General features: G+C 58.4%; 26 protein-coding genes (1 of these 26 only partly in view). 22 read left to right on the top strand and 4 right to left on the bottom strand.

Annotated elements, in window-relative coordinates; translation table 11 throughout:
* The first annotated feature begins 269 nt into the window (after positions 1-269).
* The 11 genes from C8N45_RS05490 to C8N45_RS05440 all read left to right on the top strand — a co-directional run bounded on the left by C8N45_RS05490 (position 270) and on the right by C8N45_RS05440 (position 43029).
* On the top strand, positions 270-1130 hold the full coding sequence (locus C8N45_RS05490) for a methyltransferase (protein ID WP_181868903.1): 861 nt from the start codon (positions 270-272) through the stop codon (positions 1128-1130).
* Entirely contained in the window at positions 1127-1678 is a 552-nt protein-coding gene (locus C8N45_RS05485) for an AAA family ATPase (protein ID WP_108385247.1), read from the top strand. The genes C8N45_RS05490 and C8N45_RS05485 overlap by 4 nt, the downstream gene beginning before the upstream one ends.
* A 175-nt stretch (positions 1679-1853) precedes the next feature.
* On the top strand, positions 1854-33191 hold the full coding sequence (locus C8N45_RS05480) for a beta strand repeat-containing protein (RefSeq protein WP_108385246.1): 31338 nt from the start codon (positions 1854-1856) through the stop codon (positions 33189-33191).
* Between the two features lie 13 nt (positions 33192-33204).
* Positions 33205-33528 (top strand): DUF3467 domain-containing protein, encoded by a 324-nt coding sequence (locus C8N45_RS05475; RefSeq protein WP_108385245.1) that lies wholly within the window; start codon positions 33205-33207, stop codon positions 33526-33528.
* Positions 33525-35447, top strand: coding sequence for a GAF domain-containing protein (locus C8N45_RS05470; protein ID WP_108385244.1), 1923 nt, complete (start codon positions 33525-33527; stop codon positions 35445-35447). Before C8N45_RS05475 ends, C8N45_RS05470 begins: the two co-directional genes overlap by 4 nt.
* Entirely contained in the window at positions 35426-37582 is a 2157-nt protein-coding gene (locus tag C8N45_RS05465; RefSeq protein WP_245882563.1) for a PqqD family peptide modification chaperone, read from the top strand. Before C8N45_RS05470 ends, C8N45_RS05465 begins: the two co-directional genes overlap by 22 nt.
* Positions 37575-39587 carry a preprotein translocase subunit SecA gene (locus C8N45_RS05460; RefSeq protein ID WP_108385243.1) on the top strand — a complete coding sequence of 671 codons (2013 nt, stop codon included), beginning with the start codon at positions 37575-37577 and terminating at the stop codon, positions 39585-39587. The genes C8N45_RS05465 and C8N45_RS05460 overlap by 8 nt, the downstream gene beginning before the upstream one ends.
* A gap of 30 nt (positions 39588-39617) precedes the next feature.
* Entirely contained in the window at positions 39618-40433 is an 816-nt protein-coding gene (locus tag C8N45_RS05455) for an efflux RND transporter periplasmic adaptor subunit (protein WP_108385242.1), read from the top strand.
* On the top strand, positions 40426-41160 hold the full coding sequence (locus tag C8N45_RS05450) for a hypothetical protein (protein ID WP_108385241.1): 735 nt from the start codon (positions 40426-40428) through the stop codon (positions 41158-41160). Before C8N45_RS05455 ends, C8N45_RS05450 begins: the two co-directional genes overlap by 8 nt.
* Positions 41157-42038 (top strand): hypothetical protein, encoded by an 882-nt coding sequence (locus C8N45_RS05445; RefSeq protein ID WP_114427812.1) that lies wholly within the window; start codon positions 41157-41159, stop codon positions 42036-42038. The genes C8N45_RS05450 and C8N45_RS05445 overlap by 4 nt, the downstream gene beginning before the upstream one ends.
* Positions 42025-43029 carry a radical SAM protein gene (locus tag C8N45_RS05440; protein ID WP_108385239.1) on the top strand — a complete coding sequence of 335 codons (1005 nt, stop codon included), beginning with the start codon at positions 42025-42027 and terminating at the stop codon, positions 43027-43029. Before C8N45_RS05445 ends, C8N45_RS05440 begins: the two co-directional genes overlap by 14 nt.
* 362 nt (positions 43030-43391) lie before the next feature.
* On the opposite strand, the gene C8N45_RS05435 is transcribed toward C8N45_RS05440, so the two are convergent.
* Positions 43392-43904 (bottom strand): prepilin peptidase, encoded by a 513-nt coding sequence (locus tag C8N45_RS05435; RefSeq protein ID WP_108385733.1) that lies wholly within the window; start codon positions 43902-43904, stop codon positions 43392-43394.
* Between the two features lie 127 nt (positions 43905-44031).
* Between C8N45_RS05435 and C8N45_RS05430 the strand changes: the two genes are divergently transcribed.
* From C8N45_RS05430 to C8N45_RS05380, 11 genes are all read left to right on the top strand, one after another.
* Positions 44032-45237, top strand: a complete 1206-nt coding sequence (locus C8N45_RS05430; RefSeq protein WP_168769408.1) for a type II secretion system F family protein — start codon at positions 44032-44034, stop codon at positions 45235-45237.
* The gene (locus C8N45_RS05425) at positions 45234-46826 is read left to right on the top strand and encodes a GspE/PulE family protein (protein ID WP_108385237.1); all 1593 of its coding nucleotides are present in this window, start codon (positions 45234-45236) and stop codon (positions 46824-46826) included. The genes C8N45_RS05430 and C8N45_RS05425 overlap by 4 nt, the downstream gene beginning before the upstream one ends.
* Positions 46827-46840: 14 nt before the next feature.
* Positions 46841-47683, top strand: coding sequence for a hypothetical protein (locus tag C8N45_RS05420; RefSeq protein ID WP_133175943.1), 843 nt, complete (start codon positions 46841-46843; stop codon positions 47681-47683).
* Positions 47674-48222, top strand: a complete 549-nt coding sequence (locus C8N45_RS05415; RefSeq protein WP_108385235.1) for a hypothetical protein — start codon at positions 47674-47676, stop codon at positions 48220-48222. Before C8N45_RS05420 ends, C8N45_RS05415 begins: the two co-directional genes overlap by 10 nt.
* Positions 48219-48767, top strand: coding sequence for a hypothetical protein (locus tag C8N45_RS05410; protein WP_133175942.1), 549 nt, complete (start codon positions 48219-48221; stop codon positions 48765-48767). The genes C8N45_RS05415 and C8N45_RS05410 overlap by 4 nt, the downstream gene beginning before the upstream one ends.
* Positions 48764-49324: a hypothetical protein gene (locus C8N45_RS05405; protein ID WP_108385233.1), complete on the top strand. Its 561-nt coding sequence runs from the start codon at positions 48764-48766 to the stop codon at positions 49322-49324. The genes C8N45_RS05410 and C8N45_RS05405 overlap by 4 nt, the downstream gene beginning before the upstream one ends.
* Before the next feature lie 107 nt (positions 49325-49431).
* Complete coding sequence (locus C8N45_RS05400) at positions 49432-51591, top strand: secretin GspD/PilQ domain-containing protein (RefSeq protein WP_168769407.1); 2160 nt, start codon at positions 49432-49434, stop codon at positions 51589-51591.
* A complete protein-coding gene (locus tag C8N45_RS05395; protein WP_108385231.1) occupies positions 51578-52057 on the top strand; it encodes a type II secretion system protein in 480 nt (159 codons plus the stop codon). The genes C8N45_RS05400 and C8N45_RS05395 overlap by 14 nt, the downstream gene beginning before the upstream one ends.
* Positions 52032-52421, top strand: coding sequence for a type II secretion system protein (locus tag C8N45_RS05390; protein ID WP_181868901.1), 390 nt, complete (start codon positions 52032-52034; stop codon positions 52419-52421). The genes C8N45_RS05395 and C8N45_RS05390 overlap by 26 nt, the downstream gene beginning before the upstream one ends.
* A gap of 5 nt (positions 52422-52426) precedes the next feature.
* Entirely contained in the window at positions 52427-52846 is a 420-nt protein-coding gene (gspG, locus tag C8N45_RS05385; RefSeq protein ID WP_245882562.1) for a type II secretion system major pseudopilin GspG, read from the top strand.
* Positions 52824-53282 carry a type II secretion system protein gene (locus C8N45_RS05380; protein ID WP_133175941.1) on the top strand — a complete coding sequence of 153 codons (459 nt, stop codon included), beginning with the start codon at positions 52824-52826 and terminating at the stop codon, positions 53280-53282. The genes gspG and C8N45_RS05380 overlap by 23 nt, the downstream gene beginning before the upstream one ends.
* Before the next feature lie 57 nt (positions 53283-53339).
* Here the strand turns inward: C8N45_RS05380 and C8N45_RS23405 are convergent, their stop codons facing one another.
* The 3 genes from C8N45_RS23405 to C8N45_RS05365 all read right to left on the bottom strand — a co-directional run.
* The gene (locus C8N45_RS23405) at positions 53340-55070 is read right to left on the bottom strand and encodes a DUF4106 domain-containing protein (protein ID WP_181868900.1); all 1731 of its coding nucleotides are present in this window, start codon (positions 55068-55070) and stop codon (positions 53340-53342) included.
* Positions 55071-55303: 233 nt separating this feature from the next.
* Entirely contained in the window at positions 55304-56857 is a 1554-nt protein-coding gene (locus C8N45_RS05370) for a M28 family metallopeptidase (protein WP_211095452.1), read from the bottom strand.
* A 450-nt stretch (positions 56858-57307) separates the two neighbouring features.
* Positions 57308-57671 carry the final stretch of a LysR family transcriptional regulator gene (locus C8N45_RS05365; protein ID WP_108385226.1) on the bottom strand. Its footprint extends 560 nt past the window's final position, so the window shows 364 of its 924 coding nt (coding positions 561-924); the start codon falls outside the window, past its right edge; its stop codon occupies positions 57308-57310.

Here is a 57671-nt window from a genome sequence, read left to right as displayed (position 1 = left end):
TACGTTTCGGAGAGCCTGGCATGACTAATTGGCATCATTGCGGCGTTAAACTCTGATTAACCATACAAGTTTGACAAGAATTTGCCATAATTGGGCTCTGTGCGTCGGATCAAACACCGGTTAACCATGAAGATACCTCCAACAAAGGCGCGTTAACCACCATGCGAAAAAACTTCCCGTTTCCCTGGATATTGACTCTTCAAGGGGCTGTTGCCGTTGACGTCGCAGCTCAACGGGGACTGTTTGATGCGCCGATTCAAGCGGGCCAGTTGGGACCCATTCATCATATTCTAATGGGTGTCGGGGTCTTGGCGCTGGACGAAGGCGGCCTTGTGCTGACGCCCGAATTTGCGTCCGCGTGGGAACGGTCCTCTGATGATATCCGCGCCATGGCATCGTTTTTCCGGCGGGCGGCTGCGGACATCGCCATGGGGTTCGAAGACCTCGCTTCTGACCTGCCTGCATTTATGGAAAAGTCCGCCACTTTCCGCTTGTTTCGCTACGATATGGCCGAAGGAACGACCCCCGCGCATCTTGAGGCGACCGCTCCCTGGGTGAACTATGTCGAGGCTCTTTCGCGCATCGAAGCCCCCTTGCTGGCACCCGAAATCGACCTTGGTGATTCGCGGCATCTGCTGGAAATCGGCGGCAATACGGGGGTCATGGCGGTGGCTTTGATGGCCCATTATGATGGTCTGGCTGCGACGGTTTTCGATCTGCCTGCTGTCTGTGCACTTGGCAAGAAACGGCGCGATGTGCCGGGCTTGTCATTCGTTGCGGGGGATGCGCGCAAGGCAAACGCACTCGCTCCTTTTGAAGGCAATGTGGATGCGGTCATGTTTAAATCGGTCCTGCATGACTGGCCCGAAGAGGAGGCCGTGGCCATGTTGAAACAGGCCGCTGATTTACTGCCCGCAGGCGGACGGTTGACCGTCTGTGAACGGCAGCCGTTTGGCGCTGCGGACGCGGCCATCGGCGATACGCAGACGCTTGGCAATCTGGTCTTTGCGCCATTCTACAGACCGTCAGAGTTATATAGCACACTGCTGTCTGGTTTGGGATTTGAAGTACAAAAGAAAGCGGTCGCGCTTGATACGGAGTTTCATATCGTGACTGGTGTAAAGCAATGAAATTGAATGTGATTTCAGTCTCTGGCCCGCCGGGTTCTGGGAAGTCTACGCTGGCCATGGGCCTTGCGGATGCGTTGGGCTGCGGGGTGGTTGGATATGATGATTTCGAGGTTATGACAAGCTGGGCGCCCGACGCGATCACGGCGTGGTTGGACGATGGCGCACCGATGTCAGCGGTTTCAGCACCGGGCTTGCGGGATGCCATCTTGCGCCACGAAAACTGTGTTATTTTTGAAACACCTTTCGGGAAATCATGCCCCGTCGCGGGGGACCTTGTGACCGTTTCGATCTGGCTGGAATGCCCCGATGATATCGCCCTGGCCCGGAAGCTGAGTGCCCTTGCGGCTGCAGGGTCGGGTGATCGCGGGTTTGCTGATTGGTTGGGCGGATGGCTGTCTGTTTACAGGTCAATGACGCGGCGGGCGCTAAAGATGCAGCGTAGTCGGATAATGCCATCTGCGGACATTTGCCTAAACGGATGTGACGCGAAAAAAAATATTGAAAAAGACGCAATCGCTCACATCAGGAACAGGTTAGCCATAAATTAGCCATGTATTTGCCTTGAAATTTAAACACAGTCAGAAGAAGGTGACGAAGGCGACGGCGGTCAATTTTCGGCTGCTCAACGTTTTATGCTGACGGGTCCCACTGCCGTTGGTTGTTGGAAAGATTAATTTTCGTCCTTGGGATACGGGAATTCCGGGGCAAAGGAAGGATTGACGCATGTCAATGCCATTTGATCGCCAGGCTGCTGGAGTTCTCCCTAAAATCCCATTGAACAGACGGAATCGCGCACGGTTGCGGCGTCACGACAGGGCCCGGTTTGACCGCATCAAGGAAGCCGCATGGCGTTTGATGCTTGATCCGATGGAGCAGCGCGTCCTGCTAAGTGCGGACCCTTTGAATATTTCCGCTGTTTCGCTGGCTGGCGCGGCTGATTCAGACGCTTTGACGGTCCGGTTTTTTGAATCAGATCAAGGCGATGGCCTGGGCCTGCGTCAAAGGGTTGGCGTGTCTTGGGAGGGTGGACCCGAAGATATTACCGTCCTTAATCTGGGTCCTGCCGACAGTGGAAATGGCAACGATTATAGCCTGAACAACAGCTTTGTAATCAATACCGGTGCTGGTGACGACCAGGTGTCGGTTGTGTTCGAAGCTATGACAGACCCATCCGCCGACTTCGATATCGTCCTGAATACCGAAGGCGGCAACGACACGATCACGATCACTGACTTCTCGGGGGGGTTCACTGGCAGTCTGAACCTGAACGCAGAAAGCATTGTCGTAGATGCAGCAATCGGATCAGATACGGCACGTGTGGGCGCTGTCGATCTGAATGCGACTGATAGCGCGATCGGCACATTTGTCGGGGCGACCTCTGCAACGGCGAGTGTGACGCTGAATGCCGACATCTATTCTGATGACGTCATTTCCGTTTCTGCGGACGCTGGCATTGACGCGACGCAATCGACGCTTGGCTTGCAGGCCAGCAATTTTGATCTGACAGCGGCAGCCAATGTGACTGTCGGCGAGGATGTCACAATCGACGGTGACGCAGTTTCCCTGACGGCCGATACCGATGTGGATCTGACAATTACCGGTGACTATTTGCTCGCCGCTGTTTCCGTGAATGACATTAACACCACAACTACCGTCGAGGTTCGTGCGGGTGCATCCATCATCGCGGCGAGCGGCGATGCAACGCCGGGCATTGATGGCGATCCGTCCTTGAATATCGCGGCCAGCACCAACACCGATGTGAATATCGAGCTGACGACGCTCAATGAATTCCTTGATAGTTTGCGCGACACAAGTGGCAATGTCGAACTGGTCAGTGAAACGTCAAGCGGCAATGGCTATGATTTGCTTGTCTCTACACTTGATATTGATCGCGATACCAGCGTCGAACTCAACGGGACGAGTGCGGCAGACAATGTCACGCTTGGTGCGGGCGGTGACGCCAATATAGCGGCGACCAGTGGCGGTGATATCCGCAACATTGTCACGTCTGACTTTGTTGGTGTTGCCACAACCAATTTTGGCACTGACATCACCGAAATTCTGGGCACCTTTGTCAACAGCAACACGCAAGGCTTGTCCTTGCAGGCAACATCGCTGACGCAGACCGAAACAGAAGGCAAGGCCGCCATCAACGATGTGGACATCGGGCGGACGCATATCGGGATGGCCAATGCTGTCTTGGACGCCGGTGCAGAGGATTTGACCCTCGCGGCCACCGATAGCGCCCGTTTTTATGCGACTTCAACCTCGACCTCGATCAATGCAGAAAGCTATTCCCGCGTGCAGTTGGGCTATGCCGCCGCGCTGAACATGCTGGACCGCGACACCACAATTACTCTGACGGATAGTGATCTGGACACAACCGGCATCCTTTCTGCGAAAGTTGAAAGTTCTGTCTGGTCTGTTGTTCTGTCTGAAAAACTGCAGCGGCAGGGCGTCACAAACGCATCAAACGGTGTCGACCAGTGGAGCTTTAGCGGCACCCTTGCCGTGAACGAAATGAACGGCGACGTGGCCCTGACGGCCACGAACACCACCTTTGACGGCGCGACCGTCATGATCGATGCGGACAACACTGCGATCTTCTCGTCCCGCTCGGAATCCGGCACATCGCTGACGGGGTCCAGTGGCGGGGCTGTTGGTATTTCAGTGGCCATGAACGTGCTGGGCGTGGATGTGGGCAACTACCTTGGGTTGGCCATCAATACGCTGATCGGTATTGATCTGGGGTCGTCACTAGCCCCTTACGGCGCGACGGTCACATTGACGAACTCTGCCGTCACGGCCACAGGTGCGGCCTCTGTTACGGCTGACAACATGTTGCAGGCCAGCGCGTTCATGTCGAACGCGGCCAAAACTTCTGCGGATTCCGCATTCCAGAATTCGGCCGGTGCGGCGGTTGCCTTTGTCCTTGCGCAGAATAAAATCGCGACCCGTGCCAAGGTTGAAGTGAACGGCGGTGCCGGTATCAGCGGGGCCACACTGGATGTGCTGGCCACAGATGACACCACCGTTGCCGCTGAAACGCTTGTCGTGTCGGACAGTGTGACATCGTCAAACTTCGGGCTCAGCCTGACCGACGAGTTGATTGCGACCTTTGCCGATGCGACTTACCGCACCGATGGCACAAACGCCTATACAGATGGCGTGCGCGGTCTGACATTGGTGCGCGAAGCTGATCCGACGGTGACAGTTGGATTTGGCGACACCGTCATGGCGATGCCGAACTACCTGGAATCCGACGGCGGCACAGCGACCCCCGACACCATTTATAAATTCATGGTCGATGGCACCGAAGAGGTGAACCTCGCCACCGAAGATTTTTCTGACAAGTCGCGCTGGCGGGCAGAGCTTGCCACAGACATTATCCCTACCGGACTGAATGCGACCGATGCCAACAGTCAGGCCTTTGGTGGTATGTTGGTGCGCAACGATGTGAAAACTGAATCTGCGATTACGGTCACAGGCGCGGCACTCACAACCGCCGCCGGCGATGCGATGATTTCCGCTACGGAATCAAGCAACGTGACGGCCAAGGCTGACATCGGGATTTCGTCGTCTGGCGGCAGCAGCGTTACCGGCAAAGGCGACAGCCGTGCCGTTGGTGGCGCAATTGTCATCAACACCGTCATCGGTGAAGCGACAGCCGTTCTGACGGATATTGATGGCACGGATATCGCGGGTAAATTGTCTGTTCTGGCGACCAGCACCATCACCCTTGATGCCCAGTTGAAAGCGCTTGTGAACACCGGCAGCGAAGCTGGCCTGCTTTTGATCGCGTTCAACACGCTGGGCTATGACGCGGGCAACATCGCATTCCAGACGCTTGATGCGCTGATCGGGCTTGAAATCGGGACCAAGGATGTAGCGACAACAACCGCTGGCATCAATTCCGACAACGTAAGTGCAGGCGCGATTGACGTGATCGCGACAAATGAGGCGACACTGACATCAAGCCGCGATTCCAACGCGTCCTCTGCCGCAGCGGCGGCGCAGGGTGCTGGGGGTGAAGTTCTGGCGGGAACGCTTGTGTCAAACGCTTTGGCTGGTGGTGCAGAGGCTTATATCATCAATGCCACAGTCACAGGTGTCGTCACGGACACAGGGGCAGTTCTGGTCAAGGCGGATGACGCTGCCACCCTGAATGCCACCAGCGCGTCAGTCACAGCGCAGTCAACCAGTAATGACCTGTTTGTTGGCGTGATCAATGAAACCGCGCAAAAGCTGCTGGATTCCTATAAATTCACAAGCTTGTCCGGGACCCGCGACCTGACCTTTGGCGATGATGTTTACGTCGATGGCACGGTCTTCCGCTTTATGGGTGATAGCGCAACAGATGTAGATCTGGGCACCGAGAATTACACCAACGTCAATTTGTGGAAAGAAATGACCGCAACGACGATTGTGCCTTCCAAGCTGGCAACATTGTTGATGAAGGTTGCTGGTATGAAGGGTGGCGGATCAAAGTCCACCTTTGCCATGATCACGCGCAACGAAGTTGAAGGTGGTGCCGAAGCCTATATCAAGGATGCGACTGTCCTATCTGCTGGCGATATTGCGGTCACTGCGGCTGAGCGGTCCAGGCTGAATGCGGTGGAAGCCAGCGAAGTTGAGGCAAAAGAAGCAGGCGCTGGCGTTGTCGCCACAAACTCTGTTCTGTCACAGGCCAAGGCATTTGTCGAAGACTCGGACCTGACCGCAGGCGGCGCAGATGGTGCCATCACGGTAGAGGCGCTGAACCTTATTGTGGCTGATGCCACCGTGACCCTGACGGCCGTGGCCAAAGCCGAAACCGTTGGCCTTCTGTTTGCCTTCAACACGGTCGGCTATGACAACCACAACATCTTTTTCCAAGCTGCAGAGGCGCTGTTGGGGTCTGATTATCTGACCCCACTGGTGACGGACATCCAGACCTACGGTGCTGAAGCCTATGCCAACCGCGCCAACCTGACCGCCGAGGGCGACATAACCGTCAGTGCCGAAAGCCGCGAAGCACTGGGCACGATTGATCAAGCCGCTGTTGATGCGCAGGCGCTGAATGATCTGGGCGTCGCCGATGGCGATAGCGACGATGCTGACGACGATGCGGCCGTTGCGGTTGCACTCAAGGCGCAGTTTATTGCGCTGGGCATTCTTCCTGCGGATTCAGAGGCAACGCTGACCGTCGAAACACTGGCAGAAGAAGCGCAGTGGTATGTGTCTGATGATGCGGGCAACCTGTGGCAGCTTCTGGCCGAAGTGCAGGACGATGGCACGACCGATCTGAATGTCTATCTGGTCAACCTGCTGAATGCACGGATCGGCAATGACCAAAAAGTCAAAGCCAAGAACGATCTGGCCCTCGTTGACCGTTTCCTTGCGCAAAAGAAGTTGGACAAGGACAGGGCAGAGGCCGAGAAAAAGGGCGAAGAATTCAAGGGCAAGCTGAAGTATGGCGCCAACGGGGCTGCCGCTGGCGGTGTTCTGGCTTCTAACAAGGTGCTCAGCGAAACCAAGGCGTGGATTGGTGGCGATGTGGCCACGTTTGAGAGCACGGGTACCGTTTCTGCATTGCGCGACGGCGATATCGTCCGCGCTGCCGATGGCACGCTTTATCGTTTTGATGGCGACGACCGGGTGCGCGTCACCGACTATGACAACCTCAGCATCGCTGAGCCTTTCACACTTGTCGCGGATGACACGATCAAGCTGGTCACAGCCATTACCGCCGATGATGGCACCGAATTCGCAGCTGGCGATATCCTGTCGTACACCGGTGCAGACCTGAGCGATGCTGCCGGCATCGACCTGATCGCCGCTATCATTGCGAATGGTGGCGATTTTGATGTGGTCAATCCCGTATTGTCCATCGATCTGAGTTCCGAAAATTACAACGGTCCTGACTGGACCGAGGTGACCGATGCGCGCGCCTTTACTGTGCAATCGAACAACGGCGCCCTGACAGTCTTTGCAGCTGATACAGCCAATGTGCGCGCGGATTCGTCGCTGACCGTTTCGGCCATTGTCGAAAACAACATCGACGGCTTCCAGAAAATTGCCAACCAGCTGACGCAGGAAGACTATAGCTTTACGACGTCCTCGGGGACAAAGGACCTGATCGAAGGTGACGTCGTGCGTATTGGTGCGCTCGGCCCCAACTCTGAAGAAGGCAAATTCTACCGCTTTGAGGGCGCGACCGCGACGTCAGTTGATCTGAGCGCTTTGACGGTTGGCGGTGGCGGCTTGCTTGACCTGACAAATGACACTCTCTGGACCGAGATTTCCGACGACAGCGATCTGTCTGATGTGCTGTTCCCGAGCCTCGGCAATCTGGCGGATTCCAACAGTGTCGCCAACGGCGGCATCATTGTTCTGAATGATGTGCAGGGTGGCGTTTCCGCCCTGATCGACACGATGAATGCCATTGCCGATGGTGATATCACTGTTGACGCGCTTGCGAATGCGACGTTGCTGGCGCAGCTGGCCTCTTCGGTCGAAAGCTCTGGCGGTTCTGCCTGGGGGTCTGGCGACTCCATCGCGCGCCAAGGTGTGATTTCGACCAACGCCGCCCGCAACTCTGCCACGGCAGAGATCAAGGATTCCGACGTTTCATCGACCAATGGCAGCGTGGATGTGACTGCTGCCCAGCGCACGGTCATGGATGCGACGCTGAACGCCACCGGCAAAACAGGTGATGAAGTCGTGTCGGTCACACTGGCATTCAACACGCTGGGCTATAATGCCTCAAACGTGCTGTTCAACACGGTCGAAGCCGTGTCGGCAGACCCAGCTTTCCATCGGCTTGTGGACCCATCTGCCCCCGCTTCGGCCATTGCGAAAATTACCAACAGTGACGTTGACGCCAGTGTTGACATCACCGTGGACGCAAGGTCGGAAGAGTTGCTGAACTCCACAGTATCGAACACAGCCGAGTCTGCTGCGGGCGCTTTGACAGGTGCAAACGGCAAGTCATTTGGCCTGATCATCGCGTCCAACAAGGTGCTGGGCGAAGCCAAAGCGCTGATCGATAACGCTGATGCCGCCGCAGACGCCAAGATTGACGCAGGCGACAATATCGCCGTGACAGCGACCGACACACAGCGGCACTTTGCGAACGTGAAACTGGTCTCTGCCAGCTCGACCCTGAATGATGCCGGTGCTGCGGTGTTGCAGGAAACGCTGAATGATGTGACCCCGGTTGATTGGGTCAGGTCCGCTGCTACGTCGCAGGAAGTTGCATTGCGCTTTGGCCATCTGGTGCGCATGCCTGACGATGGCGGCCCCTTTGCGGGCAAGGTCATGGAATACATGGGCCCAAGTGACCCGGCCCAAGGCGAAACGGTCTATGCCTCAACCGACCGTGTGACCGATCTGGTGCAGGGTGATCTGGTCCGTGTGGTCGATGAGGCCACAGGAGTTGCGACCTTCTACCGCTACGACAATGCGACCCCGCTGCCGCGTGATCCGAACCGGATCAACAGCATTGATCTGTCCGCGGTTGATTACGGCACGACCGACTGGGTCGAAGAAAACACCAACGCCGATGGGCTGCGCTATGACGGTGTTGTCGATCTGGCGACGACTGATTTCAGCGATGCCGACTACTGGAAGGAGTCCGTTTCCAGCCAGATCATTCCGCAGGGCCTGAACATCCCCAGCGGCGGCGATCAGGACAGCGACAGCGTCGCGACAGGCGCGATGTTCGTCTACAACCAGTTGATCGGCGAAGCACAGGCAGATGTGTCAAACGCCACATTGGAGGCCGACGACGATATCACAATCCGCGCGACCCTCAGCAGTGAAATGAAGGCGACGACCGATGCGGCGACATCTTCTTCCGGGGGTACAGTTGCAGGCACGGGCACAAGCCGTGCCGTCAGCGGCGTTGTTGCGACGAACCTGCTGACCGGGTCGGCCACAGCATCGGCCCAGGATGCCAGCCTGACTGCGCAAGCGGATGCCACCGACACAACCGGCACCGTCACGGTCGAAGCGATCAACGGGGTCAAGATGACCGCGCTGACGTCGGCAAACATCGCGACAGGTGATGAAGGCTATAACATTGTCCTTGCCTTCAACTCGATGGGCTATAATGCCACCAACGTCTTGTTCAACGCATTCGGCGCTCTGATTGGCGATCCTGACCTGACAAACGGGGCAGAAGACACCCGGAATCCCGTTGAAGCCTATGCCTTCATGTCCAACGTGCAGGTGATTGCCGCTGACGCAATCATCGTGAATGCGGTGAACGAGGCGGAACTGATCGCCGAGGTCAACAACGAGACCACAAGTGCGGCCAGCGCCTTTGTCGAGGCGTCCGGCACTACGGGCAGTGGCGTGCTGTCGCTGAACAAAGTGCTTTCCAGCGCCCGCGCAGAGGTGACCGGCGGCTATTCGGCTGCGGATGGCGGCACGGTCGATATCGTCCGGGGTGATTTTGTCATCGCAGCGGATGGCACCGTTTATGAACGCACCGGCGGAGGAATCCCCGGCTTTGACCTGACCACGCCAATCACAGACGGTGGCGGCTGGACAGAGCGCGCCGAAGGTGTCGCCGCGATCAACAGCCTGCAGGCCGGCGGCGCGGTTATCGTCACATCAAGCGATGATGCGCTGATTGACGCCAAGAACAAGATGGCGACAGCGACCACCGTTTCGAACGATGGCGGCCTGTCGATCTTTACCGGCGCGCTCGAGACGCTGATGGCGGATTACGCCTTTACAACCGCCTCAGGCCTGCAATTCCTTCTCCAAGGGCAGCGGGTTCTGGGCCGTGCCCCAACCGATCCGACTGAAGAGCGCAAGAAATATACCTACATCGGCGAAAACAGCGAAGAACCTGTTGATCTGGCGACGGTGGATTTCTCTGACACGGACCTGTGGAAAGAGGTGATTGTCACGGACATCGAAAGTCTCGTGCCAAGTTCAATCAGCCTGAACGTCACCCAGTCAGATGCGACGGCAGTTGGTGTACTGTTGTCTGTGAACGACCTGCAATCGTCTGTCAGGACAAAGCTGGCCGGTGCAGATGTTGATGTGACGGACGGTTTTGTCTTTGTGTCGGCTGTCGAGAACGCCAAGATCGACGCCAAGAACGAAGGGTTCGTCAAAGCCAAGGGCGGGTCGCTGTTTGCGGCAGACAGCAATGTGATTGCGGTCAATGCGAATATCGCAACCAACAATGTGACGTCTACATCCTCTGCCGAGGTGGTCGATGCAGATGTCACCGTCGGCAACGCCAATGAAACCAACGAAGCCAGCCGCACGCTGGATATCGGTGGCCGTGCCGAACAGCGCGACGACGAAGGTGCTGTGATCCGCGAGGACACGCAGCAGTTTGTAACGCCCGAAGACGGCGACATGACCGTCTATTCCAACAACACAGCGCAAATCGATGCCACACTTGATACAACCACCATCGCCGAGGGTGGCGGCGGAAACACTGTTGCCGTCGGTGCCTCTGTTGCGTTCAACTCTGTGGGGATTGATGCGCAGAACGTACTGTTCAATTTGGCTGATACGTTTGTTGGGACAACGGTTGCGACGCCAGACCCAAGCAGCGCGACAGCGCGCGTGGCCCGTTCAACTGTCGATGTCGCCGACGACCTGATCGTTGATGCGGACAATAACACCATCATTGACGCCGAAATCATGAACGCAGCCGTGGCAACGGGTGTTTCCCTTGCGGATCAGTCGAACGCCATATCTGTTGGCGTGATTATCGCGATGAACCGCACAGCGTCGGATACGACCGCTGAAATTGTTGATTCCAATAGCGTTCAGGCCCGTCGCGGGTCTGTGACAGTCACGTCTGATGATATGGCCGCGATCAATGCCGCCGTGACGGCAACCAGCGTTTCTGCTGCCGTGGGTACAGGTGGATCGAAGTCCGTGTCTGTTGCGGCAAGCTTTGCCCGCAACGAAGTGAATTCGAATGCCGATGCGTCGATTTCCGGCGCCAGCATTCTGGCCGGTGAAGATATTGCCGTCACTGCGATGCGCGATGCCAGCATCACCGCCCAAGGTCTGTCTGCGGCAATGGCTGTTGGCCTGTCGGCCGGTGGCAGCTCTGGCCAGATCAGTTTCTCTGGCGGTGCTGCGGTTGGGTTCAACTCGGTCAACGGGCAGGCGCATGCGGATGTGACCAACAGTACCCTGAATGCCGGTGATGAAATCACGGTCGATGCCGACAGCAACAGCCGGATTGACGCGACCGTTCTGGCGGCCAGCGTCAGCGGGGCCTTTAACCTTGGCAACGGTGCCACAGGTGTTGGCATCGGTGCGGTCTATGTGGACAACGTCATTGGCTATAGCCAGACAACCCCGACCCTGACCGGAACGGTGCTTGACACAACGGATTCCGTGACCACGATCACGAATGGCACCTACGTACAGGGCACCGAAGGCAGCCCGATTTCGGGTCAGACCTACCGCTACATTGGCGCAAGCCCGCGTCAGGTGACGGATTCAGAAGGCAACGTCATCGCCAACGGTGTTGACCTGCGGATCGAGGATTTCGCTGATGTATCCCTGTGGGAGCGTGTTGACCTGACCAAGGGTACGCAGGCGACAGCCTATGCGTCCATGGACAATGTCTCCGTCGCAAGCGGAGCGGCTGACACACCGCCCGTCCTTGTGAGTGTCACAGCAGATTCCGCCCAGGCGATCACCGCGACTGCCGCCGCTGCTGCGGTTGCGCTTGCCGGGTCCACCGGCGGTGCCCGCGCGATTGCAGGCGGTGGCGCTGCCGCGCGCAACATGATTGCAGGCGGTGCCGTAGCCGAAATCACCGGCGCAGGCAGCGACGTGAATGCAGACGCGGTCGAGGTCAAGGCAAACGACAGCAGCACGATCAACGCACTGACAGCAGCAGCAGCGGTCAGCGCCTCTGTCTCTGGCGGGACATCCATTGCCGCGTCGATCGGGCTGGGTCTGGCCTTCAACGAAGTCGATAATAACGTAAGCGCCCGTATTGTCGGCGCAGATGTGACGACAACCGCCACCGATGGTGTCACGGTCGAGGCCGTCGTCGCCCCCGGTGCCAGTTTCGTCGCCGATAATGCAGATGCGGCAGTGACCGAAGAGTCGCTGAACGATCTGACAGTCACTGACCTGAACAGTGCCGGAAATGCAGCCGAAGCGACTGATGCGTCGGAGGATTCAACCACACGCGCGGTGCTGGTTGGTCTGATGGATGCGAAACTGACCGATACGTTGGTCGCAGATACAGTTGATGACCTGAGCGAACTGGCATTTTCGAAGGCAAATGATGGCACCAAGTGGGTCATGGTCGACGGCCTTGGCCGGACCTTCAACCTTGCCTTCAACGACAGCGGCGTCCTGACATTCGAAGTTGCGACGATATCCGCAGTGACCGGAGCTGCCGCCTTTGCGGTTGGCGCAGGCAGCAATGGTTACGCCGTTGCAGGTGCAGGCGCTTATGGTCAGAACGTGGTTCTATCCAGCACGTCTGCTTATCTGGACGGGGCTGAGATTAATGCGGGCACCGGCAATGTCAGCATCACTGCCGACAACCAAAGTTCAATCAACGCGCTGACCGTTGCGGCGGCCATTTCTGCCGGGTTTGGCAGCACGGGTGTTGGCGTATCCATTGGTGCTGCGATTGCGCAAAACCTGATTGGGGCGACGACCTCCGGTTCTGATCCGGTGCTGACGACGGCTTATATCAGGGACAGCTCCGTCGTGACGTCGGGCGACGTTGATGTGACCGCAACCTCGAACCAAAAGATCAACGCGGTGAATGTGGCCGGGGCCGTGTCAATTGCGGCAGGCAGCAACGGGATCGCTGTATCCGGCACTGGCGTCTATGTGCGCAACGTGATCGACACAAATACGACCGCCATGATCGAGGGCGATGCCACGACATTGCTGCCATCGGGCTACAGCATTGACGCCGCATCAGTTGACGTTTCGGCCACGAACAACGCACAGATCAACGCGGTCGCAGGTGCAGCTTCCATCGCGGCGGCAGCAGGGTCGACTGGCGTGGGCGTATCCATCGGGGTCAGCGTTGCCCAAAACGAAATTGACGGCACAACACAGGCTGTCATTCGCAACGCCATCACTGGCGGCGTGAATGCCACAACCGGCAATGTAAATGTGACGGCAACAGACGTGGCTCAGATCAACGCGCTGTCCGCTGCGGCAGGACTTGCGGCTGGATTTGGTGGCACAGGGGTTGGCGTATCGCTGGCGGGCGCTTTGGCGTTCAACCGGATTGGTGCAGGAGTGGCCGCAACGATCAACAACGCGCGTGTTCACACGCAAACGGGTGGCGTTTCTGTCATTGCCTCCAGCGAAGGCCAGATCAACGCCGCTATCGTCAGCGCATCAGTGGCGATTGCTGCGGGTGGTACCGGTGTCGGTGTGGGGATTGGCGCGTCTTATGCCAACAACATGATTGGCCATGATTACACAAATCCGGCAACGACATTCACCAGCGACCAGACCCTGACGCCGGGCCAACAGCTTGTCACCGGCAACACCGTGCGTGTCACCCAAGGCATGAACGCAGGCCGCACGTTTGAATATATTGGCACAACGCCGTTGCAGCCGAACCAAGACACCAATGCCGATCAGGCGCTGAATGGCGCTGATAACATTCCTCTGATTGGCGTTGACTACAACAATGTCGAACAGTGGAAAGAAATCGGCATAAGCCGCACACCTGCCCCTGTGACCGCATCAATCATCAACAGCAGCATTGATGCTGCCGCTGATCTGAACGTCGAAGCTACGACAACCCAGACCATCAATGCCGCATCCGTTGCGATTGCCGCAGCACTGGCTGCGGGTGGCACAGGTGTTGGCGTTTCGCTGTCCGGTGCCGTTGTCCAAAACAGGATTTCAACCGCGCCACATGCATTCATTCAGGGCGTTGGCGCCGAAGGGATCAGCGCGCGCACCATCACGGTCACGGCCGAAGATGCCAGCGCAATCAATACCGCTGCAATCGCGGCAAGCCTGTCTGTTGCAGGTGGTGGCGTCGGTGTCGCCGTGTCGCTTGGCGTCTCGCTGGCCTTTAACACCGTTCAAAACGACGTGCAGGCCTATATTACCAACGCAGGCAACGTCTCTGCGACTGGCACGAACGCTGATGGCGAAGGTGTGGTTGTGCGGGCAAGCACCGCTGGTGACGAAGCGCCAACTGACCTGCCAGCCAGCCTGACACCTGCCTACATCAATGGCGTTGCAGATAACGACAACACTGATGACGCACTAAACAGCGCACTGGCCGCCATTGACACTGTTGATGGCGAATTGCGCGTCACCATCATTGAGGCGGGCAGCCGCTGGGCCGTGGTCGACGAATCCGGCCGGGCGTGGAACCTGACTTACGAAGGTGGACAGCTGAAAGCGCAGCGCACAACCATCAATGCGATTGCAGGCGCGGTGTCTGTCGGTGTTGGCATTGGTGGCACAAGCGTTGCAGTCGCGGGGGCAGGTGCATTTGCCGTCAACGTGGTCTTGTCGAACGTCACAGCGCATATCACGGATTCAATCGTCTCGGCGACAGGCGGCGATATCAAGGTTGACGCGGACAGCGCCAGCCTGATCAACGCAGCGGTCCTGACCGCATCACTGGCCGCAAGTGCCGGTGGCGTCGGTGTGGGGGTGGCCCTTGGTGTATCGGTTGCCCGCAACTTCATCGGCAAGGATGCCCAAGGCAACACGGTCGCAAACACCGGGCTGACCCAAGCCCGGATCACCAACAGCACAATCACCGCGCAAGGCGACGTCAATGTGCTTGCTGACTCGCTCAAGACCATCAACAGCCTCGTTTTTGCAGGCTCTGCCGCGCTCAGCGCCGGGTATGTCGGGGTGTCTGTCGCCGGGTCTGGTGTCTATGCCGAAAATGCCATTGCGGGAACAACCCATGCCACCATCGACATGGGCAACGGCAATGTGACCGGTGATGCGATCACCGTAAACGCGGCGGATTCCTCAAAGATCGAAGCAATCGCGGGTGCCGTCGCTGTATCAGTGGCGATCGGCTTTGTGGGCGTGGCTGTGTCCCTGGCCGGTGCATATGCCGACAATGATATTGCGAACGTCACTTTGGCAGACATTACCGAAACATCTCCTGCCACAGGCAGCGTGATCGCAAACGCGGGTGATATCACGGTCAACGCCAGTGACGTGGCCCTGATCCGCACGATTGCGGCAGCCGCGGCCCTATCCGTTGCGGGTGGTGCAGTCGGTGTTGCAGTGTCGGGGTCCGGCGCGGCGGCGACGAATCGGATTGGCAACACAACAAGATCCGAAGTTGTCGGTGCCACGCTCGTGGCGAACTCGGCAAACCCGGTGGAAGTGGTTCTGGTGCAGGCCTACGAGCGCGATGCCGCTGGTGAACTTGTCCTCGATGCAAACGGGCTGCCGATTCCACTTTTTGAAACGGACGCAGCGGGCGAAGTCATTTTCTACAATGCCGATGGCACGATTGCGACTGTCAATGCAGATGGCAGCACGACGCCAGCGGGTGCGCAGCCGCGTGCAATCCTGACACCGCAGCAGGAACAGGCGCGCGCGGGCGCGGACAGCGTTATCTTTAACGCTGACGGCACCATCAAGTCTGAATATTCCGGCCTTCAGGTGCAGGCGCGCGATGCCAATGGCGTATTGAGATACAACATCACGTATAATGAAACGACGGGCACCAACGAATTTGTGCCGGTCCTTGTCGCATTGACAGGCCCGCTGGCCACCAATGATGCGGTCTATCTGGCAGATGGCAACCCGCTGTTCGTCAACAGGCTGGTGCCGGGTACGCCTGTTGCACAAGACATCAATGTCACGGCTGTCAGCAATGGCCGGATCGACGCCGAAATCATTTCGGCGGCTGTGTCGCTTGGTGGCGGCGGGGTCGGTGTTGGCGTCTCTGTAGGCGGCTCGCTCGCGCGTAACTTCATCGGCAACGGCGCAAATTCCGGCGTGTTCGCCGCAGTGCGCGGTGGTGCGAACCTGACAGCGAAAACTGACATCAATGTGACCGCCAGCATGACGTCCGAGATTGACGCCTATGTCGGTTCCTTCTCTGTTGCACTTGTCGTTGGCGGAGTCGCCGTTGGTGCTGCCGGGGCAGGTTCATTTGCTTATAACACGCTGAACTATGGCGTCGGCGTTTCGGTTGACAGTTCAACACTGAACGCCGGTGGTCTGGCGAATATCACTGCAACGGACGATGCAACAATCGACGCCTCGGTTGAATCTGCCGCCGTGGCCGCTGCTGCCGGTGTTGCGGCATATGCTGGTGCTGTGGCGGTTTCTTTGGCCGAAAATACGGTCAGCAACACGATCACTGCAACCTTGCACAACAGTGACGTGAATGCGGGCAACCTGACGCTCAGCGCGACGGATGACACAGAAGTCGACGTTGAAGCCCGCGCTGCCGCCCTGTCGGTTGCAGCCGGTGTCGGCGCGGCGGTGTCCGGTGGTGGGGCGTTGGCCCAGATCACGGCGGACAGCACGGTTTCTGCCGTTGTGTCCGGAACGGGCAATGACGATGTGATCGTCGTCCCCGGAACAATGACAGTCGAAGCCATCAACAGCTCTGATCTGGATGCCGAAGTCGAAGTCTTGTCGGTTGCGGCTGGATTGTTCGGCTTCTCGGCTGCCGGATCGAAGGCGATCATCAACACACGTCAAAGCGGGTCTGCAAACAGTGTCACCGCGCGCGTGGGTGGCGTGAACCTGACCGCTGGCACGCTGGACATCGATGCGCGCTCGCAGATCAAAACCAAGGCGAACGTCGAAGGCTTCTCTGCTGCGGCAACGGCTTCTTTGGGTGTAAGCGAAGCGATTATCCGCACGGGTGCAAAAATTGTGACCGAAGTCGGATCCTCAACCGGGTCACTGACGGTTGGCACGCTGACGGCAACTGCGGGTTCGGAGTCCACGACCCCAACGGGATATCTGGCAGATGCGACGGCTCAGGCGTCAAGCGGTGCGATCCTGATTGGCGCAAGTTCGACGACGGTTGTTGTTGAAAATACTGACAATATCGCGGCACGGATTGCCACGGATGCGACCATCAACGCAGATAATCTGGTGATGGACGCCTATTCCAACGTCAAGCAGAGGGGCCTGTCATCAGCGGCCGCTGCGGGTCTTGTCGGTGTGGGTGCGGCGACGTCATCGGTCACGTCGGACACCAATGTCGCGGCGACCGTTGGCAACCGCGCGGATATCACCGGCGGCAATGTTGTGATCCTTGCAAGTGGCGTGACCGACCACGCGGCCCTGACAAAGACAGGTGCCTATGGTCTGGCATCAGGAGCTGCGGCGCGGCCTGTTACGCGGGCGACAGCGAATATTGATGCGGTTGTTCTTGATGCGTCATCCACGGCCAACCGTGCTGACATCGACATCACCGGTCTGTTCCAGATCGGAGCCTCACAGACCAGCAAGATCGACACCGAAGTCGAAACCGACGCATTTGGTGCGATTGCGGGTGCGGGCGCTGATGCGGATAATTACATTACCTCAACCGTTGACAGCGGCATTGGCAACAACGCCAAAGTGTCCTCTGGCACGATGGTTCTGACCGCCAATAACCGGTTGGATCGGGTCGATAACGGTGGCAACGATGTTGACGCGCAGACAGGCGGTATCGCGTCTGGTGCGAGTGCGAGCAGTAATACAACAGTCAACTTCGACACGACAGTCACCTTTGGCAATAACGTCGATGTCGATACATCGGATCGGTCGGGCAACCTGTTTGCCAAGGCCTTCAACGAAATCAACATCGTGGACAAGGTCCGTCTGGAAACCGCAGGTGCCGTGTCCGGTGCCGGTGCGTTCCTGTCGCTTGACGCCCGCAATGTGTCTGCCGACATCATCGTTGGCACCAACGCCGATATCGAGGCGCTCGGCGAGCTTGAGTTTGAAGCCTCTGGCAAGTTCGATATCTACTTGCAGTCCTATTCGGAAACATATGGTGCGGCCACGGTCGCGCTGGGCAATGCGTTTATCGATGTAACGCCAGCCAACACGATCACGATCAACGAAAATGCCACAGTGCTGTCGCACGGCGACATGTTCATGTCGACCGGAACCGACAAGGATCTGACGATTGAAACCGTCAAGCTGGAGGCACGGGTCGATAACATCGCGGGTTCCGCAATCCCGATTGACGATCTTGAGACTCGCGCGCTGTATCTGGCCGAGAATATTATCGAAATCAAAGGCGGTGCGCTGGTCGAAAGCTTCCAGAACATTGACCTGAACGCTGACGAACTGGGATTCGGCTCTGTCATCGGGATGGCCAAGGGGACCAACTGGGCCTCTGCCATTGGTGACGCGATCGACAGCGCCTTTGGTGGCAGCAACAATGATACCGGTCCGGGCTTTGGTCTGGCCGATGCGCGGTCGCAGATCATCAACGATGGGACAGTGCGCACAGGTGCACGGCGCAACCTGAATCTGGACATCACGGGCATCATCAACGTGGGGACAGAAGAAAACCCTGTTGCCGGTCTTGTGATGGACGGCACCCGTGACGAATTTGGAGAGTTGATCATCAAGGCCACGCTGGGGCAGGCGGGAATCCGTTCGTCGGGTCAAATTGCACTCGAAGAAGCCCGTCGCAACCTGACCACATATGGCTATGACCAGTCAGGTAATCAGCTGGATAATGAATTCACGCGGTTCTACCTGGACGAAATCAGCCGGATCGAACAGGAAATGCTGGCAACTGGTGAAGCTGTCCAGCTGTCCAATGGCCGTATCGTGCCGCGTGACCGCGTCGATTTTGTTATCTCTGTTGATGATATCGTTGCAGCGGCCGGCCGTGTCCGCATTCTGACTGACCAGTTGCACGGGTCGGGCACATTTGATGCGCCCAAAGATGTTGAAGTCACAATCACCAACGACACGATCGCGTCGATCCTGTTCAATGAAATCATCATTCCTGAACAAAACGGCGGTGTGTTCTTTAACGGATATGAAGTGACCGATGTCACCAATTCATTGACGCAAAGCGATGCGGAAAATGTCGCGGCAGTGAATGCGGCCATTCAGGCAGAAAACGCAGTCAGCGTCAGTAAGGACAATGGCCCGCTTGCTGGTACGGGCATTGCGCCTGTCGCACTTCAGGTGCCAACGCTGAATTTCTTGCCAAGCGGCATTTCCGACCCCAGCAGCCCCGGCCAAAGTGCGCCATTGATCGACATATCCGTAACGCTGAACACGCGACTGGTGGATCCCGAAGATACGGCATTCCTGGATCAAACCGATGGCGTGAATCGCCCTGTTGATCAAAATATCATCTTTGCCGGCGACATCTATGCGCCATTGGCAAATCTGCAGATTATTGGCCCTGATGGCCCCAACGATGTGAACATCGAGGTGCGCGGCACTGTCAACACGGCAGGGTTCCAGGCCGATGTGGGCGGAACCATCAGCATCATCACCAAAGGCACGGTACATGTGTCTGGCGATCCTTATGGCAAGTTCATCAATAGCGGTGTGATCGGTAATGGGACAGCCTCTGCCCTTATTACGCTTAATATTGGCGGAACCGATTTTGCGATACTCAGTTCTGGCGTCCAGACGCTGGCAAATAATCTGGATCAGAGCCCGTCGACATCTCCTGATGACCGTACTGGCGATACACGGACAGTCAGCCTGCAAGCCAACACAATCAATGTGCGCGGCGGCTATATCAACATAAACGGTGTCGTTCAGGCTGGTAAGGACACCTTCAACCTGACACTTGGCGATTATGAACAGCGCCAGATTGAAAGAGCGGGCGCAGGCGACACGCGTATTTATCTGAGCAACTCTGACTTCATTGCCACATATAACCGTGGCACAAATAGCCTGACCATTATCGGTATGGCACCGAAGGGTGGTGAGATATCACTCGAAGGTCGGATCGTCAGCACCAGCCAGGGTCAGCTGATCTCTCATGCTGGTTATCCGCGTATCTCGATTACGAACAACATGGGCCTTGCTGGTCTGAACCTTGTCGTCGAAGACATGAATGTCGATACCAAGGGTCGCGGGACAATCATCATCAAGGACAAGAACCGTGGTGTCCGCAGCGATGGCTCTGATCTTGCCCTGTACGAGACGAAATATGTCACCGACGCCAACGGTGTGGTGTCCTCCAGCACGATCCTGATTACTGATCCCAGCCAGACGCTTGGCGGTGTGACAGTCGCAAACACGCGCGGTGTTGATGGCACAGGGCGCATCATCGCGTCAGATACATTCCAGACGGTAGAAGGTTTCCGCTACGGCTGGATCGTGGGCGAAGGGTCACGCACTGAAATCATTCAGGAAGAGACACAGAACAGTTGGTTGGGTATCGATTTCCTTATCCCTGATCTGACGTCTGTCCCTGTTGTTGATACCACGGTGCTGAGCCGGTCACTGGTGCCGAATTCGAACTACTTCTATCAGGTCAATGACAAGGATACCTATAACGACCTGAGCAAGCCGTGGGATTATACTTACGATTACGACCGCACGACGCTTGAACGCACCTCTGAACAGACCGGTTATCGCAGCACGACCACGTGGTATGGCAAGACATCAACGTGGCGTCAGTTTACAACGATCGAAACCAACTTTGACAAGCACACGCATACCATTGCAGCCGACCGCGATATCGGCATCAGATTCATTGGCTACAATGCCGGTGCAATCAACATCAACGCTGGCAGTGCGAACCTGATCGTTGCCGGTCAGATCACGAACTCCACCGGGACCACCAACCTGATCACGCAAGGCAACCTGACGACCGCAAGTTATGGCGATGGCGGATCAGTCGCGCAAGTCACTGGCCGCATTGTGAACATCACTGCCAACGGAAATGTCGGTGAACGTAACCGGAGCATTCTGTCAGCGGATGCGCCTGACGTTTCGACCGCGCTCAGCTCTGTTCAGATCAGCCTGATCGACGATGTGACCGCACAGCTGAACGTGACTGCCGGTGGCGATATCTTCCTGCAACAAAAGACCGGCGATGTCCGCGTTGGCACAATCCAATCGCTTGGCGGTGGCCGAGTTGAATTGATCGCTGGCAGCATCGGCGATGATGCCACCGCTGCGACAGGCGGCTCAATCATTGCGAATGGTGCGGGTCTGATTGCGGGTGGTCAGCTGTTCTTGGATGCTGATGGCACCATCGGTACAGAAACAACAGATATCCAGCTGAACACGGGCGATCGTGTTGCGGATACGATCACGGCACGTGCCCCTGTGGGTATCTATCTGACAGAAATCTCGAATTCTCTGCGGGTGTTCGAAATTGCCTCTAGCGGTGATGTGGAGGTGTCCGTCACAGATGGTGACCTGATCGATGCAAACCAGCGTCAGATCGTTGATGAACGCGCTGTCAGCGAGCTGCTGGACGGTGTCTGGGGCGACATGCAGTTGCTTGGCGATGTTGATGCAGACGGCAACCCGACTGGCGGCCCTGCGCTGGACAAGATCAACGAAGCGATTGACCGTCTGCGCGAAGGCCGTGCCCGGGATTATGACCAATATTGGGATTGGCGCGAAAGCATGTCTGCGTCACAGTTGCAGGACGTGCGCGATGGCAACGCCCAACTCGGATTTAGCGACCCGGCCTTGCAGGCCGAAGAAGATGCAGCCCTGATCGCCTTCTATACAGAACAGGCTTATCTTGACGATCCGTCACTTGACCCCAACGATGCCGCTGATCAGGCCACAGCGGCTGCAACGGCTGCTGCTGCCCTTTCGGCAACCAAAGCGTCCCGCACCGCGCAATTCCTGACCCTTGACGCGCAGTACGGTTCAGCCGCATCGCGCACTGACCCGCGCCCGGAACTGACAACACAGGAAGAGCGTGACCGGATCGCTGCGGGCATCAAGGTCTGGACCCAGTCCGAGTTACTTAACGGTATTGGCGCAGGCTTGCTCAAGCCAGTGACAGACACCACCCTGACCACCGAAGATGCCAACATCATCGGTCGCAATGTGACGCTGGAAATCGGCGGCACTGTTGGTCAAACCCAAGGCGAAGTGACGATCATCACCAACACCGGCGCACAGCTCAGCGAAGCTGACCAACTGGTGATTGGTGCGGCAGAACGGGCCGATCTGTTCTTCCTTGTCAGCCAGATCCAGACCGGTGCTGTTGATTTTGACCTTGACGCGAACAGCATGACCTTGCGCAGCGGGACATGGAATGCCGACTTGCTGGTCGGGCAAACGGTGCAGGTGCAGGGCAATGCGGTCAACGCGACCGAAGAAAACCGCTTCTATGTGATCGAAAGTTTCTCGGCCGATCGCGAGACGATCTTCTTTGAAAATCAGGAAGATGCAGAGACTTTCGGCGCGCAGGCGGCTGAAGTCACAGCAGTTGAATTGAACGTCACTGTGAATGTGTCCGCGATCGTGAACGATCCACGCGGCACGACGCAGGATGCGATTGTCAGCGTTGAAGCAGGCAACCGTCTGACCCGCACAGAAGGATCATTCGAACCCACAGCCGACACACCCGGATTCCGTGAAGATGATCTGGTTCTGCTGTCAACAACACGGGCCTACACCCCGGAAGACGAAGCAGCACAGGTCGAAACAGCGAATGCGAACACGGCCAGCAACCGCTATGTCGTGCTGTCCGTGGATGCGACCAGCATGGTGCTTGGCAACGAAGATGGAACACCGCTGACGCTGGCAATCGAAAGCGGCGTCACAATGACTATCGACCAATATGTGCCCTTGGTCGCCGTGCAGGTACAGCAGCGCGAAGACTTCGACGTGACCGTGTCCGAGATGATCAACGTCACATCGCAGGGCGAGACTTTCCTTGGCTCTGACGCTGAAAACTCGGTGTTGCGCGTGGGCGCGATCAACGTTGCCAATGTTGGTGAGGATGCGGGCGAACTCCGCCTGAAATCCAGCGGCAGCATCATCAACGGGTCGGACGCAGATGGGACTTTGGACGAGTTCGGTGTTCCGATCGTGAACCTGACAGCCGGCTCTATTGTGCTTGAGGCCAGCCGCGGCGGCATTGGTACGGACACTGATCGTATCTATATCAATCAGCGCGAAGGCGGCATTCTGACGGCGCGTGCCTTGAATTCGATCTACGTCACCGAGGCTGCGGGTGATATGCTTGTCGGCACTGTGTTCTCGTCGGGTGGCGACGCCAATCTGGCGACGCTGAGCGGGGACATTCTGGATGGCAACGGCAACAGCCTTGTCAACATCCAGGCCAACAACATCGTTCTGAATGCATCGGGCAGCATTGGTGCTGCCAACGGCGCAGCCGGCGAAAACGATCTTGAGCTTGAAGCGCCCAATGCGGGCACATTGACCCTGACTGCTGGCAACAACATCTATGTCACCGAAGCGGGCAACATGGTCATCAACAGCGTTGTTGGTGGGCAGACGGCTGGTAATTCTATCCGCCTGACATCCGGTTCGAATATGACCGATGCCGTTGACAACACGGCCCCTGTCATCACCGGTTATAATGTCGAACTGATCGCACGCGAGGGTGTTATCGGTAACGCCAGTCAAGAGTTGGATATCAATACGACTGGTGGTCTGTTCAATGCCTCTGCGAGCCTTGGCAATATCTATGTGATGGAAACCACCGGCGATCTGATCCTTGAACAGGTCGGGACAGGCGACGCCTTTACAGCCTTCCTGACAGCGCGTGCGGGGTCTATCCTGAACGGTGCGTTGGTCAACCAGTCCAATATCACTGGCGGTCGCGCCTTCCTGGTGGCAAGCAGCAATATCGGGGCATCCGACAAGCGCTTGTACACGACAATCGGCTCGATCCAGTCCGTGTCCGGCACAGACGAGTCAGCGGCAAGCGGTTCGACCTATGTGTTTAACAACGGTTCGCTAGAGGCGCTGACCGAGAACGCAAATGCCGCGATGATGGCGCGCAATGACGTCTTTGTCACAGCGACGAGCCCGATCATCGTGTCCTCCAACGTTGTCACAACATTCGGCAACATCAACATTGTGGCCAACGAAAGCTCTGACGCGGAATATGCGGCTGACCTGAACGCTGCAATTGTGGCAGGGCGCCCTGCAAACTATCTTGATCTGACCGCGCAAGAGCAGGCAGATATCGACGCGGCCAGTGCTGCGGCCTTCCCGTCCGAGGACGATTATGACAGCGTGACCGTCAAGTCTGGCGTGACCGTCTTTGCCACCTCGGGTGACGTGAACATCTGGGCCGGCGATCACGTGGTGATCGAAGATACCGCGCAGGTGATCGCAGCCGCCGACGTCAACATCTACACCGACGTTGCGACAAATGCGGCCAACACTGACGGGTCTAACAACCTGACGGGTACAGACCCCATTGTTGTCGTGCAGGCGGGTCGTGATGACCTTGATGGCGGCGACGTGACGATCAGCGGCGCGATCATCGCAGGCACCAATATCCAGATCAACACAGGTGCAGCAGGTCCGGTCGGGCTGGCTGCCACTGAACAGCGCGATGTGGTTACTGTCACCGGTGAACTGTCTGCGGGTGCGCGGATTGATATCCTGACAGGAGGCGACAACGACACAGTCATCCTGACAGATATGGAGATGACTGCGCCACAGATGCGTGTTGACGGCGAAGCTGGCGAGGACTTCATCGAAATTCGCGACAACGGTGCTGTGACAGGCGTGCTGACCCTTGCAGGTGGTGCAGACAGTGACCGCATAGAAGTAACGCGCCTTGCATCCCACGCAGCCGGGGATCGTCTGATCCTTGATGGCGGCATGGGCGCGGATGATATGCAAATCCAGACTTGGGGCTCCATCGCGGGCGCGGCCGAAGGTGCGGATTACCGGATCACCATCGCTGACACAGGTGGTATCAATGCTGCCAACGGCGTCGATACGGTGGATGTGCTTGGTACGACTGACAACGATGTGTTCCTGAGCCGCGCGAACTTTGTGGCCCTGATGCATGGCACCGAGGACCAGACCATCGGTCTGGCACCTGATCGCCCCACATCCGTCGAGCGGATCGATTATGACCGCAGTCTGAATGGCCGGTTGAGCCTGATCGGTCTTGAAGGTGACGATGTCTTTGTCTCTGACGACAACGGCACGATCATGACGATGGACGGCGGGATTGGGAACGACAAGTTCCAGTTCGGCCAGGTCTTCGGGTCCGAACCTATTGCTGGTGGCACTTACGACGACGGCAGCGGCAATTTGATTTCCAACGGCATTGCCGCGGGCGACGATATCACAACCGTCCTGACGACGCGCGGTTATCTGTCCAGCGGTGCCAGCTATGCCGTCACGGCCTTTGGTGGCGAAGACAATGACCAGTTCACGGTCTATTCCAACCGCGCCGAAGTCCGGCTTGAGGGGGAAGACGGCAACGATGAATTCATCGTCCGCGCCTTCCTGTTGGGTACTGGTATCGACGCACAAGGCGACGTCCAGGTGCGTGCTGGCGAAGGTGACGACAGCATCGAATATAACATCAATGCCCCTGTTGATATCGACGGCGGCGCGGGCTTTGACCGTGTGGTTGCCATCGGGACCGAGGCAAACGACATCTTTGTCGTGACCGAGGACGGCGTCTTTGGCGCGGGTCTGAATATTCGGATCAGCAACACCGAAGAAGCCATCGAAGTGGACGGTCTGGAAGGTGATGATACATTCTACATCCAGTCAACGTCCGAAGGGACCGTCACCAATGTAATTGGTGGTCTGGGTTCTGACACATTCAACGTTACGGGTGATGTGAACGGGCTGGTTTATGCGGCTGATATTTCGGGCCGCTCTGCCGGGATCAACCACCGCGCCGAGATCGCCGATCCGGCTGATGTCGATTACACAACGTCCCTTCTGCAAGGCATCAGCGCGACTGTCGCCGACGCGGTGCAGGGTGTTGTCGTTGTGCAGCCAACCGGTGCAGGCACCGAAGTGGCTGAAGGCGGCGCGCCTGACAGCTATACCGTTGAACTGGCCGAGGCACCTGAAGTGGGCGAGGTTGTCTATGTGACCATCGCGGCTGGTATCGCATCGCGTCAGGACCGTCGCCTTGAAGTGCCAACCATGGCCGAGGATACGACGATCATGCTCAGCGGGAATACGATCACGCGCATGGATGGATCGTGGGTCGCTGACGGTTTTGGCGACTGGCAGGGCATCACCATCACCGACGCTGGTGATAATTCCGGCAGCTACGATGTTGTCGGTATCTCAGACGATGGCTTGACGCTGACGATTGACGGCAGTTTTGCCGACAACGTGAACACGGTGACTGGCCCGACGACCGGCATCACGGTCACTGGCCGCGAGGCGGGTACGGTTGAGTTGAGCACAAATGGTGGTGCATACACCGACGGGATCGTGCTTGAGTTCACGTCAGCCAACTGGAACGTCGCCCAAACGGTCGATCTGCGTGCTGTTGATGACGCAGCGCAGGAAGGCACCCGCATTGTGCAGATCAGCCACGCGGTCGACAGCACTGATGCGACCTTCAATGGTGCAAAAGTCAGCAATCTTATAGTGACTGTAGGCGATAATGATCTGCCAGAGGTCAAGCTGACCCAGACAGGTGCAGATACGTTCATCCACGAAGGTGGCGAATTCACCTATGATGATCCTGCGGATACTGACGACACGGATGGCATTGACCAGATCACGGCCAATTCCGAAATCACCGACACTTACGAGGTCGTTCTGTCTCGTCAGCCAGCAGAAGGCGAGATTGTCCGCGTGACGCTGACCGACGACAGCAATTCATCCGACATCATCTATTCCCAGACGGTCATCGACTTTGACAGCACCAACTGGGATCAGCCGATCACAGTGACGCTGACGGCGGTTGCGGGTGACGACGTTGAACGTGACGAACGTGTGATTGTCAGCCATACGGTTGAATCGCTGGATGCAGCAGAAACACCATTGGCAGGTGGCGTCTATGCGACGGCTGCGGTTGCCGAACTAACGGTCGAAGTGTCGGACGGCGACAGCGCAGGCATCATCGTGCGCGAAAGCGACGGTAACACAGTCATCATCGACCAGCCGGGCGAAACGGATACCTACACGATCCGTCTGACCAGAGCCCCCGTGGGCGAAGTCACGATCAACATCGTGGATGACGGCCAGAATCGGCCTGTTCCGGGTGGCCGTGTGACCGAAACTGTTTTGCAGGACCGTGACATTCCGCTGACCTTTGTGCGCAACCCTGATGGGCCAGATACAATCGTGCGCAACGATGGTCGCGACTTCCGTGAAGATGGCTTCTTGTCGGGCACAGTCATGGACATCACAGGCACGGCAAACAACAACGCGCCTTATGCGATTGCTGAGATTTCAGAAGATGGGTCGACGATCATCCTGTCAGGTGCCCAGCCTGTTGTGGATGAAGTGGCCGCGCTAGCGAACATCCGCGTGGTGATCGCACAGGTGACGTTCGATGCGACCAACTGGCACGAAGAGGTGACCGTCGCACTCGAAGCCGACACAGGCTTTGAGCCAACAGCACTTGACCGGATCACCAAGACCTTCCCGGTGGAAGATCACGACACGGCCCGCATTCGTGGCCCGCTGATCATTGACGGTGGTCCTACGAAAGGCCGTGCGATCAACGCGGCAATCATGCTGGCGACCGAAAGCGATCCAGGTCCGTTTGATGTGACTGTTGCCACGGATGAGCGATTCCAGAACGACCGCGTCAACATCTTCAACGACAGCGTGTCGCTGGATGATGAAGGGCGGATGTATAACATCGCCGACGGTCGCACCCAGATTGATGGCATTGGCATGGGCAGTGGCATCGTGTCGATCCCGCAGGGCGAAGGTCTTGATCCGCTTGAGTTCAACCGTGGCATCTCGATCTCGACCACTGAAATCATCGAGGTGATGCTGGGTCAGGGCGACGATACGTTCACGATTGATGGCACGAACATCAGTTCTGATTACAACAACACCGGCGACGGTGTTGTGAACCTGCCGATCACACTGATCCACGGTGGTGGCGGTGCGGATACGATCACGGTCAATGACATTTCGGTTGCGGAGAACGGCAACCGGTCGTTGCTGGCGATCTATGGCGACACGGATGCGACAGGCGCGCGCTACAACTTCGAAGGTGGGGCGCCGAACGGCAATGCCTTCAACTTCAACGCGGTTGGCGCGCCAGAAGACCACGGGGACACCATTGATGCCCGTAATGTCACCCTGTCTGATACCGAACTTGGGTTGGTCATCTACGGCGGCGCAGGCAACGACACTATCTTTGGCAGCACTGGCCGCGACCAGATTGCGGGCGGATCCGGCGATGATGTGATCAATGCAGGCGACGGTCAGGATATCGTTTACGGCGACAACGGCTTTGACATTGATCTGGTCACACGTGACCTGATCGAAGTCAGCTTTGTTGATCCGGCACCACAGTACCTGAGCGGCGATACACGCGTGGCTGGCCGCGACCGTTTGATCGGTGGCGCAGGGCGTGACGTGCTGATCGGTGATCACGGGCTTGTCTGGCAGGTGCCGGGTACGAACAAGATCACATCAACCGCAGATTTCGCGCGGATCGAAAGCACGGACTTCGGTGCCGGTAACGACGATACGATCTTTGGCAACGAAGGTGATGATATCGTTCTGGGTGGTGCGGGTTCCGACACCATCACGCTCGGCGGCGGTAACAACATCGCCTTTGGTGACAACGGCCTGATCGACTGGACAATGCGCGATGGCGATAACAGCTCGATCGACCTGATCCAGACGGTCGCGGCCTCGGTTGGTGACAATGACACGATCACAGCAGGGTCCGGCAATGACGTTGTGCTGGGTGGTCAGGGCACTGACACGATCAACGCAGGCAGCGGCACGAATGTGATGCTTGGTGATACGGGGCGCATCACGGGTTATTCCAGCGGCGCTGGCCTTGATAGCCTTGAGTTGACGCTGGCGACAATCACCAGCACGGACCCGACGGCAGGTGCACGTGATCTGATCACAACCGGCACTGACACCGACTATGTGGTTGCTGGCACCGGCGCGGATGACGTCACGACCGCAGGCGCAAGCGATGCGGCTGATGTGATCTTCGGCGATAATGCCGAAATGCGCTTCCGCGTTGCGGTTGCGGGCGATGTTGAGCCTGTCTTGCGCGCCGCGCGGTCGATCTTCCTGACTGATGGTGGCGCAGATACCATCCAGACCAACGCAGGCGGCGACATTGTTGTTGGCGGTGTTGGTGGCGACCTGATCACTGGTGCCGGTGGCAACGATATCATCTTTGGTGACAACGGCTATCTGGCTGGCTTCACAACAGCCCCGGTCGGAGAGGCGCTGATCAGTCTTGCGGCGGCACAAACGCTGGCCTCGACCGTTGGCGGGCGCGACACGATCCGCGTTGGTACAGGAGCGGCCATCGTGTTTGGTGGTGCGGACGAAGACATCATCGACACCCAGGTAGCTGGCACGCTGGATGCCGCTGACATCCTGTTCGGCGATCATGGCCGCGCACGGTTTGCGACCCCTGATGGGGATACGCCACAGCCAATCGCGATCCGGCTCGATAGCGTCAACACCGGCGACGGTGCGAATGACACGATCACGTCCGGTGCAGGTGCTGACATTGTTGTCGGTGGTTTCGGCTCTGACACGATCAACGCAAACGATGGGGCCAACATTGTCTTTGGTGACAATGCCCGCCTGATCGGCACGCAAGACTTTGCTTTGGCCGACGATGGTCTGCCGATGAGCCTTGTCAGCCTGACAACGATCGACGCCACCATCGGCGATGTCGACTTTATCGACACCGGTCTGGGTGCAGATATTGTGCTTGGCGGCGCTGGGGCGGATGAGATCAAGGCCAATAATGGTGATGGTCCAGCGGTCTTTGATGCATCCAACATCCTTGTCGGTGATCATGCTGAAATGATGTTCCACAACCCCGAGGCGGGCACGAACTTCCCATCGCTGGTCCGGTCGATCGATCTGATCGAAGGCGGGGACGACATGATCCAGTCTGGCGCAGGGTTCGATTTGCTTATCGGCGGCACAGGGTCTGACACGATCTTTGGGCTTGGCGGGAATGACCTGATCGCGGGTGACCACTTGCAGGTGGAAGGTACGCTTGATCTGTCTACCATGCCGCTGATCGACCCGGCCGAGGCTGCGTTCTTTGCCACATCCATCGGCACGCAAGTCGCTGATGGCGGTGCGGCCGATATGATCCTTGGCGGTGCTGGGGATGATATGATCATGGGTCAGACCGGCGCCGATACGATCTTTGGCGGCTCTGGCGATGACGACATCATCGGTGGTCACAACGTGGCTGGCGGCGCTGACGCAGGCGATGCCATTGACGGTGGCGCAGGCGACGATGTTGTCCTTGGTGACAACGGGTCGATCTATCGCAAGACCACGCTGCTGGACAACCGGATGCGGGCGCTGGCTGGCACCCAGATCTATGGCACGAACGTCAACACCAACGATGGTCAGTTGCTTGTCACAGGCACGCAGCAGGAAAATGTCGATGGCACCGTGCAGCGTGACATTCTGGTCTTTGACCATGCCGAAGGCGCATCAACCAGCGTCTATGGCGATGACTACATCGCTGGCGGGTCCGAAGATGACATGATCTTTGGCCAGCTTGGTGATGATGTGATCCAAGGTGACGGCACGATTGACTTTGACCTCAACGGCATTGCCGATGTGTTCGAAGGGAACGCCGTCGGCGCGGGCCGCGGCATGGATGGTTTGCTGACCATTGATGCATCGGTTGAGGATCATAACGGTGTTGGCCGCGACGGTGACGACTATATCGAAGGCAACGCCGGTGAAGATGTCGTCTTTGGCAACCTTGGCCGTGATGACATCATCGGCGGATCGTCTGAAAACTACGGCATCATCACACGCGCAGACCGGATGGACGGCTCTGACCTGTTGTTCGGTGGCGCGGGTACGGATACCAGCCGCAACAACCTTGGTGATGATGGCGACAGTGCCCATGCCCGTGACAGCGATACAATTGCCGGTGACAACGCAAATATCTATCGCCTTGTCGGCGTCGGCGGCGTGTCGTCGGGTGCGTACCTGACCTTCAACTACGACACCTATGGTGGTGACGTGCGGCTTGTGGCGCGCGGTGTTGATCTTCTGGATTACACCGAAGGCGGTCGCGACTTTGATGCGGCATCCGAAGCCACGGATCAGGGTGCGGCGGACGAGATTCACGGCGAAGGCGGTGATGATACCATCTACGGCCAGTTGGGTGACGACGCCCTGTTCGGTGATGCGCAAAGCGATGACATCATCGGTGGCACAGGCAACGACTGGATTTCCGGTGGTACAGGTGTAGATGGCGTCATCGGCGACGATGGCCGGATCATGACAAGTCGGAATTCAACCCAATCCGGTGAATCGCTCTATGGCATCAATGCGCTGAATTCCGTCGACAATCTGCTGATTGCGGCTGATCAGAACGCGCTGCGCACAGTCGTCGATCGTGATGGTTTGTTGGTGAAGTCGGTCAATCTGACTCCATTCTCGAACAATCCGGGTGATCAGAACGACCAGTATTGGGAAGCGACTGAAAGCTCTGACATTATCTTTGGTGGCTGGGGCGGCGACTTCCTGCATGGTGGCGTCGGGTCTGACGCGATTTCCGGTGCAGAGGCCTTGCCAATCGCGGCACGCCCACAGGATCACAACGGCAATATCATCAGCTTTGATACGCCGTTCAACCCGGGCAACGTCGCTGCGGTCAACACAACCGAATTCGGTGGTGTGACGTCGCCCGCGATCCATCTGGTGTTCCTGCCGCTGGTCGATCAGTCGATTGGCCGGGCTGTGATCAGCTTCAACGACGATAACGAAGTGACGCTTGAGGCGGGCAACAACCCCTTCTTCCTCAACTTCGACCACACCGAAGGGCAGTTGGACAACCGGTCTGAAAACGGTCTGCTGTCTGATGGCGACGACCGTATATTCGGGTCGATCGGCAATGATATCCTGTTCGGCGGTACCGGTCGCGATCACATCTATGGCGGTTATGGTAACGACCTGATCAATGCCGATGATGATCTGACAAGCGGTGGCGTCAACGCGGGCGATCCTGCGGGCCTGAACGATGTGCCAGACGATGACATCAGCTATGAAGACTTCGCCTTTGGTGGTGCCGGTCGTGACTTCCTGATTGCCAACACATCCGGTGATCGTCTGGTGGACTGGAACGGGGAATTCAACGAGTACTTCGTGCCCTACCGGAACGCTGGTGCGCCAACAGTCATCAACAGTTACAGCACCGCGATCGAGGCTTATATCGTGCGTGTCGGTCAGGCTGATGGCATGGATAGCACTCGCAAGGCTGATGTTGATCCGATTTTGCGCGCAGATGGCACGCCGCTGTCAAACGCGGGTGAGCCTTATGGCGAACTGGGTCTGGTGAACAATGACATCACCAACCCGGTCAATCAGGCTGAATTCATCAAGCAATCGGGCGCAGGTGTTCTGACAGGCCGTGGTACGGTCAACGATGGTGCTATCCTCACGCCACCTGTTGTGCCATCGGGTCAGCGTCTGGCGGACAGCACGCTTGATAACTTTGGTCCTTCCTCGACTGTGTCCGGCCAGACAGGGCTTTATGCTGGCGATGCAACAACGCGGAACACGCCGATCATTGCAGATACGGGAGCGATGCGCCCGACCGGCGAGATGATCAGCAGCTTCGTGACCGAGGTCGGCGTTGTTGTTGACCTCAGCGGTCTGGCGACACTGGCAGGGGTCAACCCGGCCGATTCCGTCTCGTCCTATGTTTATGACGAAGCGACCGACCAGTTCATTGCCGTCGATAGCGCGGCAACACCACGTGTGACGGAAACCAACACGGTGATCGAACTCTTTGACACGGACGGTGCTTTGTTTGCATATGTGGATGAGATGGGCGGCGTCTGGATTGTGGATGACATCGACGACAATCCACAAGGTCAGCGTGACCGGACTGCGCCGCCTGCCGAAGAAGATGCGATCGAGGACGATTGGCTGCTTGAGGCAACTGTGGCAACCAATGGTGCAGCTGCCGTGGCTATGCCATACCGCAGCCTGCGGGGTCGCGAAGACACATAGGTAGGTTTGGCACATGGCCGACGACAAAAACGAACTGGGCGGGCTGAACCCCGCCCTTGAGGGCGAGCAGAAAGCATCCATCACCTGGGATGATGCGAATATGCAGACCGCATTTGCCAATGTGGTGAATATTCAGGGCACACGCGAACAGGTCGAACTGTTTTTTGGTACCAACCGGTCGTGGAACCCGGCAGCGGATGCAGGGCTCAAGGTTGATCTGACCAACCGGATGATCCTGACACCTTTTGCGGCCAAGCGGCTCAATACGATCCTGACGAATGTCCTGCGCGAATATGAAGCCCGCCATGGCGTGCTCAAAACGGACGACCAGAAATGACAGCTGAAGGACGAGAGCATAGCGACCCTCATCCAGCAGACCAAACGACCCAGACAGACGCCAAAGTTGCCGCTGTTCCCGCCGGGCAGGCCGCCCTTTGGCGGACCCTGACCGATTCAGGCGATCTGGCGGAAGAAGGCCAAAGCTGGGCCGAGCTGATGCATGCCCAGTTTGACGAGGCAGGCGACATTCACGCCGCCGCTGTCTTTGCCTTTGTCTATGACGCCCCATCGCGTCAACTGAAGCCCATTGGCGGCAGCCCAATCAACCGTGTTGCAGCGGCCGCCGCGGTTGATGCCTGCATGTCCGCCGTTGACCAGCTGCGCCCTGTTGCACGCGGTGAAATGCCGGGCCAGTCCCGCGCGAGTGGCATGATAGTTGCCGCTGCCCCCTTGATCGTGAAAGACATCCCGGTTGGCGTTGTCGTGGTTGAAATGCAGCCCGACAGCCAAGCCGCCATGCGCCGTGCGATGCGCAAGCTGCAGTGGGGGTCCGCGTGGTTGCGTGACCGCCTGCGTGCCGAGGAAAGCACCCGCGAGGAAACCCGCTATGCCGCCGCGGTCGAGGCGCTTAATACCGTGATTGCCGTGGCCGAACGCGGGGATTTTTCCACCGCGACCAGTGCCGCGGTGACGGACCTTGCCACGCGATTTGATTGTGACCGTGTTGCACTGGGCCTGCGTCGCTGGCGGCGCACCAAGGTCAAGGCGATTTCCCATTCGGCCCAATTCTCCAAACGCATGGAACTGGTCGCGCGCCTGTCAGCGACCATGGACGAAGCGACCGACCAGCGCGCTGCTGTCCTGTGGCCTGACGACGGGGTGGAAGACACGTTCGCGACGCAGGCGGCCTCTGTCCTTGCGCGTGAACACGGCGCCGGGCATGTCTTCACCGTGCCGCTTTACGCTATCGACAGGTTCATCGGCGCGCTGACCTTTGAACGCCCTGCCGACAAGCCGTTTGACCTCAAACAACTGGAAATTCTCGAAGCGGTCGGCACCGTTCTGGCCCCTATTCTGGATGAAAAGCGGCGCAATGACCGTTGGCTGATCACCAAGGCGCTGGAAAGCCTCGCGGTCCAGCTCAAGCGTCTGCTGGGCCCCGCGCATCTGATCCGCAAGCTGTTCATGGCCGGTGTCATCGGGCTTGTCGTGTTTTTCTGGTTCGCCCAATCCACCTTTGAAGTCAGCGCAGAGGCGCGGGTCATCGGCACGGTTGAACGGTCCATCGTGCCCGGTTTCGACGGCTTTATCGCGGATGCGCCCGTGCGCGCGGGCGATGTCGTGGCCAAAGGCGACCTGCTGGTCAGGCTGGATGATCGTGATCTGGAGCTTGAGCGTCTGCGCCTTGTCACCCAGCGCCAGCGCCAGCAGATCGAATATGACCGCGCTGTCGCCACCCGCGACCGGGCCGAGATCAACATCCGCCAGACCATGATTGATCAGGCGAACGCCGAAATCGCGTTGATCGACGAACAGATTGAACGGACGCGGCTGGAAGCGCCCTTTGACGGGCTGATCGTGTCGGGCGATCTGAGCCAGACCATCGGGTCGTCCGTCACCCGTGGTCAACCGCTTTTGACCCTTGCGCCCGTTGATGCCTACCGCGTCACGCTGCAAGTCGATGAACGGACGATCGCTGACGTCGCACCGGGCCAGACCGGCGCGCTCCGTGTCACGGCCCTGCCCAACGAAACCTTTCCGATCCGCATCGAAAAAATCACGCCCGTGGCCACCTATGCCGAGGGTGCGACAACCTTCGAGGTCGAGGCCGTTTTCCTTGGCGAAGCCGCCGCATTGCGCCCCGGCATGCAGGGGGCGGCCCGGATTGAAATTGATGAACGTCGCCTTGTTGCGATCTGGACCAAACCGCTCGTGGACTGGTTCAAGATCACGCTTTGGCGTTGGTCGCCGATCTGATGGCGCGCGCGCTGCTCTCTGCGGACTGGTATCGGGTGGCCCCGCTCAAACCGCGCCTGCGCGGCCATGTAGAGGTGCACCGGCAACTGTTTCGCGGCGATATCTGGTTCATTTTGCAGGATCTGCACAGCGGCAAATACCACCGGATCACACCGGCGGCGAACTATATCCTTGCGCTGATGAACGGCCGCCGGACCATGCACGAGATTTGGGAGGCGGCTTGTTTGCGGTTCGATGATGACCCGCCGACCCAGTCCGAAACGATCAGGCTGATGAGCCAGCTTCACAGCTCTGACCTGATTGCCAGTGACCTGCCCCCCGACATGGAAGAAATCGGCAGGCGCCATTCCAAGCAGGAACGGCAATCGATGATCGCCCGGATCAAAAATCCAATGGCCCTGCGCCTGCCTCTGCTTGATCCTGACCGTTTTCTTGGGGCCACAGTGTCCTTGGTGCGCTGGCTGTTCACGCCGTTCGGGTTTGTTCTGTGGCTGGGCCTGATTGGCGCCGGTCTGGTTCTTTTGGGCCTGAACTGGGACGTGTTGACCAATGGCTTCACCGATCAGGTCTTGGCGGCTGAAAATCTTGTGCTGATCGCGCTGGCCTATCCGATTGTGAAGGCCCTACACGAATTGGGGCACGGTTACGCCACCAAGGTCTGGGGCGGGGAAGTCCATGAAATCGGGCTGATGTTCCTCGTGTTCATCCCCGTGCCCTACGTAGACGCATCCGCCTCTGCGGCCTTTGACAATAAATGGCGGCGCGCCGTTGTGGGTGGCGCGGGGATCATGGTGGAACTGGCACTTGCCTCTGCTGCGCTGATCTTCTGGCTGAATGCAGAACCGGGGCTTTTGCGTGCCTTTGCGTTCAACGTGATGCTGATCGGCGGGATTTCGACCCTGCTTTTCAACGGCAACCCGCTGCTGCGCTTTGATGGCTACTTCGTCTTTTCCGACCTGATCGAGATTCCCAATCTGGGTCAGCGGTCCAACAAATATGTGTTCTATCTGATCCGGCGGTATCTTTTCGGGGTCAAGGATGCCGACAGCCCTGTGACCGCCAAAGGCGAACGGTTGTGGCTGTTCACCTATTCCATTGCGGCCTTTATCTATCGGCTGTTCATCAGCTTTGCGATTGCGCTGTTCGTGGCCTCGAAATTCTTTTTCATCGGGATTTTGCTGGCCTGCTGGGCGCTTTTCAATACCTTTGTGCAGCCGACCCTGAAGGGGATCAGATACCTGTTCAGCAGTCCCGAATTGCGCCAACGGCGTGGCCGCGCGCTGGGGTTGGTCGGGTTGGTGCTTGTGGGGGTGTTTTCTTTCCTGTTCACTATGCCGGCCCCCTATACGACCGTGGCGCATGGCGTGGTCTGGCTTGATCAGGATGCGACCTTGCGCGCTGGTACGGACGGGTTCGTGGCGCAGGTCGCACCTGATGTAGATATCGGGCAACCGGTTGTGGCGCTGGCTGATCCGATCCTTGAAAACCGTGTCGAGATTCTGGAAAGCCGTCTGCGCGAGGCGCAATTGCGGTTGCGCTCGGTTCTGTTGACCGATCAGGTGCAGGCGCAATTGCTGCGTGACCGTGTGGCCTTGCTTGAAGACCAGTTGGAAGGCTTGCAAAAACGTCGCGCCGATCTGGCCGTGACGGCCCGCACTCCCGGTCAGGTGATTGTCCCTGATGCTGGTGATCTGGATGGACGGCTTGTGCGACAGGGTGAGGTAGTGGGTTATGTCATTGGCAGTGACGATATGCGCCTGCGGGTGGCCATCCCGCAGGCGCAAGCCGAAATTGTGCGCAGCCGCACCGCCGGGGTCGAAGTGATGTTTCAAGATGCTATCGGCGTGCCGGTCCCCGCCCGCCTGATCGCCGAAGTGCCGCAATCGCAAAACACGATCCCGTCGCGCGCCCTGTCGACAGAGGCCGGGGGGGATATCGTTCTGAACCCCGCAGGGATCACCGACCTGTCCACCCTGCAAAGCGTGTTCCAGTTCGAAGTGGCCACCGTTGAGCCGATGCAGATCAGCCACGTCGGGGCGCGGGCTTTGGTCAAGTTTGACCACGGGTTTGAACCGATCGGCTACCGCATTTACCGGGGTGCGCGGCAACTGTTCCTGAGGCAATTCCGTGTCTGATGTGGGCTACCCCAACCGCCGCATCCGCCTGCCGCGCATCGTTAACTATGCCGAAGCACCAGAGCGGACGGAAACCGAACTTGACCGCGCGTGGGCGTGGGTGCAGGGCGCGTTCGTGTCGCAGGGCGCGCGCTGGCGGGCACTGAAACTGCGCCCGATCCTTTGGGCGATCTGGCGTTACAAACGGCGCTACGCCAAGATGACTGACGTGGAACTCAAGGCGGCAGTGCGCCCCCTGCGCATCAAGTTGCGGCGAAAGCGGCGGGGCAACCATCTTCCCGTCTGGGCTGCGGGCGAGGCGTTTGCGCTGATCCGCGAAGTGTCGGTCCGGACGTTAGGCAAGCGGCACTACAACGTGCAGGTGCTGGGCGCTTGGGCGATGATGAAAGGCCAGATTGCCGAAATGCGCACCGGTGAGGGCAAGACACTATGCGCGACACTTGCCGTGGCAGCGATTGCGCTGTCCGGTCGGCAGGTCCATGTGATGACCGTCAATGACTATCTGGCCGAACGCGACGCCGAAGAAACCGCGCCGATCTACGATTTTCTTGGGCTGACGCGGGCTGTGGTGCTTGAGGGGCAGGACGGCCCGACCAGGCAGGCGGCCTATTTGCAGGAAATCGTCTATGCCACAAACAAGGAAATCGCCTTTGATTATCTGCGCGACCGGGCGATCCTGCGCCGCGCACCGGGTAATCTGCAACGCAAGGTCGACAAGCTTGTGCCGGGCGGTGGCCCGACCGAAGAATTGCGCCTGCAAGGTCTGCCATTTGCGATCATTGACGAGGCCGACAGTGTGCTGATCGACGAGGCGCGGACCCCGCTGATTATTTCCGGCGCTGGCGCGCTGGAGGGGAGCATCCCCGAATATGTCTATCATGCCGCCATGGATGCGGCGAAAAGCATGACCAGTGGTGTGCATTACAAGATTCCACGCGGGATCAAGCGGGTCGAAATCCTTGATGCAGGTTTTGACTATCTTGAGGACCTGACCGAAGACTGCGAGGATTCATTTGGTATTCCGGTCATTCGCGACCATTCCGTTTTGCAGGCTTTGAACGCGCTGCATATCTTTAACCTTGGCGATGCTTACATCGTGAAGGACGACAAGGTGCAGATCGTGGACGAAAACACAGGCCGCACCATGCCGGACCGGACTTGGTCAGACGGGCTGCACCAGATGGTTGAATTGAAAGAGGGGCTAGAGATGTCCCAGACCAACGAAACCCTGTCGCGCATGACCTATCAGCGGTTTTTCCGGCGCTACACCCAAATTGGCGGCATGACGGGCACCGCGCAGGATGCCGCGTGGGAGCTTTGGTCCGTCTACCGCCTTGCCGTTGTCAAAATCCCGACAAACAAGCGCTATATCCGCAAGACCGATACCGATCGCGTGTTTCGTACCGCCGATGCCAAATGGAAGGCAATCACCAAGCGGGTGAAGGCGCTCAACAAGAAAGGACAGCCGGTTTTGATCGGAACCCGCTCTATCACGGCTTCGCAAGAGGCGAGCAAGCGGCTGACGGCGGCGGGGCTGGAGCATCAGGTGCTGTCGGCAGATCAGGATGCGGATGAGGCGGCGATTGTGGCACAGGCCGGTCAACCGGGGCAGATCATGGTCGCCACCAACATGGCAGGGCGGGGCACTGATATCAAACTGGGCGAAGGTGTCGCCAAAATGGGCGGGCTTGCCGTGATCCTGAGTGAACGACACGACAGTCGCCGCGTTGATCGCCAGCTTGAGGGGCGCTGCGGCAGGCAAGGTGAACCGGGGCGGTTCGAGGCGTGGCTGAGCCTTGAAGATGACCTGATGACTGGCCCTGATGCCGCACGCCTGCGCCGTGTTGCCTATGGGGTGTCGTTTCTGGGGTCGCGCGCGACGGGTCGGTTCATCCGCGCCCGCCAGCGCCGGACCGAAGCCGCACACGCCCAGATGCGCCGCGACCTGATGCGGCAGGACCGTGCGCTGGGCGATACCATGGCGTTCTCGGGCCAGCTTGAATAAACTACACCTGACCAACCTGATGGAGAGATCATGCGCCTGACCCTTCTTGCCTGCCTTGCATTTCTGGGCGCGACACCGCTCGCGGCACAGACCCTTTCAGGTGAAACCTTTGACTGCGTCATGGACCCCGTTGATGTGATCGCACTGGGTGCGCCCGTGACAGGTATTCTGGAAGACGTGCTGGTGCGCCGTGGCGAGCGTGTGACCAAAGGCCAGCCGATTGCCCGGCTTGAAAGCAGCGTGGAAGAAGCAACCGTCAAACTGCTGCGCACCCGCGCTGACAGTGACGAGGCGATCCTTGCCCAAACGGCCCGCCGCGATCTGATTGCCGTGCAACGCGAACGCATTGCCACGCTGGTTGACCGCAATGTGGCATCCGCCGAGCAGTTGCAGGAAGCCGAGGCAGAGCTGGTTGCGGCCAACGCCCTGCTGGCGCAGGCCGAGTTGGAACGCGAAATCGCCAATCAGGAATTGGCCCGCGCGCTCCAGCAGCTTGACCAGCGCACCATCAAAAGCCCCATCGACGGCATAATCCTGTCGCGCGATCTGTCGGGCGGTGAATATGTGGCGGCCAATGGCTCTATCGTATCGATTGTCCAGCTTGACCCTCTCTTGATCGAAGCGTTCCTTCCGGTCGAACTCTATCCGGCTATCAGCAATGGGCAGCGAGCCATGATTGCCCCTGCCGCACCCTTTACGGATAACTACGAGGCACAGGTCATCACCTTTGATCAGGTATTTGATGCCGCCTCCGGCACCTTTGGGGTCGAACTTGAACTGCCCAATCCCGGCAGCCTTTTGCCAGCGGGTCACCGCTGTATCCTGTCTTTTCCAGGCGATGGCTGACATGGGCGTTGCGGCACTGCTGAAGGTGACCGGCCAATTGGATGCGCCGCGCATGTTTGAGCGGTCAGCCAAACTGTCGCCGGGTCAGTTGCACGATGATCGCGGATTGGTCAGCATGGACAAGCGCGCGCTTTATCCCGGCCCTCTGACGACCCTGACAGATACTTGCGCGGCTCTTGGCATCAGCCAGATTGAAAAACTGGCCCCGCATATAAAGGCCGCCCGCTCCGTACATTTCGGGTCGGATGGGCCAATTGCAAAATGTTATCTTGAATTCGCGCCTGATGCTGCGCCCGCAGCCGGGGTCGTGTTTCTGGCGCTCAAGATGAAAGCGGATGCAGCCCGCCTGAATACGTACAAACTGATGCCGCAGGCAGAGGCGGAACAGTGGGTGAAGTTGCGGCTTGGCGAAATCTCTGCGGTTGGTGGTGTTGCCATGCAGACGCTCTCGCTGGCGCAAAAGCATGACCCGGATGGTCAGGCCGTCGTGCTGCATGTGACCGAGGAAGGCACCGACCGCGAGTCGATTGATATTTCCGTGGCGGACGCGGCTGTGTCACTGGCGGATGTTTCGGGGCTTTTAGCCCCTGTTTTTGCGCATTTCGATGTGGATGCGGCCGACTTCATGACAACGCATGGCGCACTGCAATTCGGCCATCTGGCTATTGGTTCCGATCAGCTGGGTGAGGGATTCGCCACCATCTATTACGGGGCGCGGCCGATATGATGGACTGGGACGCAAAGGCGCGTGCGCAGTTCAGCAGGCCTGCCGACCCGGCGCTTGATTTCTGTCTTTGGCCGTATGAGCCGCCCGTGCCGCCCGCAGACGATGCGTTGCGCAGTGCTGCCTTGCTTTACAAAAGTTTTGATGTGGCCGGACTTGGCCCGCAAATGGGTGTGCTGACCGATGCGATCCGCGACAAATGGGGGCGCTTTGCCACGGTCTGGGGCGCGAAATGGTCTGACGCTGGACCAAGCTGGGAATTCTACTTCTATGATTATGCCCGCGCGGATAGGCGTTTGGGCATGAATGACCTGCTGGGGGCGATCGCCCCATATCTGCCATGTGCGCTGCAACCTGATGATAGCCTGCCCTACTTCATGTTTTCTATCGAAATTACGCCTGCAAATCTGCAAGGCGCGCCCTTGGATCAAATTGACATCTACATGGGTAATCCGGGGTCCACGGTGTCATCCGGTATCTGCTATGGGCTATCCGAAGCGGGCCTCGAGATGCGCAATTTTTATTTCTTTTTCAACGCGCTGCGCGAAGGGCAAGCGATCCGTGACAAGTTGACCGAAAGCGTGCATCTGCCGATTGCGAAAGTTAGTCCGAACGATCTGCTCTGGCCCGAAATGGCGGGTGTCGAAACCATCGTGGTGGCGAATAAACAACGCCGTGACGGGCTGTATTTTTCGCGGATCAGGGCGGCGCAGCTCGGGCATTTCCTGCGAAAGCTCAAATTTCCTGAAGGTTTGCAGGATTTTCTGGCAGAAAACCATGACGCGCTTGACCATCATCTCTATGATGCGGGTTGGGATTTCGAGAGCGACGCAGACGGTACAATTCACCCCACAAAGGGCAGTTTCTATGGCCTCCTCTGATTTTGATGTTGAAGCGGCGCTGCGGGCAGTGGGGCAACCGGGCACGCGGGGCGGGTTGACCACGCCGGTTGAACAGCTTGACCAGATTGACAGCCTCAGCCTGCGCGGGCATGAAAAATACGTGTCGCTGACGATGGAATTTCGATGCAATCTCAAGTGCGTGCATTGCATGATCGAAGGCACGATGGACCGACTTGCGCCGACGTCGGATGAAACCTTTGCGCGGGTTTGTCAGGATCAGCGCGAAAACGGGCGCTGGGACGGGCTGGTGCTGACCGGGTCAGAAATCACCTTGCGCCGCGATCTGGATCAGATCGCGCGGCAGGCACGTGCCGCAGGGTTCAAACATATCCGCATCCAGACCCATGGGATGCATCTGGGCCGCAAGGATTACGCGGACAAGCTGGTGGATGCAGGGGTCGATGAATTCTTTGTCTCGGTCGCGGGGTCGGATCGGGAAAGCCATGACCGCATTACACAAGTGAACGGCGCGTGGGATAAGATGATGGAGGGCATGGCGCATCTGGACCGCTATGATCACGTAAAAATCATCACCAATTCGGTTGTGACATCAGAAAGCTATACCCTGTTGCCGGGTATGGTTGATGCGCTCAAGCATCTGAAACGGCTGGTTCAAATGGAATTCTGGACCTATTTCCCGATGGCCGAGACTGATGAAAAGAACCTGTCGGCGCGACATCAGGATATCCTGCCCTTTCTGCGGCAGGCGATTGCGGACTGCCGTGCGGCGGGCCGCGCGGTTGAGGTCAAGAATTTCCCCGAATGTCTGCTGGGCGAATACCGTGATGCGTTGGTCAATGCCCAACCGATGCTGGTGATTGATCCGGCCTTCTGGACAGAGTTTGACCGCAACGAATTCCACCAGTGTCCGCACCGTGCGCAGTGCAGTTCGACGGAATGTCTGGGGCTTACCAGCGCCTACATCGCCCGTTTCGGGGATGAGGCGGACCTGTTGCGCCCTATTCCCTAAAACGCTTGGCAGTTGGCCCCATGCAGACATTCAAATCGTTCAATTCGGCGGCGGCCGCTCTGGCAGCGTATCAATATTGAGCGCCTTGCCCACGAGGGAAATGCCGTCCGGAAATACACATAGACGATGATACATGAATAAATTTCATGACAGGTAAATCGGGGTGCCTGACTCTGAGATTATAAATTTTTACAGACAGAACTCTCGATTTCGGCGAAACCCGCGCGCGCACTTTCGATATCTGGAAGGAACCGACAGCCGGGATCGCCGCTTGAGGCACCAGTGCGCAAAAATCACGGCCCCGAAAAATCAAACTGGCAATACCGCTGAAGCCCGCTGCAAGGGCCGTTGATGGTCCTATTTTATCCGGCGAACCAACACCACACGGTCCAGAGACCGAAGCAAAGAAACGGGCCAAAGGGCAAGGGTTGTCGCAGGTTGAAACGCCCCAACGTCCAGCCGGTAAGAGCCACAAGCAGGCCAAGTGCGGCGGCAAGCGTGATGGCCATGCTCACCGCTGGACCCAGCCACAAGGCTGCAGCCGCTCCGAGTTTGACATCGCCAAGCCCCAGTGCCTCGGCGCCGCGTAGCCGCCACCAAAGCGTCGATAGCCCCCAAAGCCCGACTGCCGTGACCGCCGCGGCAACAAGATGTTGCCACAGAAGGGACGGCCAAAGCATCCATGTGGCCAGTAAACCCGACACTGCCAGCGCCAGCGTCAGCGGGTCCGGCAGACGCATTTGACGCAGGTCAATGACGGTCAGGGCTGCCAATAACAGCAGCAAGAGGATTGAAAACGGCTGTGCGGCAGGCCAGCCAAAAGCCGCAACCGGAGCAATGGCGGCAAGCAAGATCAGAGCCAGCGTGAAGCGCATGTGTCTGTCCGTCTCCACGCGGTCGGGACCCCAATTCAAAGTTGCAATTGCATGCGACTTATACCAAAATTCAACCACTGGCAAAGGCGTGCGATTGGCGCGCCAAGACAGGGGGAAACGCGCAGAAATGCCACTTTACCGCTATTCGGCCAGACGCTTGACGGGCGAAAAGGTGACCGGCGAAGATGCAGCCGGATCGGTGGCCGCACTATCCTCGCAATTGTCGGGCGAGGGGCTGTTGCTGGTCGACGCGAAACCTGTCGGTAGTAGATTATCATGGTCGATCGGGCGCGGTGGCACCGTCAAACTTGGTGCGCTGATGACCTTTATCCGAGAGCTGCGCGCCTTGATTTCGGCAGGCATGCCGGTGGCGCGCGCCTTGTCCCACCTTGAGGACCGCAAGGATGATCCGGTTCTGGCCGCCGCTGTTGCGTCCGTGCGCACGCGCGTCGAACGCGGGGCCGCCTTGGACGCGGCGATGGCTGAACATCCGCTTGTTTTTGACCGGCTGACGCAGGCCACGGTGCGCGCCGGAACCGCAAGCGGCAATCTGGATGGTGCGTTGGAGCGGCTTTTGTCCTTCCTTGCGATCCGGCATCAGTTGCAGCGCAAGATCCGACAGGCGATGATTTATCCGATTTTTCTTCTAGTTTTGCTGGCAGTCGTGCTGGCAGTGTTGATGCTGTTCGTGCTGCCCCGGTTCTCTGATTTATATCTTGAATTTGGCGCCGACCTGCCGCTGCCCACCCAAATCCTGATGACGGCTGTCGAAGTGGCCCCCGTGGTCATCCCGGCGCTGGTGCTGGGTGTGGTGGGTGTGATCCTTTTGGGCCGGTTTTGGTTGCGGGTGCCGTCACGGCGCATGGTGTTCGACCGGCTGCGGCTGGCGCTGCCGGTCAGCGGGCAGGTGCGACGCAATCTGGGACTGGTCCAGGTCAGCTTTATGATGGCAATGTTGTTGAGCGCGGGCATGACCCTGCGCGAGGCGTTGCGCATGACAGCCGACAGCCTGTCCAACGCCGACCAGCAGACCCGGCTTGCGCAGGTTGGCGAGGCGATCAACCAAGGCCAGTCGTTGCGCGACAGCCTTGCACAAACCGGGCTTTATCCCGCCCTGTCGCAATCTTTGCTTGCAGCGGGCGAACAGGCCGGTGATCTTGACCGTATGTTTGCAGAGGTCGCCGCATTGCACCAAGAGGCACTGGATGATCGGTTGGGCCGCGTCATTGCCCTGATCGAACCGGCGATGATGCTGCTGGTCGGTATTGTGCTGGGCGGTGTCATTGTGGCTGTGTATCTGCCGATTTTCGGCATTTCGACGGTGGTGCAATGACTGATTTGTCGCTTGATCCTAACCGCGACCTGCCCGCACTGGCCATGCGTCTGGGACTGGATTTCGTTGATCTGGATACGGTCATGATTGACCCTGAGCTGTTCACCCATCTGCCGGTTGAAGCCGCATCCCGGCTCAGGGTTATGCCGATCCGGTTTGACGGGCATGCGTTGCAGGTCGCGGTGTCGAACCCGCTTGATCTTGAGGCTGAAAAGCGCCTTGTGCGCGCGGCGAAGGTCCCGGTGCGGCTTGTCGTCAGTTCGGCCAAGCAGATTGGCGATGCCCTGCGCCGGGCCGAGAGTTCCGGGCAAATGCTGGATTCCGTCCGGTCGGATTTTGCGCCCCAGATCGTGCGCGAGGACCGTGCGGGCCATGAACAGGTGATTGATCTTGATACGATTCAGGACCAGTCGGGCGTTGTTTTGCTGACCAACTCGATCCTGATTGCCGGCCTGCAAAAACAGGTGTCGGATATTCATATCGAAGTGTTTGCCGACCGTGTTGACGTCAAATATCGCATCGATGGGGTGCTTTATCCCGCCACTGAAAGTCTGGATGTCAAACATCACGCGGAATTGGTCAGTCGGATCAAGGTGATGGCGGAGCTTGATATCGCTGAAAAACGCAAGCCGCAGGATGGGCGGTTCCGGCTGCGGATTGAAGGCCGTGATGTGGATTTCCGGGTCTCTGTTCTGCCCACCCAGTTTGGCGAGGACGTGGTGATCAGGGTGCTGGACAAATCTGCGGTGGCCAGGTTTGGCAGCAGCCTGCGGCTTGAGGACCTTGGCCTGAATGGCGCAGATGTAAACTGGTTGCGGCGCGCGGTGCGCGAACCGCACGGGCTGGTATTGATCACCGGGCCCACCGGATCAGGCAAGACCACAACGCTTTATGCAGCACTCAGTGAAATGGCCGAAGGGTCCGAAAAGATCATCACGATCGAAGACCCGGTGGAATACGAGCTCGACCGCATCGTGCAAATTGCCGTCAATGAAAAGAAGGGGCTGAATTTTGCGGCCGGTCTTCGGTCGATCCTGCGCCATGACCCTGACCGGATCATGATCGGCGAAATTCGCGACCTGGAAACGGCGGAGATCGCGGTGCAGGCATCACTGACGGGGCATCTTGTGCTGGCGTCGGTCCACGCCAACAACACGATCGAGGTGATCAGCCGGTTTACCCATTGGGGGATTGATCTGCATGATTTTGTCACGTCTTTGAATGCGGTGCTGGCGCAGCGCTTGCTGCGGCGCAATTGCAGTGAATGCAGCAAACCCGTCGTTTTGTCCGATGATACCTTGCGCGCGTCGGGGCTTGACCCGCAAGCCGAGCGTGACACGGTCTGGAAAGTTGGGCAGGGCTGTGGCCACTGCCGCGACACCGGATATGCGGGCCGCACGGCGGTGATCGAAAGCCTGACGCTGACGCCTGATGTGGCCGAAAGGATGATCCGTCGTGCGCCAATGGGTGAACTGGCCGCCGCTGCCGAACAGGCAGGTATGATCAGATTGCGCAAACAGGCACTCGATCTGGCGCGTCAGGGGGTGACGTCGCTTGCAGAAGTAGACAGAGTGATCTTTGCAGAATAAGCTGGGGGCCTTTGGTGGAATACGCTAGGACACGTTTGGGCATCGTGCTGACCGCAGCGGGCGGGCAGGCAGCATTGCTGCGTCTGCGTAACCTGCGGCGCAAGCCAAAGCTGCTGGCGGCCACCCAAAGCAAGACCCGGCTGGACCATTTCGACCCGGTGGACCCTTCCCGATTTGCAGCAGTTTTTCGCGAACTGGTCAAGGACCTGCCCAAGGTCGTGCGTCGCGCGGACATGCCTGTGTTCGTCAGCCTGCCGGACCCGCTGGTGCGCGAAGATGTTCTGCGCTTTGCCGACTTCCCCGATGGGGTGGCAGAGGCACAGGATTTGGTGCGGATGCGTTTGTTGCGCGAGACCGGCGGCGCGATGGTTGATCCGGTGTGCACCTATGAGGTCATCGACCGCGCGGACGAAGTCACTGTGCGCGTGCGCAGTCTGGAACGTGCTTTGCGTGACGCGATAGAGCAAGGTGCAAGCGCCGCAGGGCTGCATATCACCCGGCTGGAAAGCTGGCTGGGCTACGCCAGTGTGGCACTTGGTGATGTGGCACCCGACGGTGCCTGCCTGTTTTCGGACGGGGACAGCTGGAGCCTGACCTGCTGGGCGCAATCGGTCCCGGAAGGATATTTCGAAGCAGGCTGGGTCGCTGACGCTGATGATGATTTGGGCAACCGTATCGCCCGGTTGATCCAGAGCTTTGCGCTGGCCCATGATGCGTCGCCGCTCACGCTTGTGGGGGCTGCACCTGATGCGCTGGTCGCCCGGCTTCCCGGCGATGTTGTTGGCGCGATACGTCCGGGCGCCGATGTGTTTGCGGCTGCCGTCACACCGGCGCAGGGAGTGGCACAATGGGGGTAGCGCGTCTTGGGAATTTCGCCAGCAAGCCAACCAGACCTGTCCGTGCTGTGACCGCTGCAATCTGGGCGCTGGTGGTACTGGCTGCTGGCGTTGTTGTCTGGTCGGTCCTGGACGTGCGCAATCTTCAGGCAGAGCGCGCCACGCTGAGTACCCATCAGGCCCGTTTGACCGAAGAATTAGCCGCCTTGCGCGATCTGGCCACAGATGCACCGACGACACAGGAAATCGCGGCGCTGGCAGAACGCACGACGGCATTCAACGCGCTGACAGGCCCGCGTGCAGCCCCGCTGCTGGATGTGCTTGCTTTGCTTGAGACGGTGCTGCCAGTCGAGGTACGGATCAGCCAACTGGTTTATGATGCGGAAGCCGGGCGGCTTGCACTTGCCCTTCAGGCCTTTGACGAAGCCGACCTGCCACCCGCATTGCGGGTGCTGGAGGCCTCGGACAAGTTGGACGATGTGATCCTTGAACGGCAACTGCGTATTCAGCAGGGCACCCGGACAATTGTGCAGTATGATATTCGGGCGGTCGCACCGTGAACCGGCTGCGATCCTATCTGGCGGTACCTTTGGTCCGAATGGGCGTCTGGGTGCTGATGCTGTTATTGGTGCTGATCATTGCGGGGGAACGCGGGGTCTGGGCACCGGCCCGCAGCGATCATGCAGCAGCCAAGGCGCAGTTGATAGCGTTGCAATCGGCCCGTGCGCAATTGCAGGCGCGGGTTGATGCCATTGCCCCCTATTCGCAAGCCGAGACCGCGCTTTCTGTGCTTGAAGTCAAATTGGCCGCGCCGATTGACCGCTCTGGCGTGGTGGAAATTCTGGCCGATGTATCGACTGCCGCAAACACCCAGATCATCCATGGTGCTAACACATTCGGGCAATCGCGCGGTGCAGTGCGACCCGTTTTGCAGGACCTCACGGTCGAGGGCAGCTATGGTGAAATTGCTGATTTCCTGACCCGGTTGGGGCAGGTGGACACGCTGACGTTGCTGCGCCGTGCAGAGTTTTCCACCAATGCCGATGGCACTCTGGTGCGCGTCCAGCTGAAACTGATGACCCTGAGCAGCGGTGCCAGCGGATGAGCGGAGTATCACGCCAGCGCAAGTTTCTTTATGGTGGCGCGGTCGCGGTGCTTTTGCTGGCCAACGTGATGCGATGGGCGGGCGGATCAGGCGAAGAGACTTCGCAGGAAACCGATGCTGGCGTCGTCTTTGTGACACCTATTGCTGATGTCGCTGTGGCACGCGACCTGAATGCCACGCCTCCGGATGGTGTGCGCGATTTGTTTCGCAGGCCCGGTGATGGCGGGTTGCGGCCCGCCGTTGCCGCTGCCCCCCGACCGGCCCCTGCACAAGCGCCTGATGCCGATCCGTTGCGCACCGCCAGACTTGCAGCTATGCGGGAATTCGAGGCGATGAAGCTGCTTGGGGTGATGCGTGCGGGTGATGATACCCGCATCATGCTGCAATACGAGGGGCAGACCATATCGCTGATTCAGGGACAGGAGGTGTTGCCCGGTTTCACCATTGGGCAGATAACCACCGACAGTGTAAGGATTGATAACACCCGGCTGGGGTTAACGGGTATCTTGGCAATGGGTGGTGTTTCGGAAACCCAGATTATCGGGATTGATGGATGATACGGTTTTGGTCTGTTCTTGCAATACTGCTGGTCGTCAGCTGCTCGGAGTCGAGCTTACGCCCCGGGCCGGGTTCTGCCGGTGCAGGCATTGCCCGAGAAGACTTTTTGAGCACCGTACAAAGTTACCGTCAGTCGCTGGCCGCTGATCCTGATAATGCAGAATTATTGCAAGGGCTGCGTGCAGTCACCGAACGGGCCGAGGCCTATTACATCCAAGAAGCACGCCGCTACAGCGACGCGGGTGATTATGGGTCGGCGCTGGGACTGGTCCAGCAGGGGCTGGTGGTGGTGCCGGGTAGCGCGGGTCTTGAACGGGAACGCACACAACTTCAGGAACGCCGCCGCGCCGCCGGCATCTTCCACGAGGCCGCCGCCGCCGCCCGTCTGGGCAGGTTGGAACGCGGAATGTCGCTTGTCGAACAGTCGCTTTCCCTTGATCCCAATAATCAAGAGGCGATTGCACTGTTTAACGCGCTCAACGCCCGGACGATCACGACCGAGGGTATTGCCCCGATCCGGCTGACGACCGGCGCACCTGTCACCGTGAATTTTTCAAACGCGGGCTTCAAAGAGGCTGTTCTGGCGTTGGGGCAGGCCTACGGCGTCAATATGATTTTTGATGCTTCATTGGAGGACAGACCCGTCACCTTGTATGCAGAGGATGTGACCTTTCAACAGGCGTTCCAGCTTTTGCTGAAGACCAATAGCGCGTTCTATCGCCGCCTTGGTCGTAATTCGGTTGTGATTGCACCGGATACGCCCGAAGGCCGGGCATCCTATGAAGATTACCTTGTGCAAACTTTCTATCTGGAAACGATGAATGCGGCAGTTGCCGCTGATCTTGTGTCACGTTCGCTGGGCATTGCAAATGTCACGATCAGTGAAGACAGCAATGCAATTACGGTACGGGAAAACCGTGAACGCCTGTCGCTTGTGGCGCAGCTTTTGTCCAACAATGACCGCGCCCCGGCAGAGGCTGTTTTAGAAGTCGAAATCCTCGAGGTGAACCGTACCAAGAGCGAGCAGCTTGGGCTTGATCTGGGCTCGCAGATTTCGATTGCACCTCCATCGACCATATTGTCCGACCTGACCCCAAGCAGTGATGCCAGTGACACATTGGGGGCAAGTGTCGTCAGCTTGCCAGCGGCGACCTTGCGGTTCTTCAAGCAGGATGTCGATGCCAAGACCCTCGCCAACCCGCGCATCCGGACCGTCGATAACCGCGAGGCGCTGATCCATATCGGCGACCGTGTACCGCTGCGGTCATCCACGATCCAGGATGCCACTGGCCAGACCCGCACGACCTTTGAATACCGCGATGTGGGTATCAAGGTGAATGTCACCCCCGAAATTAAACTTGACCGGACCGTCGTGGTTTCGCTTGAACTTGAAGTCAGTTCCCTTGGTCAGAATCTGGGGACCGCCGACGAACCGGCCTTTGCTATCGGTACGCGCAATGTGTCGAACCGCATGGTTCTGGCCGATGGCGAAACGGCGGTGATTGGCGGCCTGATCCGCGATGAGGAACGCGACACCCGCAAAAGCGTGCCCGGCCTTGGTGACATTCCGGCAATCGGCAAGCTGTTCCAGACCCGCGACGGGTCCGGTGGCCGCACCGACATTCTGTTGACCCTGACTCCCCGGATTATTCGCGGCAAAGATATTCCTTCGGCTGCGGAATCGCAGTTTTTCTCTGGCTCTGGTGACCGGGTGACCACACAGGCGACGCAGGATTTCCTGTCAAGCCGCAGTGGCGACCTGCCGACAATCAGGCTTGATTTGTCAGGTGCGGCGACCCCTGTCGCCGCGACCACCGGTAGGCCTTCCTTGCCGTCGCCCACATCGAATCTGCAAGTGCCCAATGCACCAGCTACTGCCGGCGCCGATGCGGTCCTTGCGTTTTCCCGGGCCAGCTATTCGGTGAAAGCTGATGAAACAATTTCCACCTCGATCACGGCCGCAGGTTTCGGCAACGCGGTGTCGGGGACGGCCACGATCCGTTTCCGCCCTGATCTGGTCGAGGCGGTGTCAGTCAGTACGCCCGCAAGCCTGCCGTTCGAGATTGACAACAGTCGGGGCGAAATCAAACTGACGCTGAATGACGGGATTGCGGGTGCTGCGGTGAAAGAGATCGCGACGGTTACGTTCAGGGGTGTCAAGCAGGGCTTGTCATATTTGATCTTTTCGTCCGATTTCGGGGCTGGTCCGAATGTCTCTGTTCCCGAAGGGATCGAACTAAGGTCATCGCGGATTGCGGTGCAGTAGATCAAAAGACCGTGGTGCCACGCTGGCCGAATTGCTGGTGGTACTGGTTATTATCGGAGTGCTTGCGGTCGTGACGGTGCCGATCGCGGAAACAGCAGTGCAACGGGAAAAAGAGATGGCCTTGCGAGAAACGCTTCGTGATGTCCGGACCGCCCTTGATGCATTCAACGCCGATTTTCGGGCCGAAGAGATCAGTGAAGCCGCCGCAAGCGAAAACGGATGGCCCCCAACGCTTGAAGTCTTGATTACGGGCGTTGAAGGTACGGATGGTCGGACCCGGCGCTATCTGCGCAGCCTGCCGCGCAATCCGTTTGCACGGCAGAACCGGGGGCTGGAAGAACAATGGCGCGTGTTGGGCTACACCGACCCGCCTGATGCAGAGATTTGGAACGGGGTGGACATCTATGATATCCGCCCGAGAACGGACAAGACGGCGCTGGATGGGACACAGATTGCGGATTGGTAGGCGCGATGCGGGCTTCACCCTGATTGAACTGGTGGTCGTGCTGTTCATCGTGGGGCTGCTAGCGGCGATTGCTGTGCCAAGTGTCTCGGGCGCGCTGGTGCGTGCACGCGAGGCAGCGCTGATTGAAAACCTGTCTGTCATGCGCCGGGCTATCGACGATTATCGTGGCGATCTTGGGCTATATCCTCCTGATTTGGGCACTTTGGCCGAGGCGCGATACATCAGTATCGTCCCCGATGATCCTGTGGCAGGGGAGGATGTGGATTGGCTGGTGATCGAGGATCAGGACGAAGGCGGCGTGCGCGACGTACGCAGCGCCGCGACGGGTGTTGGAACTAACGGGGTGGCATATCGGGAATGGTGAAGCGGATGAAAAAACGGGATGGGCAAGCGGGTTTCACCCTGATGGAATTGCTGGTGGTGTTGGTCATTGTCGGGCTGCTGGCTGCCATCGTGGGGCCGATCCTGTTTCAGCGGATCAGCCCGGCAAAGACAACTGCGGCCCGCGCGCAGATTGAAAGTTTTTCGACCGCACTGGATACGTTTCTGATCGACACAGGCCAGTATCCGACGACCGAACAGGGGTTGAATGCCTTGCGACTGAATCCCGGTGCGCCCGGATGGAACGGGCCATACCTGCGCAAGGAAGTGCCCGCCGACCCTTGGGGCAATCTTTATATCTACCGTGCGCCGGGCCGCAGCGGGGGCTATGAAATCCTGTCGTTAGGGGCTGATGGTCTGGAAGGGGGGGCAGGCGATGCCGCCGATGTCCAAAGCTGGCAGAACTGACGGCGGCTATACTTACGTGGCCTTGCTTGTGGTGCTGGTGGGGATAACACTGGCCGCCCAGACTACCTTTGTTCCCACCGCCACAAAAGCCAAACGCGCGACCGAGGCCGAGATCATTTTTCAGGGCCGCGCATACCGCGATGCCATTGCGCGATACTGGGCATTTGACGAAGAGCCAGCGTTTCCTTCGACTTTGGATGATTTGTTGCGTGATCCGCGTGACCCCGGCGTCAAACATATCCGCAGGCTCTATGATGTGGACAATTGGACCGCAGAATTCCGCGCCGATGGCGGCATTCAGGGGGTTTTTCCTGACCGTCGGGATATGCCGCTCAAGCAGGCGGGTTTCCCCCCCGATCTGGCAGATTTCGAAGGCAAGAAAAGCTATAAAGACTGGGTTTTTCGATTTGTGCCGGACCCCGCGCCATCTGAATGATACCGTCAGTTCCGGCAATCCTGCGGCGTATCTTGATCAGAATCGCTGTATGGCGGTTCAGATCAGATAGCTTGGGTCTGGTCCGCCTTCTTCGCGGGCTTTGACATTCTCGTCAAAAGACCCGCTGATTGCCATTTCATAGACGGTCCGATCTGACCAGTCATAGATTCCTGCGATGCCCATCCCGTATGCGATCTGTTTGGCAAATTTCTGTCTGTTTGCGTTCTCGATTTCGGCGGGGCTTTGTTGGCCGCCCCGTGCAGGCTGATTTTGGGGCGCGGCGGGCTGCTGCGCAGGAGGCTGTTGGATCTGTGGCTGCTGTGCGGGCGACTGCTGGGCAAGCGGTTGTTGCGCGGGCGGTTGTTGCGCCACTTGTTGCGGTTGCGGTGCCTGGGGTTGCTGGGCGGGTGGCATGTGGATCACCACTGCACCCTGTTGCGCTGGCGGCCCGCCACCACCGGGACCACCGCCACCACCGGGAGGACCGCCACCGCCGGGGGGACCGCCACCGCCGGGGGGGCCACCGCCAAGTGGTACCATTGCGACCCCGCCACCACCGGCACCTGCCGGTGCCGCGCCGCCGAGCGCATCCTTGGTCTGATCCCCCGCGCGCACTGTCTTTGACGCACCAACGGCAATCGTCAGCGCGCCACCTGCCACGGCAGCTCCACCATCCCACGGCATGTCGCCCGTCGCATTGGCAAGCCCTGATTCAATCGATGCCTCACCAGCGACAAACAGGGCCGCAGCCTCAAGGAAATGGATCACGGCCTGTGCCTTCTTCAAATTCGCCCGCGTGGTCGCTGACGCATTGCCCCACTCACCGGCTTCGAATTTGGCACAGATTGACCGGAGCAGTTTGAGTAGCGAAAAGATCATCAGGCTTAGCGATGTGCGCGTGACCATCCCGGTTCCGATCATCAGGGCTGCAGACCCGATTGCCGCCATGATCGATTCCGCCAGACGGACATTGTTCATCTGTTTTCTAAGTGCATCTTGCACTGGCTGCGGCGCGTTCGGATCCGCAAAGAAAGTGCGCACACCGCGGAACATCTTGCACAGGCCGACACCCACGCTCATGATGCCCGGCACAATCAACGGTATTGCACCTGCGGTGATGCCCGCAGTGATGGCGGCCCCGCCCGCGACGGCGGTCAGCAGCCCTTCAAGCATCAGCAGGCCGCCCTTTACTCTGTTGCCAAAGAAGCCAACCGCCTGAAGCACCTCTGCCGACCCTCTGAACTGGGTCACGATGGTCCTGCCGCCCGCTGAACTGGCCCCGTGCGGGCGCATTCTGGCTTGCAGGGTGCCGCGCCATGCGCTGTAGTCATCGTCGCTGAGTAGTGTGGCGCTGACGCCCAATGCATCCAACCGCGCCGCTGCAACCGGTTGATTTGGCGCGCCAATCAAGGCAGGGCGCTGTATCTGCCCTGTCGGGGCGGCCCGTCGTTGCAGCATCGTGGTACCATGCAATGCGCGGCCTGTGCGCTGCGTCGGCGCATCGGTGCCCGTTGCCATCCGGTGCGGGATCGCCGTCGCTTGATGGGTGCTCGTTAGCGCTTCGTCTGCCGGGGTGTCTTTGCGGGTCTTTTCATCTGCGAGCCGCTGCAAGGGTTGCAACTTGCGCGTAGCGGCGCTGGCGTTTGCGGCCTGCTGCAAACCTGCGAGTCCGAAAGATGACCCCGCTGCGGAAAGGTCTTGCGCATGCGGGCCTGTCGTCTGCCTGTCTTGGCGGGATGCAAAGGATCGGGCGCTATCCGCGCGGGATACGTGTTCGGGCAAAATCATGTTCCAGTCTTAGGATACACTGGGCAAAATCTGGTGAGCTTGAAGCAATGCTAGACCCTCAAAGGAAATCCGTCCAGCACGCCAAGCGTGTTCTGTAGGGCCCGACACAGCCAGAAGTTACTCTGTGTTATCTCGCACTTTGCGCCTGAACTGACATGCGCATGGCGGCGACGAACAAAGAAGGGAAGGCCCTTGATAGGCCTTCCCCTGATTGTGTCGTTGGACCTTGCCGTTTAGCGGTACTTGCGGCGGCCCATGTTTTCCTGCTCCGCGCGCAGGTTGAAGTTGCCTTTGCCACGCTTGCCATTGAGGATTTCCGTGCTCATGGCATACTGCAGGATCGATGCGGCAACAGCATCCGAGTTCACATCAAGTGCCACGTCGGAGTTGTTGTCAAAGGTATCGCACGCCAGATGGTAGCAAGGATCATAGGCGTCGCCGGCTGTGCCGCCCCACTGCGCGGCTTGCTCATCTGTCTTGATCCCTTCGGCACCGGTAAACAGCCCACCGAACGGGATACCCACGTCAAAGAAGGCCGCATAGTCAGACCGGAAGCTGATTTCGGTGCTTTCAAATGGCAAGCCACGTGCAGCAAAGAAATCTTCGTAGTAGGATTCAATGATCCCCGACCCGTCAGGGCCTTCCAGACCAAAGCTGGACCCGTCACCATCATAGACGAAGTAGACAAAGTTGGGCGATCCGATCATGTCAAAATTGAGATAGGCTGCGATATCGGCGATTTCTCCTTCGGACAGACCATCGCCATCGACCCCATTGCCCAGAACGTAGAAGTCTGAACCGACAAGGCCGGATTCCTCGGCACCCCATAATGCGAAACGGACCTTATTGCGGGGTTTGACCTTGGCCATCTGTACGGCGGTTTCCAGCAGCGCGGCAATGCCGGAGCCGTTGTCGTTGATGCCGGGACCTTCATTCACGGAATCAAGGTGCGCACCTGCCATGATGACGTTGCTGTCATCACCGCTTGTGGTTTCGGCCAGAACATTCATCGCAAGAGCAGTTCCACGGAAGACATCGACAAGGATGCTCACCTCTGCACCCGGTGTTGACGCAAGTTCAACGCCCAGATCATAGGTCGCAAAGACGACTGGAATCCCACCGGAGTAGCCGTTGCCCAAGGTGCCGTTGATCAGGCCGGTGCGGCCTTCGCTATTGCCCTGGTTGAAGATGATAACACCGACGGCGCCCGCCGCCGCAGCATTGTCAGCCTTCAGACCAAAGGCGCACGCACCCCGTTGCAGCAGGGCCACGTTACCTGCGGTAAAGCCTGTGAAATCCGCTGGTTCACATCCTGATGTCGATCCATTGCCAAGGCCCAGATCAAGATCAGCGGCCTCGACAACCCCGCTGACATCGCCGGGTTCGGATTGGCTCATGACATTATAATCAACATCCAGAACGTAATCTGTCGGGACAGGGGCCACTTGTGCGAAAGATGGTTCACCCAATTCGATAAAGGCGTTGAAGGTAAAGGGCTGTAGGGTCACATCGTACCCCGCGCCTTCCAGAACACCCGCAGCATAATCAACCGATGCGTCATACCCCGGTGTCCCCGATACTCTGATGCCGCCATTGCTGTCTGCGATAGATTGCAGCGCTGCCTGATGGCTGCGGACGCCCTCGAGGGTCACACATTCCAGCAGTTTATCGATGTTGTTATTTACCCTGTTCTCACAGGCTTCCGGGTCTGCGGCAGCCGCCGTTCCTAGTGACAGGTAACAGACAAGGCAGGCGGCCCCCGCCGCACCAGCTCTTAAAATTCTCATGACTCTCCCTTTCATATTGTTTTTCAAGGGAGAGGATAAAGCGTGTCAGAGAGACTGTATTCTGCCTCTGGTCGCAAAACCCTTAATTATTTGTTGTCGCGACACCCTAGTGGCAACTGCGCCAGGTCCCATCCCATCACACTATTGACACATTTTCGTGAGCGTAGGTCAACTACTGATTGAGAGTCGCCAAGTTTCGAACCTGTCCAAAGTAAGCCCTAGGGCCTTGTGAGGGAGTGTGCAAAACGTGGTGGGCAAGCCGTGATCCCGGCGGTCAGTTCGTTCCAGATTTCGAAAGCTTGCGCGCGGGTTTCGCGGAAACCGGGGGCGTTTGGCCGGTGTCTTTTGGGAAAAATCAGAGTAGCAGCCTGATCAGTGCTGACGTACCCAAACAGAACTCCGGCAACCCCGACGACTGGACGGCCCGCGGCATTGACTTCTCTTTATTGTTCAGCATTCCACGACACACTGCGCAGGACCGCGTTTCCCAAAGTGGTCAATGCACGCTGTGACGAAGGCCTGGACGATCCGGCGGGGTCGTGATTTGTCATAGCCGATTGCGAGAGTGAGTGGCGGAAGTGTATCCGAAATTGGCAGCGCGGCGACGTTTTCGCCGCTATAGCTTTCAGACGTCAGTGGCCGCATATTGAGGATTGCGCAGCCACGCCCTGCGGCGACAAGGGTACGGACCATTTCGGTAGAGTTCGCATAAGCCGCAACTGGCGATTGCCGCGTGCCGGGGCCAAACAGACTTTCGTAGTAAGAGGCGGCAACGGGACGGTTCAGAACGATTAACGGTTCTTGGGCAATCTGT

It is taken from the genome of Yoonia sediminilitoris (assembly GCF_003058085.1).
In the GTDB taxonomy this organism is placed as follows: Bacteria; Pseudomonadota; Alphaproteobacteria; order Rhodobacterales; family Rhodobacteraceae; genus Yoonia; species Yoonia sediminilitoris.
The sequence above is the reverse complement of the archived record's forward strand: the minus strand, read 5'-3'. Positions and strand labels throughout refer to the sequence as shown.

Excerpts from the sequence above, each read along its gene's own strand:
- C8N45_RS05485 (WP_108385247.1), top strand. The coding sequence starts at position 1,127 with ATGAAATTGAATGTGATTTCAGTCTCTGGCCCGCCGGGTTCTGGGAAG.
- C8N45_RS05480 (WP_108385246.1), top strand. The coding sequence starts at position 1,854 with ATGTCAATGCCATTTGATCGCCAGGCTGCTGGAGTTCTCCCTAAAATC.
- C8N45_RS05475 (WP_108385245.1), top strand. The coding sequence starts at position 33,205 with ATGGCCGACGACAAAAACGAACTGGGCGGGCTGAACCCCGCCCTTGAG.
- C8N45_RS05470 (WP_108385244.1), top strand. The coding sequence starts at position 33,525 with ATGACAGCTGAAGGACGAGAGCATAGCGACCCTCATCCAGCAGACCAA.
- C8N45_RS05455 (WP_108385242.1), top strand. The coding sequence starts at position 39,618 with ATGCGCCTGACCCTTCTTGCCTGCCTTGCATTTCTGGGCGCGACACCG.
- C8N45_RS05450 (WP_108385241.1), top strand. The coding sequence starts at position 40,426 with ATGGCTGACATGGGCGTTGCGGCACTGCTGAAGGTGACCGGCCAATTG.
- C8N45_RS05445 (WP_114427812.1), top strand. The coding sequence starts at position 41,157 with ATGATGGACTGGGACGCAAAGGCGCGTGCGCAGTTCAGCAGGCCTGCC.
- C8N45_RS05440 (WP_108385239.1), top strand. The coding sequence starts at position 42,025 with ATGGCCTCCTCTGATTTTGATGTTGAAGCGGCGCTGCGGGCAGTGGGG.
- C8N45_RS05435 (WP_108385733.1), bottom strand. The coding sequence starts at position 43,904 with ATGCGCTTCACGCTGGCTCTGATCTTGCTTGCCGCCATTGCTCCGGTT.
- C8N45_RS05430 (WP_168769408.1), top strand. The coding sequence starts at position 44,032 with ATGCCACTTTACCGCTATTCGGCCAGACGCTTGACGGGCGAAAAGGTG.
- C8N45_RS05425 (WP_108385237.1), top strand. The coding sequence starts at position 45,234 with ATGACTGATTTGTCGCTTGATCCTAACCGCGACCTGCCCGCACTGGCC.
- C8N45_RS05415 (WP_108385235.1), top strand. The coding sequence starts at position 47,674 with ATGGGGGTAGCGCGTCTTGGGAATTTCGCCAGCAAGCCAACCAGACCT.
- C8N45_RS05405 (WP_108385233.1), top strand. The coding sequence starts at position 48,764 with ATGAGCGGAGTATCACGCCAGCGCAAGTTTCTTTATGGTGGCGCGGTC.
- C8N45_RS05390 (WP_181868901.1), top strand. The coding sequence starts at position 52,032 with ATGGGACACAGATTGCGGATTGGTAGGCGCGATGCGGGCTTCACCCTG.
- gspG (WP_245882562.1), top strand. The coding sequence starts at position 52,427 with ATGAAAAAACGGGATGGGCAAGCGGGTTTCACCCTGATGGAATTGCTG.
- C8N45_RS05380 (WP_133175941.1), top strand. The coding sequence starts at position 52,824 with ATGTCCAAAGCTGGCAGAACTGACGGCGGCTATACTTACGTGGCCTTG.
- C8N45_RS23405 (WP_181868900.1), bottom strand. The coding sequence starts at position 55,070 with ATGATTTTGCCCGAACACGTATCCCGCGCGGATAGCGCCCGATCCTTT.
- C8N45_RS05370 (WP_211095452.1), bottom strand. The coding sequence starts at position 56,857 with ATGAGAATTTTAAGAGCTGGTGCGGCGGGGGCCGCCTGCCTTGTCTGT.